41 protein-coding genes and 2 pseudogenes (1 of these 43 only partly in view) are annotated in these 42,521 nt (G+C 72.8%); 25 read left to right on the forward strand and 18 right to left on the reverse strand.

The genetic code is table 11. The features are described from left to right. Together IO39_RS26525 and IO39_RS54825 are read left to right on the forward strand one after the other, a co-directional pair. Nucleotides 1–794, forward strand: the 3' portion of a protein-coding gene (locus tag IO39_RS26525) for an RICIN domain-containing protein (protein ID WP_211267175.1). The gene continues 553 nt to the left of window position 1, outside the view; the window shows 794 of its 1,347 coding nt (coding positions 554–1,347); its start codon lies beyond the left edge, outside the window; its stop codon occupies nucleotides 792–794. 62 nt (nucleotides 795–856) lie between these two features. Next, nucleotides 857–1,009 carry a hypothetical protein gene (locus IO39_RS54825; protein WP_157548934.1) on the forward strand — a complete coding sequence of 51 codons (153 nt, stop codon included), beginning with the start codon at nucleotides 857–859 and terminating at the stop codon, nucleotides 1,007–1,009. Between the two features lie 147 nt (nucleotides 1,010–1,156). Here the strand turns inward: IO39_RS54825 and IO39_RS26530 are convergent, their stop codons facing one another. After that, nucleotides 1,157–1,585 carry a MarR family winged helix-turn-helix transcriptional regulator gene (locus IO39_RS26530; protein WP_043628455.1) on the reverse strand — a complete coding sequence of 143 codons (429 nt, stop codon included), beginning with the start codon at nucleotides 1,583–1,585 and terminating at the stop codon, nucleotides 1,157–1,159. A gap of 161 nt (nucleotides 1,586–1,746) precedes the next feature. On the opposite strand from IO39_RS26530, the gene IO39_RS26535 reads away from it, so the two are divergent. After that, nucleotides 1,747–2,634 (forward strand): MBL fold metallo-hydrolase, encoded by an 888-nt coding sequence (locus tag IO39_RS26535; protein WP_211267176.1) that lies wholly within the window; start codon nucleotides 1,747–1,749, stop codon nucleotides 2,632–2,634. Nucleotides 2,635–2,672: 38 nt separating this feature from the next. On the opposite strand, the gene IO39_RS26540 is transcribed toward IO39_RS26535, so the two are convergent. Then, nucleotides 2,673–3,896 (reverse strand): cytochrome P450, encoded by a 1,224-nt coding sequence (locus IO39_RS26540; RefSeq protein WP_043628456.1) that lies wholly within the window; start codon nucleotides 3,894–3,896, stop codon nucleotides 2,673–2,675. 271 nt (nucleotides 3,897–4,167) lie between these two features. Between IO39_RS26540 and IO39_RS26545 the strand changes: the two genes are divergently transcribed. After that, nucleotides 4,168–5,364 carry an NAD(P)/FAD-dependent oxidoreductase gene (locus IO39_RS26545; RefSeq protein WP_043628458.1) on the forward strand — a complete coding sequence of 399 codons (1,197 nt, stop codon included), beginning with the start codon at nucleotides 4,168–4,170 and terminating at the stop codon, nucleotides 5,362–5,364. 18 nt (nucleotides 5,365–5,382) lie between these two features. After that, nucleotides 5,383–6,336: a sigma-70 family RNA polymerase sigma factor gene (locus IO39_RS26550; RefSeq protein WP_169789119.1), complete on the forward strand. Its 954-nt coding sequence runs from the start codon at nucleotides 5,383–5,385 to the stop codon at nucleotides 6,334–6,336. A gap of 486 nt (nucleotides 6,337–6,822) precedes the next feature. Here the strand turns inward: IO39_RS26550 and IO39_RS26555 are convergent, their stop codons facing one another. After that, entirely contained in the window at nucleotides 6,823–7,458 is a 636-nt protein-coding gene (locus IO39_RS26555) for a CGNR zinc finger domain-containing protein (protein ID WP_245642252.1), read from the reverse strand. Nucleotides 7,459–7,542: 84 nt separating this feature from the next. Here IO39_RS26555 and IO39_RS26560 point away from each other — a divergent pair, with 84 nt between their 5' ends. From IO39_RS26560 to IO39_RS26585, 6 genes are all read left to right on the forward strand, one after another. After that, nucleotides 7,543–7,878 (forward strand): VOC family protein, encoded by a 336-nt coding sequence (locus IO39_RS26560; RefSeq protein WP_043628463.1) that lies wholly within the window; start codon nucleotides 7,543–7,545, stop codon nucleotides 7,876–7,878. Between the two features lie 52 nt (nucleotides 7,879–7,930). Continuing rightward, entirely contained in the window at nucleotides 7,931–8,362 is a 432-nt protein-coding gene (locus IO39_RS26565) for an SRPBCC family protein (protein ID WP_043628465.1), read from the forward strand. A gap of 302 nt (nucleotides 8,363–8,664) precedes the next feature. Next, nucleotides 8,665–9,132 (forward strand): four-helix bundle copper-binding protein, encoded by a 468-nt coding sequence (locus IO39_RS26570; protein WP_052423402.1) that lies wholly within the window; start codon nucleotides 8,665–8,667, stop codon nucleotides 9,130–9,132. Nucleotides 9,133–9,335: 203 nt separating this feature from the next. Further along, nucleotides 9,336–9,533, forward strand: a complete 198-nt coding sequence (locus tag IO39_RS26575) for a hypothetical protein (protein WP_043628467.1) — start codon at nucleotides 9,336–9,338, stop codon at nucleotides 9,531–9,533. A 27-nt stretch (nucleotides 9,534–9,560) separates the two neighbouring features. Then, nucleotides 9,561–9,929 (forward strand): DUF1622 domain-containing protein, encoded by a 369-nt coding sequence (locus IO39_RS26580; protein ID WP_043628469.1) that lies wholly within the window; start codon nucleotides 9,561–9,563, stop codon nucleotides 9,927–9,929. A gap of 65 nt (nucleotides 9,930–9,994) precedes the next feature. Continuing rightward, a complete protein-coding gene (locus tag IO39_RS26585) occupies nucleotides 9,995–10,189 on the forward strand; it encodes a hypothetical protein (RefSeq protein ID WP_043628471.1) in 195 nt (64 codons plus the stop codon). A gap of 227 nt (nucleotides 10,190–10,416) precedes the next feature. Here the strand turns inward: IO39_RS26585 and IO39_RS26590 are convergent, their stop codons facing one another. Continuing rightward, nucleotides 10,417–11,358 (reverse strand): RNA polymerase sigma-70 factor, encoded by a 942-nt coding sequence (locus IO39_RS26590; RefSeq protein WP_043628548.1) that lies wholly within the window; start codon nucleotides 11,356–11,358, stop codon nucleotides 10,417–10,419. Between the two features lie 326 nt (nucleotides 11,359–11,684). Between IO39_RS26590 and IO39_RS26595 the strand changes: the two genes are divergently transcribed. The 5 genes from IO39_RS26595 (at nucleotide 11,685) to IO39_RS26615 (ending at nucleotide 16,110) form a co-directional block, all read left to right on the forward strand. Beyond that, the gene (locus IO39_RS26595) at nucleotides 11,685–12,830 is read left to right on the forward strand and encodes an FAD-dependent oxidoreductase (RefSeq protein WP_043628474.1); all 1,146 of its coding nucleotides are present in this window, start codon (nucleotides 11,685–11,687) and stop codon (nucleotides 12,828–12,830) included. A 14-nt stretch (nucleotides 12,831–12,844) separates the two neighbouring features. Continuing rightward, the gene (locus tag IO39_RS26600; protein ID WP_043628550.1) at nucleotides 12,845–13,861 is read left to right on the forward strand and encodes an NAD-dependent epimerase/dehydratase family protein; all 1,017 of its coding nucleotides are present in this window, start codon (nucleotides 12,845–12,847) and stop codon (nucleotides 13,859–13,861) included. Between the two features lie 43 nt (nucleotides 13,862–13,904). After that, nucleotides 13,905–14,513, forward strand: coding sequence for a TetR/AcrR family transcriptional regulator (locus IO39_RS26605; RefSeq protein WP_043628552.1), 609 nt, complete (start codon nucleotides 13,905–13,907; stop codon nucleotides 14,511–14,513). 131 nt (nucleotides 14,514–14,644) lie between these two features. Next, nucleotides 14,645–14,863 (forward strand): hypothetical protein, encoded by a 219-nt coding sequence (locus IO39_RS26610; RefSeq protein ID WP_043628475.1) that lies wholly within the window; start codon nucleotides 14,645–14,647, stop codon nucleotides 14,861–14,863. Next, nucleotides 14,860–16,110: an MFS transporter gene (locus IO39_RS26615; RefSeq protein ID WP_043628477.1), complete on the forward strand. Its 1,251-nt coding sequence runs from the start codon at nucleotides 14,860–14,862 to the stop codon at nucleotides 16,108–16,110. The genes IO39_RS26610 and IO39_RS26615 overlap by 4 nt, the downstream gene beginning before the upstream one ends. Before the next feature lie 121 nt (nucleotides 16,111–16,231). Here IO39_RS26615 and IO39_RS26620 read toward each other — a convergent pair whose 3' ends face one another. The 7 genes from IO39_RS26620 to IO39_RS26650 form a co-directional block, all read right to left on the reverse strand. Beyond that, on the reverse strand, nucleotides 16,232–17,851 hold the full coding sequence (locus IO39_RS26620) for a CocE/NonD family hydrolase (RefSeq protein ID WP_043628479.1): 1,620 nt from the start codon (nucleotides 17,849–17,851) through the stop codon (nucleotides 16,232–16,234). A 206-nt stretch (nucleotides 17,852–18,057) separates the two neighbouring features. Continuing rightward, nucleotides 18,058–18,912 (reverse strand): polysaccharide deacetylase family protein, encoded by an 855-nt coding sequence (locus IO39_RS26625; protein ID WP_043628481.1) that lies wholly within the window; start codon nucleotides 18,910–18,912, stop codon nucleotides 18,058–18,060. Nucleotides 18,913–18,936: 24 nt separating this feature from the next. Next, nucleotides 18,937–19,821, reverse strand: a complete 885-nt coding sequence (gene sigJ, locus IO39_RS26630) for an RNA polymerase sigma factor SigJ (protein WP_245642258.1) — start codon at nucleotides 19,819–19,821, stop codon at nucleotides 18,937–18,939. Between the two features lie 205 nt (nucleotides 19,822–20,026). Next, entirely contained in the window at nucleotides 20,027–21,271 is a 1,245-nt protein-coding gene (locus IO39_RS26635) for an FAD-dependent monooxygenase (protein WP_157548937.1), read from the reverse strand. A gap of 52 nt (nucleotides 21,272–21,323) precedes the next feature. Continuing rightward, nucleotides 21,324–21,707, reverse strand: coding sequence for a DoxX family protein (locus IO39_RS26640; protein WP_043628486.1), 384 nt, complete (start codon nucleotides 21,705–21,707; stop codon nucleotides 21,324–21,326). A 109-nt stretch (nucleotides 21,708–21,816) separates the two neighbouring features. Beyond that, nucleotides 21,817–22,290, reverse strand: a complete 474-nt coding sequence (locus tag IO39_RS26645) for a carboxymuconolactone decarboxylase family protein (RefSeq protein WP_043628487.1) — start codon at nucleotides 22,288–22,290, stop codon at nucleotides 21,817–21,819. Between the two features lie 181 nt (nucleotides 22,291–22,471). After that, nucleotides 22,472–25,759 carry an ATP-binding protein gene (locus IO39_RS26650; protein ID WP_043628488.1) on the reverse strand — a complete coding sequence of 1,096 codons (3,288 nt, stop codon included), beginning with the start codon at nucleotides 25,757–25,759 and terminating at the stop codon, nucleotides 22,472–22,474. 134 nt (nucleotides 25,760–25,893) lie between these two features. Here IO39_RS26650 and IO39_RS26655 point away from each other — a divergent pair, with 134 nt between their 5' ends. The 5 genes from IO39_RS26655 to IO39_RS26675 all read left to right on the forward strand — a co-directional run bounded on the left by IO39_RS26655 (nucleotide 25,894) and on the right by IO39_RS26675 (nucleotide 30,144). After that, nucleotides 25,894–27,213 carry an FAD-binding oxidoreductase gene (locus IO39_RS26655; protein ID WP_043628489.1) on the forward strand — a complete coding sequence of 440 codons (1,320 nt, stop codon included), beginning with the start codon at nucleotides 25,894–25,896 and terminating at the stop codon, nucleotides 27,211–27,213. Between the two features lie 59 nt (nucleotides 27,214–27,272). Beyond that, a complete protein-coding gene (locus IO39_RS26660) occupies nucleotides 27,273–27,860 on the forward strand; it encodes a nuclear transport factor 2 family protein (RefSeq protein WP_052423403.1) in 588 nt (195 codons plus the stop codon). 161 nt (nucleotides 27,861–28,021) lie between these two features. Then, complete coding sequence (locus IO39_RS26665; RefSeq protein ID WP_043628493.1) at nucleotides 28,022–28,465, forward strand: CBS domain-containing protein; 444 nt, start codon at nucleotides 28,022–28,024, stop codon at nucleotides 28,463–28,465. A gap of 129 nt (nucleotides 28,466–28,594) precedes the next feature. Beyond that, the gene (locus IO39_RS26670) at nucleotides 28,595–29,791 is read left to right on the forward strand and encodes a cation:proton antiporter (protein ID WP_052423404.1); all 1,197 of its coding nucleotides are present in this window, start codon (nucleotides 28,595–28,597) and stop codon (nucleotides 29,789–29,791) included. Continuing rightward, a complete protein-coding gene (locus IO39_RS26675; RefSeq protein ID WP_043628495.1) occupies nucleotides 29,788–30,144 on the forward strand; it encodes an efflux permease Rv1217c-related protein in 357 nt (118 codons plus the stop codon). Before IO39_RS26670 ends, IO39_RS26675 begins: the two co-directional genes overlap by 4 nt. Nucleotides 30,145–30,223: 79 nt before the next feature. On the opposite strand, the gene IO39_RS26680 is transcribed toward IO39_RS26675, so the two are convergent. Beyond that, entirely contained in the window at nucleotides 30,224–30,889 is a 666-nt protein-coding gene (locus IO39_RS26680; RefSeq protein WP_245642260.1) for a potassium channel family protein, read from the reverse strand. A 285-nt stretch (nucleotides 30,890–31,174) separates the two neighbouring features. Between IO39_RS26680 and IO39_RS26685 the strand changes: the two genes are divergently transcribed. The 4 genes and pseudogenes from IO39_RS26685 to pafA all read left to right on the forward strand — a co-directional run bounded on the left by IO39_RS26685 (nucleotide 31,175) and on the right by pafA (nucleotide 35,736). After that, the gene (locus IO39_RS26685) at nucleotides 31,175–32,479 is read left to right on the forward strand and encodes a TrkH family potassium uptake protein (RefSeq protein ID WP_245642262.1); all 1,305 of its coding nucleotides are present in this window, start codon (nucleotides 31,175–31,177) and stop codon (nucleotides 32,477–32,479) included. Nucleotides 32,480–32,481: 2 nt separating this feature from the next. Next, nucleotides 32,482–32,736 carry a metal-sensitive transcriptional regulator gene (locus IO39_RS26690; protein WP_043628497.1) on the forward strand — a complete coding sequence of 85 codons (255 nt, stop codon included), beginning with the start codon at nucleotides 32,482–32,484 and terminating at the stop codon, nucleotides 32,734–32,736. A gap of 72 nt (nucleotides 32,737–32,808) precedes the next feature. Continuing rightward, nucleotides 32,809–34,146, forward strand: a complete 1,338-nt coding sequence (locus IO39_RS26695; protein WP_043628502.1) for an MBL fold metallo-hydrolase — start codon at nucleotides 32,809–32,811, stop codon at nucleotides 34,144–34,146. A 316-nt stretch (nucleotides 34,147–34,462) separates the two neighbouring features. After that, nucleotides 34,463–35,736: pseudogene (pafA, locus tag IO39_RS26700) on the forward strand (Pup--protein ligase). A 17-nt stretch (nucleotides 35,737–35,753) separates the two neighbouring features. Here pafA and IO39_RS59900 read toward each other — a convergent pair. The 6 genes and pseudogenes from IO39_RS59900 to IO39_RS26730 all read right to left on the reverse strand — a co-directional run. Further along, a pseudogene (locus IO39_RS59900) lies at nucleotides 35,754–36,940 on the reverse strand (HAD-IC family P-type ATPase); the annotation flags it as partial. 373 nt (nucleotides 36,941–37,313) lie between these two features. Next, the gene (locus IO39_RS26710; protein WP_043628504.1) at nucleotides 37,314–38,195 is read right to left on the reverse strand and encodes an alpha/beta hydrolase; all 882 of its coding nucleotides are present in this window, start codon (nucleotides 38,193–38,195) and stop codon (nucleotides 37,314–37,316) included. Between the two features lie 219 nt (nucleotides 38,196–38,414). Next, nucleotides 38,415–38,930 (reverse strand): DoxX family protein, encoded by a 516-nt coding sequence (locus tag IO39_RS26715; RefSeq protein WP_043628506.1) that lies wholly within the window; start codon nucleotides 38,928–38,930, stop codon nucleotides 38,415–38,417. A gap of 9 nt (nucleotides 38,931–38,939) precedes the next feature. After that, on the reverse strand, nucleotides 38,940–39,602 hold the full coding sequence (locus IO39_RS26720) for a hydrolase (RefSeq protein WP_043628508.1): 663 nt from the start codon (nucleotides 39,600–39,602) through the stop codon (nucleotides 38,940–38,942). Between the two features lie 102 nt (nucleotides 39,603–39,704). Next, the gene (locus tag IO39_RS26725; RefSeq protein WP_043628510.1) at nucleotides 39,705–41,621 is read right to left on the reverse strand and encodes an amidohydrolase; all 1,917 of its coding nucleotides are present in this window, start codon (nucleotides 41,619–41,621) and stop codon (nucleotides 39,705–39,707) included. A 22-nt stretch (nucleotides 41,622–41,643) separates the two neighbouring features. Continuing rightward, nucleotides 41,644–42,360, reverse strand: coding sequence for an acetate uptake transporter family protein (locus IO39_RS26730; RefSeq protein ID WP_052423407.1), 717 nt, complete (start codon nucleotides 42,358–42,360; stop codon nucleotides 41,644–41,646). Nucleotides 42,361–42,521 lie beyond the last annotated feature (161 nt).

A 42,521-nucleotide genomic window follows, 5' to 3' on the forward strand; every position in this document is an offset into this window, starting at 1 on the left:
CCTTCTTCTACAGCGCGATGAGCTACGACGCCTTCCGAAGCCACATTCAGACGCGGCTGGGCAACTGCGCCTCCCGCGCGGTCGCGACCGAGTTCGGCGCGCCGATGTCCACCGGCCTCGACTACGGCGACGCGAACAGCACCGACAACTTCGTGCGCCACATCCGCGCCATGGCCCAGGTCATGCGGGACAACCAGATGGGCGGCACCTACTGGCCGGCCATCGGCGGCAAGCCGGGCGACATCGGCTACGACTGGTACTCGATGTACGCCCTGAGCGGCAGCGGCACCGACCTCAACCTGACCGTCCGCAACACCTCCGGCGCCGACCGGATCCGGTACGCCTGGGGGGACACGATCGGCCCCACCCCTCCGCCGGCCTTCTACAGGATCACCGTGCGCCACAGCGGCAAGGCCATGGACGTCCAGCAACCGAACACCGACAACGGTGCGCGCGTCGGCCAGTACACCTACAACGGCAACGCGTGGCAGCAATGGCAGTTCCAGGACGCCGGCAGCGGCTACTGGCGCATCATCAGCCGCCACAGCGGAAAGTGCCTCGACGTGGTGAGCGCTTCCACCGCCGACGGTGCCGAGCTCATTCAATACACCTGCGGCACCGGCACCAACCAGCAGTTCCAGCTGGTCGCGGGCGGCAGTCACTTCCAGCTCCGGGCACGACACAGCAGCAAGTGCGTGGACGTGCCGTCCGCATCGACCGCGGACGGCGTGATCCTCAAGCAGTACACGTGCAACACCGGCGCCAACCAGCAGTGGTCGCGCACGGCCGTCTGACGCTCGTCTCGACGTGACCGACCGCCCGCCTGAAGGGCAGCTGGCCGCTGCGCTTGGTAAGCGTGAGCACCCCGCGCACCCTGGGCATCGCGCCCAGCGGCACCAAGGGCGCGGCCGTAGCCCAGCCGCCGCAGCGGCGAGTCGAGATCGCGGATGTTCTGCAGGTCGGTCCCGGGCAGCGGCTCGCCCTGGGTGAACGCGTCCGCTGGCCGTGATCGTCCTGGTGCGTACGTTCCTCAGCTTCTCCCCCGAAGTGGAACCCGAAGGCCGCCGGCCCTGGCAGGCGCCGGCCGGCGGACCCGGGACCCGGGCGGGGGCGCGCGGACCTGAGCGGGGAGCCGGCCAAGTGTGCCGGCGTCGGCTCATTTGCCGATGATGGCCTGTTCGAGCAGGTCCTGAAGGGCGCGCTGCTGCTGCGGGGTGAGGCCGGCCAGCGGTGAGTCCTGGACGAGGAGCTCAAGGAGCCGCTCGCGCAGGGCGTTGCCCTCCGGGGTGAGGACGAGGTGCTTGGCGCGGCGGTCGGTCGGGTGCGCGCGCCGCTCGATCAGGCCCTGTTTTTCGAGCTTGTCGACGATGAAGGTGGCGTTGGAGGGCTCGCAGCTCATGCGTTCGGCGAGCTCTCGCATGGTCATCGGCCCGGTCATCTCCCGCAGCGCGGTCGCCTGGGCCGGGGTGAGGCCCAGGGTGACCGCGCGCACGCGTACGTGGTCGGCGATCTGCTGGGCCAGCCCGTTCACCAGGCCGCACAGCTCCCGCTCGGCGACGGCCTGCGGCTCCGGGGACGTGGTCATGCGTCCCATCCTAGCAAGTCCATCAAGCGAGCATATTCCAGACTTGACTATTTCAAGCAAGAATATTTCAAGCTTGCTTACTTCAAGCTTGATGCTTATGGTGGCCTGGTCGCCGGCGACGGGCGCGGCGACGACCTGACCCGAAAGAAGGGAACGCGACCATGGCGAACTCCACGGTTGACCAGGACGAGCGGCTGCGGCGGCCCGGGCGGATCCGCTCGATGTCGCTGGGCGGCACGAGGGTGTCCTTCGTGCCGGACGGAGCCATCCAGGGCAGGCCGCGCAGCTGGCTGCCGGACACCACCGAGGAGACCTGGGCCGCCCACCCGCAGTACCTGGACGCCTCCGGCCACCTCGTGGCCAGCATCGGTGGTCTCCTGGTGGAGCACGGCGACCGCGCACTGCTGATCGACGCGGGGTGGGGGCCGGTGTCGCTGCCGGCCGAGCCGGGACAGCCCAACGGCGCCGTTCACGGGGGCGCGCTGCTGGACAGCCTGGCCGAGCTCGGCCGCGAACCGGCAGAGATCGAGGCGGTGGCCTTCACCCACCTGCACATCGACCACCTCGGCTGGGCCTGGCATGCCGCCCCGGGCGGTGACCGGCCCGCGTTCACCCGGGCCGAGTATCTGGTGGCCGAACCGGAATGGGCCCGGCGCGACCTGCTCGCGCAGGGCATCACCGAGGAGGAGGCCGCCGCGCTGGCACCGCGCGTGCGTACGGTGGCGGACGGGCAGGAGATCTTCCCCGGCGTGCGGGTCCAGGTCACCGGTGGTCACACCGCCGGGCACACGCAGTACGTCATCACCGGGGGCGGCACCCGGTTGATCGCCTTCGGCGACTCCCTGCACGCGCCGATCCAGGTGGACCATCCCGAATGGTCCTGCCTGTACGACCACGACCCTGTCCGGTCCGCCGAGCATCGCCGGCGTCTCGTCGCCGACCTGGAAGAGCCGGACACGATCGGCTTCGGCATCCACTTCGCCGACGCGGTCTTCGGGCAGGTCCGCCGGGACGGCGCCGGCCCCGCCTGGCGCCCCCTGGACGTCTGACCCGCCACGAGATCGACCCCGGCCATCACCCGGCTCCCCTACCAGGTGACCGGGAGTTCGTGCACGCCGTAGATGACGGCGTCGGTCTTGAACGGCAGGTCCTCGACCGGCGCGGCGAGCCGCAGGGTGGGGATGCGGCGGAACAGGGTGTCGAAGACGATCTGCAGCTCCAGCCGGGCCAGGTTCTGGCCGAGGCACTGGTGCGGGCCGAAGCCGAAGGCGAGGTGGTGGCGGGCCCCGCGCTCGACGTCCAGGACGTGCGGGTCCTCGAACGCCGCCGGGTCCCAGTCGGCCGACAGGGCCGAGACGACGACGCCCTCGCCGGCCTTGATCCTGGCCCCGCCGATCTCCACGTCCTGCGTGGCCACCCGGGAGGTGACCCCGTCGGCGATCGTGAAGTAGCGCAGCAGCTCCTCCACGGCAAGGGGCGTCGTGTCCGGGTCGGCCGTGACCAGGGCGAGTTGCTCCGGGTGGGTGAGCAGCCCGACCACGCCGAGGGAGATCATGTTCGCCGTGGTCTCGTGCCCCGCGGTGAGCAGCAGGAAGGCGAGGCTGACCAGGCCCGCATGGTCGAGGACGCCCTCCTGGCGCTGCCGGAGGATCTGCCGGCCGAACAGGTCGTCGCCGGGCTCGGCCTCCTTGCGGCTGATCAGGTCGTCGATGTAGGCGCGCAGTTCGGCGAAGGCACGCTGCCGCTCCTCCTGCGAGGTCCGGCTCACCATCATGCCGGTGCGGCTCTGGAAGAAGTCGTGGTCGGCGTACGGGACGCCGAGCAGCTCGCAGATCACCAGGGAGGGCACCGGCAGGGACAGCGCCTGCACCAGGTCGACCGGCCGCCGCTCGGCGGCGAGCATGCCGTCGACGAAACGGTCGACGATGTCCTGGATGCGCGGGCGCAGCACGGCCAGGCGCTTGACGGTGAACTCGCCGATCACCGCACGCCGGACCGCGGCGTGTTCCGCGCCGTCCATGCCGATCATCAGCTGCGGCTGGGCGCGGACCTGCCGCAGGGTCGCCGCGTCGAGGTTGAAGAGGGGGAAGCCGTCCTTGCGCCGGTCGGAGGAGAAGCGGGGGTCGGCGAGGACGGCCCGGGCCTGCTCGTGCCCGGCCACCCACCACGCCTCGCCGCCGCTGGCCAGGCGGACCTTGCTGACCGGCGCCTGCTCGCGCAGGTGCTCGTAGGCGGCGGGCGGGGCGAACGGGCAGCCCCGCTCGACCGGCAGCTCCAGCCCGGCGGGGTCGACGGCGACGTTCTCTGTCATGAATGACCTCCTGATCAGTGGATCCGTTCCGCGGCCCGTCCGGTCGCCGCCCGCGGACGGTTCCGCTGTGCCCGTGGTCGGCTCGCTGCCCGCGCTCATGTCCGGCTCCCGCCTGCTCGCTCCCGGCTCCTGCTCTGTGCACCAGACGCCGGTCGGCCGGATTGTGTGACACCCGTGATCAGTGGCGCACGTCACACGGCGCTCCTGTCAGGAATCGCGGCGCTGTTCCGCTCAACTCACCGGAAGCCAAGTGAAGCGACAGGAGCGACACATGAAGCACCGCATCGTCGTCCTCGGCGCCGGCTACGCCGGGGCCTACGTGGCCGGGAACCTGGCCCGCCGGCTGTCCGCGGCGGATGTGCGGATCACCGTGGTCAACGCCGTGCCGGACTTCGTCGAGCGGCTGCGGTTGCACCAGCTGGCGGCCGGCCGGACTGTCCAGGCCCAGCGGCTTGAGGACGTCTTCGCGGGCACGGGGATACGGCTGCGCGTGGCCCGGATCACCGGCGTCGACCCCGGGCGCCGGGTCGTCACCGTGGCCGACGCCGGGGGCGGTGGCGAGCTCGGCTACGACACCCTGGTCTACGCGCTCGGCAGCCACGGTGACGTCGACAGCGTGCCCGGTGTGGCCGAGCACGCCTTCGACGTCGCCGCCCGGCCCTCGGCGCTGCGGCTGCGGGAGCGTCTGGACAGCCTGGGCGGGCGGGGCGGCGGGAGCGTGGTGGTCGTCGGCGACGGGCTGACCGGCATCGAGACCGCCACCGAGATCGCCGAGGCCCGGCCCGGCCTGTCGGTGACGCTCATCGCCCGCGGCGAGCTGGGCGCCCGGCTCTCCGCCGGAGCCCGCGGCCACCTGCGCCGGGCCTGCGACCGGCTCGGCGTCACCGTCCTGGAGCACATCAGTGTCGAGGCCGTCGAGGCGACCCGGGCGCTGTTCGACGACGGCACCGCCCTGGCCTCCGACGCGACCGTGTGGACGGCCGGGTTCGCGGTCAGCCCCATCGCCACCGCCGAAGGGCTGGAGGTCACCGAGCACGGCCGGATCGTCGTCGACCGCACCATGCGGTCGGTCTCGCACCCGAACGTCTACGCCGCCGGTGACAGCGCCCACGCCATCGGCGACAACGGCCGGCCGCTGCCGATGTCGTGCGCTTCGGCCGGCTACACCGGCGGGCAGGCGATCCACGCGATCGTGGGACGCCTGACCGGCGGCAAGGTCGCGAAGACCCGGCTGGTCTACTCCTACAACCACATCAGCCTGGGGCGGCGGGACGGGATCCTGCAACCGGTCGACGACGAAGGGCGGGCGAAGCCGACGTACGTGGGCGGGCGGAAGGCCGCCCGGGTCAAGGCGGGCATTCTCCGGATGTCGCTGTGGGCCAACTCGCACCCGACCTTCGGCGTGCCCAAGCGCAGGCGCCGCCTGGCCGCCGCGCCCGGTGTGCCCGCCGGCACGGTGATGGCGTAGCGGTCCGGGGTGGTTCACGTGGACAGCGCCGCCGCTGATCGGTTCGACGCCGAGCGGTTCGAGGCCGGCCGGAACCGGCTGGCCTCGCTGGCGTACCGGCTGCTGGGCTCCGCCGCCGACGCCGAAGACGTCGTGCAGGACGCGTTCCTGCACTGGCAGGCCGCCGACCGGCGGCGGATCAAGGTGCCGGAGGCCTGGCTGACCAGGATCGTCACCAACCTGTGCCTCGACCGGCTCCGCTCGGCGCAGGCCCGCCGTGAACGCACCACCGGCGCCTGGCTGCCCGAACCGCTGCTCGACGGCGATCCGGTGCTCGGCCCGGCCGGCACCGTCGAGCAGCGCGAGTCGGTCTCCCTGGCCGTGCTGATGCTCATGGAGCGCCTGTCCCCCGCCGAGCGGGCCGTCTACCTCCTGCGTGAGGCGTTCTCCTACAGCCACGCCGAGATCGCCGGGATGCTCGGCATCAGCGAGTCCGCGAGCCAGCAACACCTTCACCGGGCCCGGCGGCGGGTCACCGCCGCGCGCCGCCGCGGTGGCGAGGTCGACCCGGCGTCCGCCCGCAGGATCGTCGAGGAGTTTCTCGCCGCCGCCTTCTCCGGCCGCACCGAACGGCTGGTGGCGCTGCTCACCGACGACGCGACCGCCGTCTCCGACGGGGCCGGCCTGACCGGGACACTGCTGCGGTACGACACTCCGCAGCGGATCGCCGCCGTCGTACGGGCCGGATTCACGCCCACGCCCGCGAAACGGCGGTTCGCCGGCGGCACGCCGGCCGTCCACTACGCGCTCGTCAACGGCGGCCCCGCCATCCTGTTCGTGGTCGGCGACCGGGTCGCCGGCATCGTGACGTTCGACCTCGCCGGCGGCCGGATCGCGACCGTGCGAGGTGTCGCCGCGCCGTCCCGCCTGGCCCGCCTCGCCGAGACCTGGCGGCGGCACGAGCCGGGACCACCGCTCGTCGCCGAGTGGTGATCCGGCGCCGAGCCGCGGTCGGGGGCGGAGAAGGCGGGGACTGGCATGAGCGAAGAGCAGCGCGTCGTCGCTGGGGCGACGAGCTGGTCAAGCTGCTACCACGGCTTCCGCGGGAACCTGACGGAGCTGCGGTCATCGCGGGCAGGCGCGTCCCGGCAGCTCGCGGCCGTCGCCGGGGCGCACCGCATCCCGCCCCGGCCTTCGTCCCCGGGCTGGTGGCCGCAGAGACTCAGCCGGTCCTCGACCGGCTCTTGGGGCGCCGCCGCTCTCCCGCCAGGGGCAGGCGTGGCCCTACGCGGGCCGTACGTGGTGACTCCCGAAGTGGGGAACGTGACGCTGCAGATGAGCGGCGGTGAGTGGCGTGCGCAACAGCCGGCACGCCGGCGCCGAGCCGCACGCCTGCAGTGTGCGGGATGGGCCGCCTTCGCCATCGCCCCGGGACGCAGAAGATGCTTTTCGTGGCCGGCTTTCGTGGCCGGGCGCAGGTCATCGACTGCCGAATCGGCCCGCGGCCGAGGGCGCGGTGGACTTGCGCTGGTGCGAGGCGCGGGCCTTGGCGCGGTTCCCGCAAAGGTCCATGGAACACCAGGTACGGCGGCGGTTGCGGGAGTGGTCGTAGTAGGCCCAGCGGCAGCTGGGCTCCCGGCACGCCTTCAGCCGCGTCCACGTGCCGTCCGCCACGGCCTCGGCCACGACGGCGAGCAGCCTGGCCAGGGCCGCCTCCACCGGCATCCGCGCGAGCGGGGTCAACCGGGGCGGGGAGACCGTCACGTCGAGCATGAGCGGCAAGTCACGGGTGAGGTCGGCGAGATCGTCGCGCGCGGCGGGGTCGAGGCCGTCCGGGCGAGGGCTGGCGACCGGCTCGGCGTTGTTGTCGGCGATCAGCGCGCGTAGTCCCTCGCGGATCCGCGCGGCACGCTCGCGCTGCCCGGCGGTGATCTCCGTGCCGGCCGGCAGCAGGCCGTGGGCGTGCAGCCACGTCGCCAGCTGTGGCGGGGTGGCGATGTCGTCGCCGTCTCGTCGGCGGGTGTTGACGAATTCCTCGATCACCCGCAACGGCATCGGGGCCGTCCCGGCCTCGATGTTGTCCGGTCCGGGTTCGCTCCCACGTTCGTCCGTCACATTTCTCACCCTACCCGGCCATCGGTGATGGTAGGTTACCTAACCGACGTAAGCGGTACGTCAGTTAGATAGAGAGGAACGCTGGTGAGCATCAGCATCGGCAACATCTGCATCGACACGAACGACCTGGCCGGAAGCACCGCCTTCTGGCAGGCGGTCACCGGGTATCAGGTCGCGTCCTCCGACGAGGGCACCACCTACTTGGAGGACGCGAACAAGAGCGGCGTCGGCCTGTCCCTGCAGGCCGTGCCCGAAGGCCGGGAGGGCAAGAACCGGCTGCACCTGGACCTGTTCACCGGCGACCTGGCCGGCGAGGTCGACCGGATCCGGGCCCTCGGCGCAGGCGAAGTGCAGCGCTTCGACGGTTGGGTGGTGCTGGCCGATCCGGAGGGCAACCAGTTCTGCGTCGTCGCCGCATAGCCGCACCCGGCCAGGCGGGACGCCGGTTTCCACCACCACGGAAGAGACGGACATGACCTCCGTACACAAAGAGATCATCATCGATACCGAGCCAGCGGCCGTCTGGGCGATCATCGGCGACTTCGCTGGCGGGCCCGTCAGGATGGCGCCGGGCTTCGTCACCGCCAGCCGGCTCGACGAACCGGACCTCAGGGTCGTCACGTTCGCCGACGGAACCGTGCTGCGGGAGCGTCTCATCGCGCTCGACGACGAGCTGCGCCGGCTCGTCTTCTCGATCGTCGGCGGCACCATGCGGCCGGCACACGACAACGCCTCGATGCAGGTCTTCCCGCATGGGGACGGCCGCAGCCGCTTCGTCTGGATTCACGACGTGCGACCGGACGACCTCGCCGGCCCGATCGGCGCCGGCATGGAGCACGGCTTGAGCGTCTTCAAGCAGACGGTCGAGCCTTCCAGCGGTCGGCTCGGCCAGGTCACGCGATAGCTGGTCGCGGTCCTCCCCGTGAGGACCGCGACCAGCCGCACCACCACATGTGGCAGCACAGGCCGGTCTCATGTCGAGGCCGAAGCCTTCACCCTGCGGTTACCAGGCCCCCGCCGGCCGCACGGGCAACGGTCCGCAGCGGGGCCGGCACGCCCGTGCCGACGCGGAGGAGAGGAGGGGCCGGAGTCGCCGGACCCCGGCCTCGCGAACCGCGATGGCGAATCGCACCGCCCGGCATGGAATAGCCCCCGCCAGGAGGGTAAGCGGGGCAGTGACACCGGCAAGCCGGCAAGGAGACCGACATGAGTTACACGCAGCAGATGCTGGACGCCTACCCGGCCGACATCAACCTCGACCGCAAGCAGCTGGCCGCCGTCATCGACGCCCTGACCGCGTGCGCGCAGACCTGCACCGCGTGCGCCGACGCCTGCCTGTCCGAGCCGGCCGAGCAGTTGCCGATGCTGACCCGCTGCATCCGCGACGACCTCGACTGCGCGGACATCTGCACGACCACGGCGGCGGTGCTGTCCCGGCACACCGGCTACGACGCCAACCTCACCCGCGCCCAGGTCCAGGCCGCGCTCCAGGCCACCAAGACCTGCGCCGACTCCTGCGGCGAGCACGCCGACCGGCACGAGCACTGCCGCATCTGCGCCCAGGCCTGCCGGCAGGCCCACCAGGCGCTCGACGCCCTGCTGCCCGCCCTGCAGCCCGCGGCGGGAACGGGCTCGCCCACCCGGGCCGCCCCGCAGCAGTCCGCCCGCCCCTGATCCGCAGGGTGCCCGGCATCGTGAGAGCCCTGGACGACTTTGCACGATGCAGTACGTTGCCGCGGACGGTTCGTCAGCCCTGCGCCGTCACCCCGAGGGATAAGGAGCCGGGCGCGCCGACGGCACCCCGGCTTACGGGTGCAATCCTGGCGTCGGGCGGCAGGTCGCCGGATGGGGCAGGCAGGAGGGGGTAGCGGTCCGGTATGAGCACTCCTGATGAGAACGCGCCCAAGACCGGCACCGAGCCTCTGCTGGAAGCCGTACGAGAGGACCAGGAAGACGGCGATCAGCCGCGGACGTCGCTCGGCGACGCGCTGCGCGAGGCCCTGGACGCGTCGGACCGCACGAAGGAGGAGATCACGGGAACGCCCGACGGCAGTGACAGCGCCGAGGAGCAGTGAGAGCACACCACGGTCGAAGGACTCACGGTGGATCTGAAACCTGTCATCGAGCTGGTCGGCGAGGCGATCGACGTGGCGGGCGTGGCCGCCATCGTGGTGGGGACGGTGGTGGCGACGTGCCAGTTCGGCCATCGGCTGCTGGTCCGGCGCCCGCCCTACGACGCCTACCAGAGATACCGCAAAGGGCTCGGCCGGGCGATCCTGCTGGGGCTGGAGTTCCTCGTGGCCGCCGACATCATCCGTACGGTCGCCATCTCGCCCACCTTCGCCGGCGTCGGGGTGCTGGCCGTGATCGTCCTGGTGCGCACGTTCCTCAGCTTCTCTCTTGAGGTGGAGCTGGAAGGCCGCTGGCCCTGGCAGGCATCGGCCGAGCGGACGCGGAACCCGGGCGGGTGAGCAGGGCTCCGGTCGTGTTCGTCAACGGGTGGCAGCGAATGTCGGCCCTGAGAGGGTGATGGGCGATGCGGAGACTCTCCGTCGCGCTGGCCGCCGTCATAATGGCTGTCGCCGCGTGCGCCGTGGACGAGCAGCCGCGGCCGGTGGAGAACGGCAAGTCCGTCGAGCTGGCGATGGTGGACGCGCAGGGCACCATCTATGTCCTGGTTCCCGTGCACATCCGTCAGCGCGGCCACGACGGCAGCATGCCGTCCCGGTGAGAGCTGAGCGAGAAGCGGCGCACCGGGCTCTGGTCACGATGATCCGGCTCGTGCCCGCACCGCTGTGGCGCAAGGGCATCGCGGCCGGCGGCAACGCCACCTGACGGTGGCGGCCACCGCGCCTGCCGGGGCCGGCCGCCCGCTCCTGATCGGACGCGGGCCGGAACCTGGGGTGCGCTCCGATCCGTGCCGGGTCCTGCTCACCAGGTGACCGCAAGAGCGCAGGATCATTTCAGGGTGAGCGGGGTCTCGGAGGCGATGCGGGTCAGCTTCCTGGGGTTGCGGACGTAGTAGAGGCCGGTGATGCGGGTGTCCTCGACCCGGGCCGCGATGACGCCGTCGATCTCGCCGTCCAGGCGGAGCAGGAGCGCCGGGTTGCCGTTGACGACGGTGGGCTCGCCGGTCAGCGCGACCCGGACCTTGCCGAGGCCGCTGACGATCATGCGGGCCACCTTGTCGGCGCCGCTGATCGGCCGCGGCGCGGCCTGCTTGACGCCACCGCCGTCGCTCACCAGGACGACCTCGGGGGCGAGCACGTCGAGCAGGCCCTGCAGGTCCCTGGTCTCGAGCGCGCGCCGGAACGACTCCAGGACCACCCGGGCCTGGCCCGGGGTGACCACTTCGCGGGGCCGCCGGGCCTCGACGTGCCGGCGGGCCCGGTGCGCGATCTGGCGCACGGTCGCCGGGGTCTTGCCGACGGCGGCCGCGATCTCCTCGTAGCGGATGTCGAAGACCTCGCGCAGCACGAAGACGGCGCGCTCGGTCGGTGACAGCGTCTCCAGGACGAGCATCAGCGCCATCGACACGCTCTCGGCGAGCTCGACGTCCTCGGCGACGTCCGGCGCGGTGAGCAGCGGCTCGGGCAGCCAGGAGCCGACGTACGCCTCCCTGCGGCGCTTCATGGCGCGCAGCCGGTCGAGCGCGCGCCGGGTGGCGATGCGGACCAGGTAGGCGCGCTGGTCGGACACCTGCCCCAGGTCGACCTTGACCCATCGCAGCCAGGTCTCCTGCAGGACGTCCTCGGCGTCGGCCGCCGAGCCGAGCATCTCGTAGGCGACGGTGAACAGCAGGTTGCGGTGGGCCAGGAACGCCTCCGTCGCCGGGTCCGTCCGGCCGCCGCCGTCCGGCGGCGCGGCTGTGCCCGTCGTCGCGTCGCTGCGTTCGTTCATGTCCGGCTCCTGCCTGTTCACCCGTGAATCCTGCTCCATGCACAAGGCGCCGGCGACCGCCGTGGTGTGACACCCCTGCCCGGTGACACCCGTCACATGACCGCACTGTCGTAAAGCCGGGGGCGCCGGCGCCGCATGGTCGTCAGGACGCCGCGCGGCGCACCACTCCCCCAGGCGATCGCCTCCGGCCCCGTGACGCGGTGACCCGAGGCGTGGCCACCATCGCCAGGGGCCCGGAACGTGGAAGCCGGGTTCGGCGTCTCGCTTGAAAACAAATTTACAATCTGTTTTTATAGACACATACACGAGAGAAGGAGGGCTCGGACATGCGGGCCATCATCATCGGAGCGGGAATCGCCGGGCTCGCCGCGGCGCTGCGGCTGCGCCAGGCCGGCTGGGAGACCTTGGTGGTCGAGCGCGCCCCGCGGCGTCGCGGTGGCGGCTACGGTGTGACGTTCGGCGGCATCGGCCACGACGGGGCCGAGCGGATGGGCGTCCTGGGCGAGCTGAAGCGGCGCGCGTTCGTGACGCGCGAGCTGGTCTACCGCAAGCCCGGCGGCGAGCGCCGCTTCGCGCTCAGCGGCGAGACGATCGCCGCCACCATGGGCAGGAAGTCGTTCAACATCCTGCGCGGCGACATCGAGGCGGTGCTGTACGAGGCCGTCGAGGGGCACACGACGATCCGGTTCGGCACCACGATCACCGCCGTCGAGCAGGACGCGGACACCGTGCGCGTCACCCTCGCCGACGGCGCCACCGAGCACGCCGACCTGCTCATCGGCGCCGACGGGCTGCACTCCGCGACGCGGGCCCTGGTGTTCGGGCCGGAAGAGGACTACCGGCTGGACCTGGGGCACCGGGTGGCGGTCTACATGATGAAGGAGCGGCCGGAGGGTCTGCCCGCGGGGACGACCGGCTCGATCAGCTCGCGCGGGCGTACGTTCGCGATGATGAGCGTCGGCGACGGCCGCACGGCCGCCTTCTTCGGCTACCGCACCGACGGCGGACGGGCTCAAGCGTCGCTGGCGGAGCTGCCCGAGATCTACGGCGACATGGGCTGGCTGGTCCCCCAGGCGCTGGAGGGATTGAAGACAGCCGAGTCGGTCTACTTCGACGGCATCAGCCAGATGGTGGTCGACCGGTGGAGCAAGGGCCGCGTCGTGCTGCTCGGCGACGCCGCCTGGTGCGTGACGCTGTTCGCCGGATACGGCTCCTCGCTGGCCGTCGGCGGCGCCGACCGGCTCGGCGCCGCGCTGGAGCGCCACGGCGACGACGTCCTGGCCGCGCTGGCGGAGTGGGAGGCCGAGCTGCGGCCGGAGGCGGAGAAGAAGCAGCAGCTCGGCCGCCGCGTCAAGGGCGTCTACGCCCCGCGCAACCCGCTGGTGCTGGAGCTGACCCAGCTTCCGCTGCGGCTGTCGTCGTGGGGGCCGGTGCGCCGGATGGTCGAGCGCAAGTTCCAGCTGGCGGGCTGAGAGGGATGACGACGATGCGCGTACTGATCATGGGCGGCACCCACCACGTCGGCCGGGCGCTGGTGGAGGTCGCGCTGCGGCGCGGCGACACCGTCACCACGCTCAACCGCGGGCTCTCGCGCCCGCCGGCGCCCGGCGTGGAAGCGCTGGTCGCCGATCGCACCGACCCCGATGCGGTACGGCGGGCGCTGGCCGGGCGTTCCTGGGACGCGGTGATCGACACCTGGGCGTGGGCGCCGAGCGTGGTCCGGGACAGCGCCCGGCTGCTGGCCGGCCGGGCCGGGCACTACGGCTACGTCTCCAGCCGCGGCGTGTACGCCTGGCCCTGGCCGGCCGGAGCCGGCGAGAACGCGCCGCTCGTGGCCGGCGACCCCGGCAGCCAGGACGGCGGCGACTACGCCGCGGCCAAGCGCGGCGGCGAGCTGGCCGTGCTGGAGGCGTTCGGCGAGCGCGCCCTGCTGGCCAGGGCGGGCATGATCCTCGGCCCGTACGAGGACGTCGGCCGCATCCCGTGGTGGCTGCGGCGCCTCGAACGCGGCGGGCCCGTGCTCGCCCCGGGACCGGCCGGCGCGGCCCTGCAGTACATCGACGCGATCGACCTGGCGGCCTGGATGCTGGCGGCGGCCGAACGCGGCATCGGCGGGGCGTTCAACGTCGCGGGGCCGGCCGGGCACACCACGATCGGCGAGTTGCTGCACACGGCGTCGCAGGTGATCGGATCAGACGCCGAGCTGGTGTGGGCGCCCGCGGAGCTGCTGGAGCGGGAGAACTTCCCGCTCGGCATGGAGTTCGGGCTGCGCTACCCCGGCGATCCGCGCCCGACGGGCATCCACGACGCCGACGTCTCCGCCGCGCTGGCGGCCGGGCTCACCCTCCGGCCCCTTGCCGAGACCCTGGCCGGCACCTGGGCCTGGCTGCGGCGCGAAGGCGATCCCGCCCCCCGCCCGGACACCCCGTCCCCGGCCCAGTGGTTCGACCCGGCTCACGAGCAGCGCGTCCTGAACCTGGCGCGGTCCCACCGCGCGACGTGAAAACATCTGATCGACCTGATTCGACCCTCGGAAGGTGCACCTCATGCCTCCCGCCTTCTCTGCCGCGGAGAAGACGCGCATCACGCGGCTGCTCCTGGACAACGGCCTGCGGTTGTTCACCACCCAGGGCCTGCGCAAGACCTCCCTGGAGGACCTGGTCACCGGGACCGGGATCGCCAAGAGCACCTTCTACGTCTTCTTCGACTCCAAGGAGGCGCTCTATCTGGAGCTGATGCTCGCCCAGATGGCCGAGGTCAAGAGCAGAGTGATCGACGGGGCGCTGCGCAAGGAGCCCGGCACCGGCGCCGGGCTGCGCGCCTTCCTGCACGCCACGCTGGCCGAGCTCGACGGCAACCCCCTCTACGGCCGGTTGATGACCCACCCCGAGGAGATGGAGGCCGTGGTCAGGAAGCTGGATCCCGAGCGGGTGACCTCCGCCCCGGACAACCCGGTCACCGCGCTGGCGGCCTACCTGACCGAGCACGCCGACGACCTCGCCGGTGACGACCCGGAGGTGATCGTCGGCGTGCTGCAGGCCGTCCTCATGATGCCGCTGCACCGGGACCGGCTGGCCCGGCCCGACCTGTACCCGAAGATCATCGACCGCCTCATCGACATCGTCGCCACCGGCCTCACCCGGGCGGACCGGTAACGCGCTTCGCCTCCGGCGACGCCCCTGCCGGCGGGGTCGCCCCGGCCTCGACCGGCCGCACGTCCAGTGCGAACAGCCGGGCGACGTCGCCGCCTCCATGAATAGATGGAATATCGCATATGAGGCGAAGTGTGGCGACACTTCCGGCCCTCGGCGGCTGGAGCTTGGAGGACATGGTGGGATTCGCCGACGACCACCTGATACCGCCGGCCGATGAGGAGCGGGGCGACAGCGCCTACCTGCAGGAGCGCGCCGATCACCCCGGCGTGACCGTGCGGGACGGCGGCCCCGCCGACCATGCCGCCGCCCGCGGCACGAAGCTTGAGGCGACCGCGGGCGGTGCCGGGTGAGCACCGGCACGGCCGCGCCGGTGCGGCTGGGCCTGGCCGAGAACCGGCCGCAGTTCACGCTGCTGGTCGTCGTGAACGTGTGCGTGGGCGGCCTGGTCGGGCTGGAGCGCACCACCGTGCCGCTGATCGGCGCCGAGGTGTTCGGGCTGACCAGCGACCTGGCGGTGTTCTCCTTCATCATCGCCTTCGGCGTGACCAAGGCGGCCACCAACCTCGCCGCCGGGGCGCTGACCGCGCGCTTCACCCGCAAGCGGCTCCTGCTGGCCGGGTGGCTGATCGGCACGCCGGTGCCGTTCATGCTGGCGTGGGGGCCGTCGTGGTGGTGGATCGTGGCGGCCAACCTGCTGCTCGGCCTCAACCAGGGCCTGACCTGGTCGATGACCGTCAACATGAAGATCGACCTGGTCGGCCCGGCCCGCCGCGGCCTGGCCACCGGCCTGAACGAGGCCGCCGGCTACACCGCGGTCGGCGTCACCGCGCTGCTGACCGGCTACCTGGCCACCGCCTACGGGCTGCGCCCGGCGCCCGAGCTGATCGGCGTGGTCTTCGTCGCCGCCGGGCTGGCGTTGTCGCTGGTCGTGCGCGACACCGCCGCGCACGTGGCGCTGGAACTGGCCCAGCATCCCCAGCCGCTGCCCGGCGGCGAGCACCCTGGGCTGGCCGCCACGTTCGCGCGCACCTCCTGGCGGGAGCGCTCGCTGCGCGGCGCCAGCCAGGCCGGCCTGGTCAACAACCTCAACGACGGCCTGACCTGGGGCGTCTTCCCGCTGCTGTTCACCGACCACGGGCTCGGCCTGGCCGCCGTCGGCCTGATCAAGGGCCTGTATCCGATCCTGTGGGGCCTGGGCCAGATCCCCACCGGGCATCTGGCCGACCGCCTCGGCCGCAAGCCCCTCATCGTGTCCGGCATGCTGGTGCAGGCCGGTGGGTTCGTCCTCGCCCTGGCCCTGCTGGAGTGGCCGCTGCCGGCCGGGGTCCTGTCCGCCGTGGCGCTCGGCATCGGCACCGCGATGGTCTATCCTGCGCTGATCGCCTCCGTCTCCGACCACGCCCACCCCGCCTGGCGGGTGGGCGCCCTGGGCACCTACCGGTTCTGGCGCGACATCGGCTACGCCGCCGGCGCCCTGCTCGCCGGCCTGCTGGCCGACGCCTTAGGCCTGGAGGCCACCGTCATCGCCGCCGCCGCGCTCACCGCCGCCTCCGGCCTGCTCGCCGCCTGGTGGATCACCGAACACTCCTCCCGCTGAGCCGGGCGATGCCGCCGGGTGGAGGCCGTCGTCGCCTGGCTGGACGCGGGCCGGCCCGGCCCCGACCGGCCGCCGACCGCATCGCAGCGGCCGGCCGTACGCGGAGCTGATGCCCTCCCCGTCAGCAGACCGGCAGGATGAGGGCGGAGGGCCGGCTGGGGTCGTGGTGGATCTGCTGGTCGGCCGCGCGCATCGCGCTCGCGGTGGCGGGCGGCTCGCCGGTGCCGGGGTTGCGGTCCCAGCGCGGGTAGGCCGCGCTGGCGATCTGGACCCGGATGCGGTGGCCGCGCCTGAACCGGTGGGCCACGGGGGCCAGCTCGATCTCGGCCATCCCGTCGATCGGCCGGTCGGCGGCGAACCGGCGCAGCGCGTCGGAGACATGCGTGATCGCGCCCGAGGGCGCCATGTCGCTGACGCGCACGTAGAAGTCGGTGTGCGCCAGGCTGGAGGTCACGTGCAGCTCGGCGGCGGGGACGCCGATGACCTCCAGATCGGCCGGCAACGGCGCGCCGGTGTAGGTCAGGACGTCCGCACGCCCGGCCAGCACGCTCTCCCCGGTCTTGCGCGAGATGCCGATCATGCGGGACATCCCGGCCACCGCCGGGGTCGGGTCGGCGGGGTCGAAGCGGTAGCGGCCCGGCGCGGAGCCGGCCGGCGGCTCGTCTCCCAGGCCGCCGTTCGCGTGCAGGTGGACGCGGTGCGGTCGCACCTCGGCGGGCGGGTAGGCCGGCAGGTCGCGCCACTCCCCGGCGCCCGTGACGTAGATGCGCACCGGCGCCTCGCGCAGCCCGTCCCGGTCCTTCAGCAGGTGGGCGCGGAGCCAGGTGAGGCTCTCCCGCAGGGCCGTCATCGACAGCTCGGCGTCCCAGTGCCGCCACGGCCCGATGGTGAGGTACGGCTCGCGCCCGGCCTCGCGCAGCGCCCGGTAATCGCGGACCAGGCCGGGCAGCGCGAAGTCGTCCCATCCGCTGACCAGGTGGTTGGGGGCGGTCACCGCCGGCACCGCCCGGCTGTGGTCGCCGGGCGACCACCACGGGTCGCCGGCGTCGGGATGCGCGAGCCAGTCCCGCCAGTGCGGGGCCACGGCGCCGATGGCGATGGCGTCGGCCCCGGCGAGCGGGAGGAGGCGAGCGGCCCGCGCCCGCCTCCTGCCGCCCAACGCCACCGTGGACAGGTAGACGGGGAGCGGCTTCTCCTGGCCGGCGACCATGCTGATCCAGCCGAGGAAGAGCTCAAGAGCCAGCGCGCCGCCCGGGTAGACCAGGTCGTAGGCGTTGGACCCGATCAGCGAGGTGCTCATGGCCCGCAGCTCGGGCCCGGCGCCGGCGGCGATCGCCCATTGCGTGTAGCCGTTGTAGCTCTGTCCCAGAGTGCCCAGTTCTCCGGTGAACCACGGCTGGCGGCGCAGCCACTCCAGGACGGCCAGGCCGTCGTCGCGCTCGGAGACGAACGGAGTGAGCTTCCCTCCGGATCCGCAGGTCCCCCGGCCGCTGACGACCAGGACGTGGAAGCCGCGTTCGGCGACCAGGCGGCTGACCATGGCGCCCTTGGTCCTGTCGGTGTAGACCGAGCGGATCAGCACGGTCGGCCGATCGCCGAGCCCTTGGGGGGCGTAGTGGTCGGCCAGCAGCACGACGCCGTCCGGCATCGGGACGCGCAGGTCCTTCTCGATGGTCACGTTCTCGGTCTCGGCCGGCGCGAGTTTCGCCCGGCGTGCCAGCACCCTGGCGGCGATGCTCATGACAGATGCCCCTTTCTCGCACAGAAGCACGGCGTCCGTCCGCGAGCCGCACTACGGCCCGCGTCCGTCCCGCGCGTCGCGGTCCCGATCCGGGCCCGTGCTGTCAGACCACCCTCGGCTGACCGCATGGACAGCATATTAACCATTTGGTCAGCCGCAAGGGCGGGGGATCGTCACGGTTCTTCCGCAGGGGCGAGGTCCTGCTGTCAGCTGAGCGTGCTCGCGTAGTGCTCGGCGATCTCATCGCTGGTCGTCAGCCACACGCCTTCGTGGCCGGCGATGTACGCGAGCGCCTCGTCGAGGTATCTGGCGCGGAAGGCCTGCCCGATGACGAACGGGTGCAGCGCCAGCGCCATGACGCGCCCGCTGTCGGCGGACTCGGCGTACAACTGGTCGAACTGGTCTTTGACCATCTGCGCGAAGTCGGCGCCGCTCATGCCGTGCATGGTGAAGATGCCCAGGTCGTTGAGTTCGAGCGAATACGGCACGCTCAGCATCCCGGGCACGTTGAGCCGGTAGGGCTGGTCGTCGTTGGTCCAGTCCAGCACATAGCTCAGACCGAGCTCGGCCAGCAGGGACGGCGTCTGGAACGTCTCGCTGAGCGCCGGGCCCAGCCAGCCGCGCGGCCGCCGCCCGGTGGCCTTCTCGATGGTCTCGACCACGTCGGCGAGGTAGGCGCGCTCGTCGTCGACGTCGCTCTGCAGGGTGGAGTTGTTCTTGCCGTGGGCCAGCCACGCCCAGTCGCGGGCGTTGCCGGCTTCGACGATCTGGGGGTAGTGCTCGCACACGTCGGCGTTGAGCAGCACGCTCGCGCGGATCCGGTGCCGATCCAGCACATCCATCACCCGCCAGATGGCCACCCGCGGCCCGTAGTCGCGCCAGCCGTAGTTCAGCGGGTCCGGCACCAGCCCGGCGGTCGCCTCGTTCAGGCTGGTGGAGGGCCGGTCAATGGTGAAGTGCTCGACGTTCAGCCCGACGTAGAAGGCGACCCGGGCGCCGCCCGGCCAGGTGATCGGTTCCCGGCCGACGATGGGGCTGTAGTCGTACAGGGGGTTTTCCATCGTGTTCCCTTTCGGATTGCACAGTTATCGCGTGAGGTGGGAAAGCTTGTCGGGGTTGGCCACCGCGTGGATCGCATGGACCATGCCGTCGGCGATGTCGAGCTCGATCACGCCGATCACGCGGCCTTCGGCGTCGAACTTGACCGCGCCCGGCCGGCCGTTGATCCACGCCGGCCGCAGAGAGACCCCCAGGGTCCCGGCCCGGCGGAACACGCCGAGGACCAGCCGCCCGACGGGCAGCCGCCCGGCCAGCCGCTTGCCGAAGGCCGGCACCTTGCCGCCGCCGTCCCCGTGCAGCACCACGTCGGGCGCGAGCATGCCGAGCAGCGCGTCCATGTCGCCGCCCGCGGCGGCCTCGAAGAACCTGCGGGCGAGTTTCTCGCCTTCCGCCCGCCGCTCGCGCGGCGGCGTGCCGGCGGCCGCCTGCCCTCCGTCGGCGATGCGCTGCCGGGCGCGGGCGAAGATCTGCCGGCAGTTCGCCTCGCTCTTGCCGGTGATCCTGGCCACCTCGGAGTAGCCGTACCCGAACACCTCGCGCAGCATGAACACCGCCCGCTCCACCGGCGAGAGGGCCTCCAGCAGCACCAGGAACGCCATCGACAGCGAGTCGGCCAGCTCGGCCTGCTCGGCAGGCCCCGGCCTGTCGGCGGGCACGACGACCGGCTCGGGCAACCAGTCCCCCACGTAGGTCTCCCGCCGCACCCGCGCCGACCTCAGGTGGTTGATGCCCAGCCGCGTCACCGCCGTGGTCAGGTACGCCTTCGGATTGACGATCACAGTTCCCTCCTGCTGCGCCCGGCTCAGACCGAGGAACGCGTCCTGCACGATGTCCTCGGCGTCACCCACGGACCCGGTCATCCCGTAGGCGATGGAGAACAGCAGCGGCCGGTAACCGGCAGCCTCTTTCACATCCGTTGATCCCGGCATACGACCCTTCCCACTCGCGTATCGAGGCTCCACGCGGAGCCCGTCTGCCTGCCCGCCCGCCGCGTCTGCAGCCGGCGGCTCGCGCCCGTCCGCTCGAACGATTTCCGACGGTGGCCGGGTCCCGGACTCCGGGCGGCCTGGTCGCCGCGTTCCGCCGGCTTCCCAGGCTGTGCCACCGATCGTGCCATCACGCGCGGACGCGGACGGCCGGGCCGGGGTGCGCGAAGTCCATGTCCTTCATCCGGGCCACCTTGCCCCTGGAACGCCACCAGAGGAACAACGGGGAGGTCACCGGCATCTTGCTCACCCGCAGCATCATCCTGCGGCGGGCGAGTTCGAAACGGGTGGCCGGGACGAACAGGCTGCGCATCCGCATCCCGTTGCCTTGCAGGTAGCCGATGGAGGGGCGCAGCTGCCGCTCCCATCGCGTCAGCGCCTCGGTCACGCTGCCGGGATGCCGGGCCAGCATGGTGCCCAGCAGGTCGGCCCCGGCCATCCCGGTCGAGGCGCCCATCCCCGCGTACAGCGTCACGCACCAGGCCGCGTCACCGACCAGGACCACCCGGCCGCGATGCCAGCGGTCCATGCGCACCTGCTCCACCGAGTCGAACAGCACGTCCCCGGCCGACTCCAGCGCGTCCAGGACCGCGCCCAGGGCGGGGCCCGCCGGCTCCGGGCCGAACACCTCGCGCACCCGCTCGGCCTTCGGCCGGCCGAACTCGGCGTCCACGTCGTCGGTGTGGTAGCTGAGCAGCACGGTCGGCGGACGATCCTTGAACGGGAAGATCCACATCGACCGCCGGGGTTCGGCCAGGATGACCGAATCGCTCTGGTCGTGACCCGGGATCGCGCCGGGCATCTGGAAGGCGACCGCCATGTAGTTCATCCGGCGCAGGTAGTGCTCGTGCGGCCCGAACACCAGCCGCCGCACCGTGGAGCGCAGCCCGTCCGCCCCGACCACCAGATCGAAGCGCTCGGTCACCGAGGTCGCGCCGGACGCGTCGGTCAGCGTGACGTTCACCCCGCCGGCGTCCTGCTCGATCCGGGTCGGCACGGTGGCGTACCGGATCTCGACATCGGACGGCAGCGCCGCGAAACCGGCCTCCTCCACGTCCCCGCGCGTCATCAGCCACGGCCGGCCGGGAAAGTCCTTGAAACCCAGCCCGGCCCGGCGCCCGCCGACCCGGTCGATGTCGAAGGCGACGCCGTCCGCACCGCGATCGGTGAGCCTGTCCAGGATGCCCAGGCGGCGGGCGGCGGCCCGGCCCGCGCCGAACAGCGCGATGAAGTACCCCCCGGATCGCCGGGCGGCGGCCCGCTCGATGACGACCGGCGTCCAGCCGATCTGGCGCAGCCGCAGCGCGGTCGCGATCCCGCTGATGCCCAGCCCGACCACCAGTGCCCGGGGGCCACTGTCGTTCGTCACGTCCATGAGTCTTCTCCTTGCAGGGGGCGCTGCGACGTGCAGCCACCCGCCACCCCGGTCAGCCGATGAAGGACTCGGGGCCGAAGCGGCCCCACGCCACGAAGGCGGCCAGGGCGAGATAGACCAGGTTGCCCACGGCCGACCTGCCCTCGCCTCGGCGCAGGTGCGTGATCATCGCACCGACCATCAGCACCACCACCCCGACTGCCGCCACCGGCACCAGAACCGGTGCGATCCCGGTCACGGCGGGCAGGATCAGCCCCACCGCCCCCAGGACCTCGATGGCCCCGAGGACCTTCAGGAATCCGGGGCTGAAGTCCGCGGTCCATCCCGCGCCGCGCATGGCGGCCATCTTCTCCCGAGGCACGACCAGCTTGCCGATGCCACCGATGAGGAGGACAACGGCCAGCAATCCAGCGCAAATCCACAGGGCGAGGTTCATGTGATCTCTTCCATAACGGTTGTCGGGGAAACCGGTCCTGAATCCGGAGCGGTGACCGGTGCCCGGCCGTACCGCTGACGTGAGACAGCGTCCGGCCGCGCCTTGCTCGTCAGCCGTGCTGTCCGGGCTGGTAGTCGCCGGCGGGCTGCCGGGTGATGACGTTGAAACGGTTGAGGGCGTTGATGAGGGAGATCAGGGAAACCAGGGCGGCGAGCTCGTCCTCGGAGTAGTGCTTGGCGGCGTTGGCCCAGACCTCGTCGGTGACGCCACCGGCGGTGTCGGCGACGCGGGTGCCCTGCTCGGCCAGTTCCAGGGCGGCGCGTTCGGCCTCGGTGAAGACCGTGGCCTCGCGCCAGGCGGCGACCAGGTTGAGACGGGTGGGGCTCTCCCCGGCGTGGGCGGCGTCCTTGGTGTGCATGTCGACGCAGACGGCACAGCCGTTGATCTGGCTGACGCGCAGCAGGACCAGCTCGCGCGTCGCGGCCGGCAGCGTCGAGTCCGCGAGCGCCTTGCCCCCCGCGACGAGGTGCTTCAGGGACTTGCCCGTGACGGGGTTGCCGAAGAGGTTCAGACGAGCATCCATGGTGGGCTCCTAGCGTTGTTCCACTGTCGGCCCTCTGAGACAGAGCACCCCGGCGGCCTGTGACGGCGACCGGCTGTGACGTGCGTCTCCTTCTCCCGTCCGGTCCGCGGCCGCCTGGCCTGCGTCCCGGACGGCTTCGATTCTGGCCCGCCGCGGCCGGGATCGAGCCGGCCCGGACGCCTCACGCAGGCGTGCGGCTTCGCGCCTCCCAGTAGGTCAGCCCGTGCCGCCGGTGTGTCTCCAGTGCCGCGCGGGCGTGGTCGCGGGCCGTGCCGTCCTCGCCGATGCGGTGGGCCAGCTCGGCGAGCACGAGGTGGGTGGAGCCCCAGCAGGCGGTGCCCATGCCGGCCACGACGAATTGCTCGGCGTAGGGGGCGAGCCGGTGATAGAGGTGCCGGGGGTCGGGGGTGCCCAGGCGGGCGGCGACCAGGCCCCAGACCGGCAGAAGGAAGTCGGCCACCCAGTCGTCGGGCGTGTCGGTTCCCCAGCGGCCGATCAGCTCGTGGGCCAGCGCGTTCCGGCCGGCCTCCACGGCCGCGAGCACGGCGACCGGCCGCAGAGGCGTCAGGTGCGCTCCGGAGGCGGCGGTGACGAGCTCGTCGACGATCTCGGCCACGCGGCCCTGCCCGCGCCGGCAGGTGAACGTGGTGACCAGCCGCCGGAACGCGCTGCCCCACAGAGCCGAGCCGAACCGCATGTCGCCGTAGCGGTCGAGCAGGGACTCGGCCTCGTCCCACCTGCCTTCGAGCGTGCTGCGGGCGGTCTGCGCGATGCGCACCATGGACTCCAGCTCCGGCCTGGGCGCCGCGGCCAGCAGTGCCTCGCAGCGGGCCAGCTCGCGGTCCCAGCCGGCCAGGTCGCCGTCCCGCAGCAGGCACGACATCAGGAAGACCCGCGCCGTCACCTCCCCGCTGACCGGCAGGCCGGGCAAATCCGCCAGCTCCTGCGCGACCGCCCGCCGCTCGGCGTTGCGGCCGGGACGGAACGCCGCGAGCAGGTAGTTGTTCATCGTGCGGGCCAGCAGCGCGACGTCGCCGGTCCTGCGGGCGAGCGCGACAGCCTCGACGGCATGGCGCTCCCCTTCCGCGCTGCGCGGGCCGTAGTGCAGCTCCAGGGCGAGGGCGCCCAGCAGGGCGGCGCGGTCGGTGTCGTCGAGGGGGCCGTCCAGCAGGTGCTCGATGACGGCGACCATGTCGTGGTCGACGACGCCGTACGGGCGCCAGTTCCACAACGCCGGCCCGCCGATGGCGGTGACCGCCGGAATCAGCACCTCCCGGTCACCGATCTCGCGGGCGATGCCGATGGCCTCCTCCCAGTCGCGCCTGGCGTCCTGCGGCCGGCCGGCGGCGCGGCAGGCATGGCCGCGCTCGGTGAGGAAGCGGGCGCGTTCGGCGTCTCGTCCGGGTGGCAGCGCGGACAGGGCCAGCTGCCAGAACCCGATGGCCTCCGTGTGGGCGAGCTGGCCGGCGGCGTGCCGGGCGGCGCGGGCGGCGTACCTGGCGGCCTTGTCCGCGCCGCCGAGCCGCGCGGCCTTGACGAAATGGTGTGCCAGGGCCGCGGCTTCGGTCTCGGGCAGCGCGGCTTCGAGTGCCTCGCCCGTCCGCAGATGCAGGCGGGCGCGTTCCGCGCGGCTGAGCCCGGCGTAGATCGCCTCCTGGACGAGGGCGTGCGAGAACCGGTAGTCGGGCCCGGCGGGCGGTTCGACCAGGAGCCCGGACGCCACTGCCGCGTCCAGCGCGGTCATCACCTGCTCGGCCGTGCTGCCGGTGACGGATTCCAGCAGGTCGACGCCGACGTCACGCCCGGCGACCGACGCCGCCCGCAGCAGGGTGCGCGTCTCCTCGGGCAGCCGGGCCACGCGGTGTTCGATCACGCTCCGCACGCCGCCGGGCACCCCGTCCTCGCCCTCCGGCAGGCGCAGCATCTCCCCCAGGTAGAAGGGGTTGCCGCCGGTCCGGTCCAGCAGGGAGGCGACCCGGCCCGGCTCGTCGGGCACCCGCCTGGCGCGCAGGTAGGAGGCCACCTCGGCGGCCGTGAACGGCGGCAGCGCGAGGCGGTCGCCGGACCTGGCCAGCGCCGCCATCGTGGCGCGCAGCGCGTCGGCGTGGTCGCCGGGCTCGGGCCTGCTGGTGACGAGGAGGAGCATCCGGTGCCGGGCCGCCGCCCCGGACACGAAGTCCAGGAGCCGCAAGGAGGACACGTCCGCCCAGTGCAGGTCGTCCAGGATGACGGCCAGCGGCGTCTCGTCCGCCGACAGGGCCGCCACGACCTTCTCGTACAGGCCGAACAGCGCGGCGTCGGGATCCTGCCGCGGGTCGGGCGGCCGCTCCGACAGCAGCCCGGCGTGGTCACCGGCCTCGCGCAGGATCTGTGTCCACGGCCAGAAGGCGGGTGCGGCGCCGTCCACGCAGCGGCCCCAGGCGACGCGGAAGCCGCGCGCGACGGCCAGGTCGGCGGCGGCCTGGACGAGCCGGGTCTTGCCGATCCCGGCCTCGCCCGTGATGAGGACGGCGCCGCCCTGGCCGCGCCGCGCCTCGGCCAGCCGCCGCTCCACCAGCGTGAGCTGGGCCGACCGCGCGATCAGCCCCTCCTCGTCCGGCTCCGGCTCGGGCCGGGCGGCGGGCGCCGGCTCGGGTCCGACGGCGGGCGCCGGCTCGGGCCGGACGACGCGGACCTGCCCGGGCGGCGCAGGGAGCAGCTCCGGCGATTGGCCGAACACGGCCTCCTCCAGCTTCCGCAGCTCGGGCCCCGGGGTCAGGCCGAGGTCCGCGGCGAGCCTCGTCCGCACCCGGCGCAGCGCCGCCAGCGCGTCGGCCTGGCGGCCGGCCCGGTAGAGCGCGAGCACCAGCAGCCACCAGGCCCGTTCCCGGTACGGCTCGTCCTCGACGAGCGCTTCCAGCCCCGGGACCAGCGAGGCGGCCTCCGCCCGTGCCAGCCGGGCGTCGAAGCTGTCCTCCAGGGACGCGGCCCGGGCCTCGGCGAGCTGGGCGATGACGGGCCGGGCGAACTCGTGGTCGGCGAACTCCCCCAGGGGTTCCCCCCGCCACAGGTCCAGGGCCCGCTCCAGCACCTCGACGGCCCGGTCGTGGGCCCCGCGGGCCAGCGCCGTCCGGCCCTCTTCCGCCCAGGCGGTGAACCGCCACAGGTCGACCTGGCCCGGCGTGATGTCGAGCAGGTATCCCGGCTCGCGGGTCAGCAGCACCTTCGGCGGGGTCCGCGGCGGGCGCTCCGGCTCCAGGGCCCGGCGCAGCGGCGCGATGTAGGCCTGCAAGGTGCGGGTGGCTCCGGCGGGAGCCTCGTCGGCCCACAACTGCCCGATCAGCCGATCCAGCGAGACGACCCGGCCGGGCTCCAGCGCCAGCATCGCCACCAGGGCCCGCTGCTTGCGCGTGCCCAGATCCAGCACCCCTCGCCTGCCGGCGGCCACTTCCAACGGGCCGAACAGCCGGAACTCCAGGTCCGCCCCCATGACCTCCCCCAGAACATGCGAAACCCCACCATACGGCACCCCAGCCCGACCCCAGCCCGATCCCAACCGGGGTCCGCGACAGTGGAGCCATCGACGACGAACCGCCGGCGGACCGGCGACGAAAGGAAGACCTCATGACGCTCCACAACGAGCTGCACAACGAGCTGCGCAGCCTGCTCCGCGGCAAGGTGCTGGTCGCCGGGGACGAGGAGTTCGAGCAGGCGCGGCGCCCCTGGAACCGCGCGGTCGAGCAGCCCGTACGGGCCGTGGTCGAGGCGGCCGACGCCGACGACGTGGCCGCGCTGATCCGTTACGCCCGCCTGGCCGGGCTGACCGTGACCACCCAGCCCAGCGGGCACGGCGCCGCCGGCAACGCCGCCGAGCTGATCCTGCTGCGCACCGGCCGCCTGGACGAGCTGCGCATCGACCCCGGCACGCGGGTCGCCCGGGTGGGCGCCGGCGTGTCATGGGGGCGCGTGCTGCGCGCCGCGAGCCCGTACGGCCTGACCGGGCTGGCCGGCAGCAGCCCGGCGGTCACCGTCACCGGCTACACCCTCGGCGGCGGCCTGAGCTGGTTCGGCCGCAAGCACGGGTTCGCCTCCAGCAACGTGCGCGCCTTCGAGGTCGTCGACGCCGTCGGGGCCCGCGCCCGCGTGACCGCCGAGTCCGACCCCGAGCTGTTCTGGGCGCTCCGGGGCGGCGGCGGCGACTTCGCCGTCGTCACCGCCGTCGAGTTCGACCTGCACCCGGCGCCGCTGCTGCACGGCGGGCGCATGCTGTGGCCCGCCGAGCAGGCCCCCGCCGTCCTGGACGCCTTCCGCGAGATCACCGCCACGGCCCCCGACGAACTGACCGTCTGGTACGACCTGCTGCACTTCCCCGGCGCCGCCCCGCTGGTCGCCATCGACACCACCTTCCTCGGCGACGGCGGCGACGCCGGAACCCTGCTGCGGCCCCTGGACAAGATCCCCGGCCTCCTCTCCGACTCCCGCGCCCCGCTCCCCGTCGCGGAGCTGGGCTCCATCACCGCCGAGCCCACCGACCCCGGCCCCGGCCGCTCCCGCGCCGAGCTGCTGACCGGCCTGACCGACGAGGTCACGACGGCGCTGCTCGAACGCCCCATCGCCCCCCTGCTCAGCGTCCAGCTCCGCCACCTCGGCGGAGCCCTCGCCCGCCCGACGGACACGGCCGCGGGCCACCTGGACGAGCCGTTCGCCCTCTACCTGTTCGGCATCCCCGGCCCCGACGGCGGCGCCGCCGTAGGCGCTCGCCAGGCCGAGCTCGCCGACGCCCTCATCCCCCACACCACCGGCCGCAAGCCGTTCACCTTCCTGGCGCCGGGAGAACGCGCCGCGAGCGCCTTCACCCCGCAGACGCTGACCCGGCTCCGCTCCCTCAAGCGCACCCTCGACCCCCGGGGGACGTTCCGCAGCAACTTCCCCGTCCTCGACTGACAGCCCATCCCGAAGAAGCCACGTTCCGGCCCCGTACCGCGATCCCCGAAGGAAGACCTGTGATCACCAACAGAACCACCCGCACGCTGGCCGCCGCCTCCGCGCTGGCCGCGCTCATCACCCTCCCGGGCGCCGTCACCGGCGTGCCGGCGGCACTCGCCGCGGCCCCGGCCTCCGCCGCCGTCCCGTCCACGACCGGCCACCCAAACGCGACGGCGGCCCGTGCCGGCTCCACCCGCCTGGACCGCGCCACCGTCGTCGGCTGGGTGGAGCGCTACCTCCGGGCGTGGAAGGACAAGGACGACGTGGCCGTGGGCAAGCTCTTCACCCGCGACGCCGTCTACCAGGAGGTGCCCGGCGACGACAGCCGCACCTTCGTGGGGCGCGAGGCCATCAGGAAGTACTGGCGTGGCATCACCAAGGGCCAGTCCCAGGTCACCACCCGCTACGGCGAACCCGTGATCCAGGGCGACCGCGCCGCGGTGGAGCTGTGGATCACTCTCAAAGGCGGCGGCAAGTGGATGACCATCATCGAGACGAACGTCATGACGTTCGACCGGCATGGCCAGGTCAGCCGCAACGCCGAGTACTGGACCCTGCGCCAGGGCAAGTTCGCCCCGCCCCGCGGCTGGGGCTCCGGCTCCTGATCGCGCCGGCCGTTCGGCGGGTGGCGCCGCCGCCGCTCAGCGCCACCACGGCCGGCAGCCCGCCAGTGCCGCGCCCTGACGTTTCTTGATAGGTTCCTGGCAGGTGCGCCGGGAAGCCTGGTCGGCAGTTGTCGTCGCCGACCGGTAATGAGGCTTCCGTCATGCGCGCACGTGATCTGCTCGCCGCCTTCCCCACGATCACCGTGAACACCCCCGTGCTGGAGGCCGCCCGGCTGCTGGCCGAACAGGACCTGCCCGGGCTGATCGTCGTGGACGAGCGGGGCCGGCCCGCCAGCATCCTGCCCGGCACCCAGGTGCTGCGGCTGGCGGTGCCCGGCTACTGCCAGGACGATCCCGCGCTGGCCCGGGTGATCGACGAGCAGCACGCCGACCGCTTCCTGGACTCCCTCGCGGGCCGGACCGTCCGCGACGCGCTGCCGCGCACCCCGCGCGAGCTGCCGATCGCCGCCCCGGAGGCGACCGTGCTGGAGCTGGCCGCGCTGATGGCGCGCACCCGCAGCCCGCTGGTCGCGGTGATGGAGGAGGGACGGCTGCTGGGCGCGGTGACCCTGCAGGCGCTGCTGGACCGGGTGACCGGCCGATGAGCGTGCTCGTACCCCGATCAGCTTCTGGCAGTTCACCAGGTACGGTCTGGTCGTCACCGCGATCACCGTGGCGTTGTGCGTCCCGTACCTGTGGCTGCGCTACCTGACCTGACACCATGAAAGGCCACGATGATCACCCTGCTCACCGCCTTCGCCGGGCTGCTGCTGCTCGCGGTGCTGCTGTCGAGCCTGGCCCACCGGACGATCCTGTCGACCGCCGCGCTGTTCCTGGTGGCGGGGTTCGTGCTGGGCGACGGCGTGCTGGGTGTGCTGTCGCTGCGCCCCGACGACGAGCTGGTCGGGACCTTGGCGGAGCTGGCCCTGTTCGCGGTGCTGTTCACCGACGGCATGCGCGTCGGCTGGACGGACCTGCGCAGCGCCTGGCGGCTGCCGGGCCGGGCGCTGGGCTGGGGGCTGCCGCTCACCCTGCTGATCACGGCGGCCGGCGCGCACTACCTGATCGGGCTGGGCTGGGTCGAGTCGCTGCTGATCGGCGCGATCCTGGCGCCGACCGACCCGGTCTTCGCCGCGGCGCTGGTCGGCAACGAGAAGGTGCCGCCCCGGCTGCGGCAGCTGCTCAACGTCGAGTCCGGCGTCAACGACGGGCTGGCGCTGCCGTTCGTCATGGTCTTCCTCGCGATCGCCGCCGGATCACACGACCTGCACCTCGGTGACCTGAGCCTGGAGCTGGGCCTCGGCCTGCTGATCGGGGTGGCCGTGCCGTGGCTGGCCATCAAGCTGGAGCAGACCCGCTGGTTCGCCGCCTCCACCCCGTACGAGCCGCTCAACGCCCTGGCCATCGGCCTGCTGGTGCTCGCCCTGGGCAAGGCCACGCACGGCAACCTGTTCCTGGCCGCCTTCTCCGCCGGCATCACCGTGGCCACGTTCGGGGAGCGGCAGCGTGCCTCCTTCGAGCACTTCGGCGAGCTCATCGCCGAGTTGTTCAAGCTCGCCGCGCTGCTCGTGTTCGGCGTGCTCATCACGCCTGCCCTGCTCGGCGCGGTCGGCTGGCAGGGCTGGCTGTTCGCGATCCTGGCGCTCATCCTGGCCCGCCCGGCGGCCATCTGGCTGTCCTTCCTCGGCTCGGGACTGACCGCGCGCGAGCAGGCGGCGGTCGCCTGGTTCGGGCCGAAGGGCTTCGCCTCGGTGGTGTACGCCCTGATCGTGCTCAGCTCCGGCATCGCCGCGTCCCAGCAGGTCTTCCAGCTGGTCGCGGTCACCATCGTGGTCTCGATCCTGCTGCACTCCTCCACCGACATCGTGGTGGCGCGGGGCTTCGACGATGAACGTGACGTCCCGGCCTGGTTCGGCAGGGCGCGCTGGTGATCGCCGGGCTCGGGCTGGGCCTGGGCGACGGCGACGTCGCCGGCGGCCTGGCCACCACCACGGTCATCCTGCCCGGCATCTGGGTGATGACGGGCATCGCCATGGCGGCCTTCGGCCTGTTCCGCCGGTCCGGAACGGTCGTGGGATGGACCGCCCTGGCGCTGGCCATCGCCGTGGAGGTCGGCTGGGAGGTCGGCCTGGTGAACGACGCGTTCTTCAAGGTCTCCCCGTTCGCGCACGTCCACTACTCGGCCGATTTCGGGCCGGGCACGCTGGCCGGGCTCACCGTGGTGGCGGCCGGGCTCGCGGCCTCGGGCCTGTACGCGCTCCGCCGCCGCGATCTGGCCCTGTGATCCGAGGGGACCGGGCGGAAGGCTCCGGTCCCCTCGTCCGCCGCCGGTCAGCCCGGGGACTCCGCGGTGGCGGGCGGCTTCAGGGGAGTTCGGCGAACCGATCGATCTGATGGGGGCGTCCGGAGACGATGATGATGTCGCCGTAGGACAGTTCGGTGTCGGCGGTGGCGTAGGTGAACTCGGTGTCCGGGGCTTTGACCGCCACGACGGTGAGGCCGTATTTGCTGCGCAGGTTGGACGCTCCGAGCGCGATGCCGACATAGTTCCGCGGCGGGCGCATCTTGGCCATGGCGAAATCCTCGTCGACGTCCATGTAGTCGAGCAGCCGCCCGCTCACCAGGTGGGCGACGCGCTCACCCATGTCGTGCTCGGGGAAGATGACGTGCTGGACGCCGATGCGGCTGAGGATCTGACCGTGCTGGGCGCTCACCGCCTTGGCCCAGATGTCGTCGATCGCCAGCTCCACCAGGAGCGAGGCGGTCAGGATGCTGGACTCCATGTCGGTGCCGATGGCGCAGACCGCGCGGCGGAAGTCGGCCACCCCGAGCCGCCGAAGCGCGTCCAGGTCGGTGGAGTCGGCGACGGCGACCTGGGTGAGCTGCCCGGCGAAGCTCTGCACCAGCTTGGGCCGATGGTCGATGGCCAGCACCTCGGTGCCGCGGCGGATGAGCTCCAGCGCGAGAGCGCCGCCGAAGCGGCCCAGCCCGATCACCACGACCGTGTCGGTTGTGTCGTCGCCAGCCAACGGTCACACCTTCCCTCGGTGTTCTCATCATGGCGGACGCGTTCCTCTCTCGCGCGCGATCGCCACCGTGTTGGCCCGGCTCGTTCTGACGGTGGATCCGGCTGCGCTACCGTATGGCGCGGAGTGCCGGGAAGTCTGGTCGGCGACGTCTTCAGCCGTGCGACGTGACGGAGGCTTCGTGGTGGATTCCGGCGGTTTGAGCTTGCCCAGCACCAGCGCGTGTCCCCGGCCGGCCCGGTGACGCGGCGCCCATCGGCTCTGCCGGGCCGCGGGCGGCATCCGGCGGTGGTCATCGCGGCCGGCTTCGGCACCGCGGTGCTGATCGGGACCCTGCTGCTCGGCACCCCGCTGGCCACCACCCAGGGCGACGGCTCGCACTGGCTCACCGCGTTGTTCACGGCCACCTCCGCCGTCTGCGTGACCGGCCTGGTCGTGGTCGACACCGAGACGCACTGGTCGGTGTTCGGCGAGGTGGTGATCGTGCTGCTCATCCAGGCGGGCGGGCTGGGCATCATGACGCTCGCCACGCTCGTCATGGTCATCGTCTCCGGCCGGATCGGCTTGCGGGCCAGGCTGTCCGCGCAATTGGAGACCAAGTCGGTGGTCGCCGCCGACCTGCGGCAGGTGCTGCGCAAGGTGGTGGTGTTCAGCCTGGTCTGCGAGGCGGCCGTCGCCGCGGTCCTCACCGTACGGTTTGTCACCGGGTACGGCGAGCCGCTCGGCAGAGCCCTCTACCTCGGCGTCTTCCACGGGGTGTCGGCGTTCAACAACGCCGGCTTCGCCCTGTGGCCGGACAACCTGATGCGCTTCGTCACCGACCCGTGGATCTGCCTCACCATCGCCCTGGCCGTCATCGCCGGCGGCCTCGGCTACCCCGTCGTGTTCGAGCTGCTGCGCACCTGGCGGCGCCCGCGCCGCTGGTCGGTGCTGACGCGCGTCACGGTGGGGATGAGCACTGTGCTCCTCGCCGCCGGCACGCTCGCCTTCCTGGCGACCGAGTGGCGCAATCCGGCCACGATGGGACCGCTGGACGACTCCGGCAAGCTGCTGGCCGCCTTCTTCGCCGCCGTCATGCCGCGCTCGGGCGGCTTCAACACCCTCGACATCGGCCAGATGTACCCCTCCTCCTGGCTGGTCACCGACGTGCTGATGTTCATCGGCGGCGGCAGCGCGGGCACGGCGGGCGGGATCAAGGTCACCACGTTCGGCTTTCTGCTGTTCATCATCTGGTCCGAGCTGCGCGGCGAGAATCAGGTCAACATCGGCCATCGGCGGCTCCCCTCCGCCACGCAGCGCCAGGCGCTGTCCATCAGCCTGCTGGGCGTCATCCTGGTCGCGATCTCCACCTGGCTGCTGCTCGTCATCACCCCGCACGGCCTCGACCAGGTGCTGTTCGAGGTCATCTCGGCCTTCGCCACCAACGGCCTGTCCACCGGCATCACCGCCGACACCTCACTGGCCGGGCACGTCCTGCTCAGCCTGCTGATGTTCATCGGCCGCATCGGCCCGCTGACGCTGGGCTCGGCGCTCGCGCTGAAGCAGCGCACCCGCCGGTACGAGCTGCCGGAGGAGAAGGTGATCATCGGCTGACCGTGGCGAAGGAGGCGGCGTTCCCGCACCGGGCCGCACGGCGACCGGCTCCGCCCCTCGGACCCGGCGCAGGTCATACTCGGCCGGTTCCGCCGGCGGCGCCTTCGGTCCTCGCCGCCGTCTCCAAGGCGCTCGACCGCGCCGGGTTCAAGATCGTGGCCACCGGGCTGCGGCACTGCCAGGACGCGCAGAACCGCGGCGACGAGCCGCCCATGAGCGTCGCCGAGCTGGAGAGGCTCTTCCTGGCGCTCGCCTGACACCCGGCGGCCACGGGAACCTCCGTGGCCGCCCCCTTTTGACCTTCACATACCCTGGGGGGTATCTCACTCATGGACGTCACATCGTTCCGGACACCCGGTCTGGGCGACCAGACCTACCTGCTGACCCACGAGGGCCGCGGCGTGCTCGTCGATCCCCAGCGCGACATCGGCCGCTTCCTGGACGCCGCCGCCGAACGCGACGTCGAGCTGCGCTTCGTCCTGGAGACCCACCTGCACAACGACTATCTCTCCGGCGCCGAGCAGGCCGCCCGGCGCACCGGCGCCGAGCTCGTGCTGCCCGCCGCCGCGGCCCCCGCCTACCCGCACACCCCCGCCTTCCACCTGGAGGACCTCGACGGCGGCGGCGGCCTGACCCTCCGCCCCCTCCACACGCCGGGCCACACCCCCGAGCACACCAGCTACCTGGTGCTCATCGACGGCGAGCCGGTCGCGCTGTTCTCCGGCGGCAGCCTGCTCACCGCCGCGGCCGGCCGGCCCGACCTGCTCGGCCCCGAACGCGCCCGCACCCTGGCCCGCCTCCAGCACCGATCGCTGCGCCGCCTGGCCGCGCTGCCGCCCGCCGTCGCCCTGTATCCCACGCACGGCGCGGGCTCGTTCTGCACCACGACCGGCGCCGGTGGGCCCACCTCCACCATCGCGGCGGAACTGACCGGCAATCCGCTGCTGGCCATCGACGACCCGGAGACGTTCGCCGACACGCTGCTGGCCGCGCCCATGCCCATCCCCGCCTTCTACCGGCACATGGGCCCGGCCAACATCCTCGGCGTGCCGCCCATGCCGCCCGTCCGGGCGCCCGAGCTCGACGCGCCCGCCGGCCACGTCGTCGACCTGCGCCCCCGCCACGTCCAGGCGCGCGGCATGCTGCCCGGCTCGGTCGGCATCGAGATGGCCGACGACTTCGGCAGCTGGGCCGGCTGGCTGCTGCCCCACGCCGAGCCGATCACCCTGGTCGCCGAGCCCGGCCAGGACGTCACCGAGGCCGTCACCCAGCTCGCCCGGATCGGCATCGACACCGTCCGGGGCGTCGTCCGCGACCTCGGCGACGCCGCCACGCAGACCTACCGGCCGGCGGACCTCGACACCTTCGTCAAGCTGCTTCAGCCCGGCGGGCAACTCCTGGACGTCCGGATGCCGAGCGAATGGGAGCAGGTCCGGCTGCCCGGCGCGGTCGAGCGTTTCCTGCCCGACCTGTTCACCCAGGGCGTTCCGGCCGAGCTCGACCGGGAGCGGCCCGTGCTCGTCGCCTGCGCCTCCGGCCGCCGCGCCGCCATCGCCGCCACCCACCTCGCCCGCCAGGGCTACCGGCCGATCGCGCTCACCGGCGCGGGCGTGGCCGACGTCGCCGCCGCCCTCGCCGAACTCAACCAGGGAGACCGCCCCACCTGATCCGCGGCATGGGCGCCCAGCGACGCCCAGAACGCGCAGTTGCTCGCCTTGGCCGGGTTCACCGTGCGGATGCCGCGCGGGCCAGGCGCCAGGCTCAGCACGCCGGCCGGAGAGCGGAAGCGCGGCCAGAGCGCCGCGTCGGGGCGTCCCCTTCTGGTGCGGGCGCCCGGACCGTACACGTGGGCGCGCCCTCGACCGTATCCAGGAACCCCGGCGCTCGCATAGGCGTCTCCCGGTATGACCGGATGCGGGCGCCGGCGGGCGCGGCGAAGGGCGATCTCCCCCGCCGCCCGGGCGGGGAGAGTACTGTGAGGTGGTGGACCGACGCATCTTCGGCCTGGAGAACGAGTACGGCGTCACCTGCACCTTCCGGGGCCAGCGCAGGCTCTCCCCGGACGAGGTGGCGCGCTACCTGTTCCGGCGGGTCGTGTCCTGGGGCCGTTCGAGCAACGTCTTCCTGCCCAACGGCGCCCGCCTCTATCTCGACGTGGGCAGCCATCCCGAATACGCCACCCCCGAGTGCGACAACGTCGTGGAGCTGGTCACCCACGACAAGGCGGGCGAGCGCATCCTTGAGGGCCTGCTCGTGGACGCCGAGAAGCGGCTGCGCGAAGAGGGCATCGCGGGTGACATCTACCTGTTCAAGAACAACACCGACTCGGCCGGCAACTCCTACGGCTGCCACGAGAACTACTGCGTGGGCCGGCACGGGGAGTTCGGGCGGCTGGCCGACGTGCTGATCCCGTTCCTGGTGACCCGGCAGATCATCTGCGGCGCGGGCAAGGTGCTGCAGACCCCGCGGGGCGCGGTCTACTGCGTGTCGCAGCGCGCCGAGCACATCTGGGAGGGGGTGTCGTCGGCGACGACCCGCTCCCGGCCGATCATCAACACGCGGGACGAGCCGCACGGCGACGCCGAGCGGTTCCGGCGGCTGCACGTCATCGTGGGTGACTCGAACATGAGCGAGACCACCATGCTGCTCAAGGTCGGCGCGACCGACCTGGTGCTGCGCATGATCGAGTCGGGCACCGTGATGCGCGACCTGTCGCTGGAGAACCCGATCCGGGCCATCCGCGAGGTCTCCCACGACATCACCGGGCGGCGGCGGGTGCGGCTGGCCAACGGTCGTGAGGCGTCCGCGCTGGAGATCCAGCAGGAATACCTGGACAAGGCGAAGGACTTCGTGGACCGGCGGGGCGGCGACGCCATCGCCCACCGGGTGCTGGAGCTGTGGGAGCGCACCCTGCGCGCGGTCGACACCGGCAACCTCGATTTGGTCTCGCGCGAGATCGACTGGGTGACGAAATACCAGCTCATCGAGCGGTACCGGCGCAAGTACGACCTGCCGTGGAGAAGCGCGGCTCGGTGGAGCGGGTGACCTCCGACATCAAGATCTTCGAGGCCAAGTCGGTGCCGCCGCAGACGACCCGGGCGCGGCTGCGCGGCGCGTTCATCCGCGCGGCGCAGGAGAAGCGGCGTGACTTCACCGTCGACTGGGTGCATCTGAAGCTGAACGACCAGGCGCAGCGCACGGTGCTGTGCAAGGACCCGTTCCGCAGCGTGGTGGACAAACTCATCGCCGGCATGTGACCGGGAGGTGGGCCGGGTCACCACCGGCGCAGCAGTTGCGCGTTGAGCGCGACCACGATGGTCGAGGCCGACATGAGCAGGGCCCCCACCGCCGGGCTGGGTGCCACCCCCGCCCAGGCCAGCACCCCGGCGGCGAGGGGAAGCGTGACGACGTTGTAGGCGGCGGCCCAGCCCGGGTTCTGGATCATCTTCCGGTACGAAGGCCCGCGACAGCCTGAGGACGGCGGCGACGCCGCGCGGGCCGGAGGAGGTCAGCACGACGCCCGCGGACTCGATGGCCACGTCGGTTCCCGCGCCGATGGCGATCCCGACGTCCGCGCGGGCGAGTGCGGGGCGTCGTTGACGCCGTCGCCGACCATCGCGACCCGGAGCCCGCGTTCTTGCATGGCCGTGACGGCCTGGTCCTTGTCGCCGGGGAGCACTTCGGCGTGGACCTCGTCGATGTCCAGTTCGGCGGCCACGGATTCGGCGACCGTGCGGGCGTCTCCGCTGATCATGACGACCTTGGAGACGCGCTCCGCCCGCAGCTCGTCGATGGCCCCCCTGGCCTCGGGCCGGATCTCGTCCTTGAGGGTGAAGGCGGCGACGGCGTGCGGCCGCGGGGTCAGGGCGATCAGGTGCAGGACGGTGGCGCCGTCCGCGGCCGGCCGAAGCCGGTGCGGGACGTGCGCGCCGGTCTCGCGCAGCAGCGCGGGCCCGCCGATCGCGTACGGCAGGCCGTTCGCGACGGCCTGGACCCCGCGACGAGCGCGGGGGCGCCGGTGGTGAGGGTGCCGGTCTTGTCGAACAGGACGGTGTCGACGGTCCGCATGCGTTCCAGCGCGAGCCGGTCCTTGACGAGGATGCCGGCCCGGGCCGCGATGGCCGTGGACAGGGCGACGACCAGCGGAATGGCCAGGCCCAGCGCGTGCGGGCAGGCGATGACCAGCACCGTCACGGTGCGCACGACCGCCTCGTTCACATCGCCCAGCCACGATGCTCCCGTGCTCCCGTCGGCGGGGACGCGGCCGCCGGGCCGTACCAGCACCACGTCCCCGATCCGGAGCTCGCCGGTGGGGACGGGGGCGCCGTCGCCGTCGAGGCGTTCGGAGCGGTCGGGCAGGAGCCCGGCAGGCGCCGACAGCGCCCCGCGGGCCTGCCCGAGGGCTCTGGTCTCCTGCCAGTGACCGAGCAGCATGACGGTGACCAGGGTGGCCAGCTCCCACCAGAAGTCCAGGTCGAACCAGCCGAGGGTGGTGGCGAGGGAGGCGGCGTAGGCGACGGTGATGGCCATCGAGATGAGCAGCATCATCCCCGGCGCCCGATGGTGGATCTCGTGGAAGGCGCCGGCCAGGAACGGCCGGCCGGCGTAGAAGTAGGAGATCGAGCCCAGGACGGGCCCGGCCGGCCAGAGGCCGGGCACGTCCAGGGTGTAGCCGAGCCACTCCCCCACCATCGGGCTGGTGACGACCAGCGGCACCGACAGGATCAGGCTGAGCCAGAACCGGCGGCGGAAGACCGCCGGTCCGTGGTCACCGTGCGGGTTCATGGGCGGGTGCTCCCGGGGGCGGCGGGGGCGCGGCCCGGCCCGGTGGCGGTCATCGGTCGTCCTGCCCGGGAGGGACGAAGCGCTGGACGAAGGCCAGGGCGGTGTCGCACACCTCGCGCCAGCCGCTGTCGATGGTCAGGGAGTGGCCGCGGCCGGGCATCTCGACGATCTCGGTGACGTGGTGGCTGTTGCGGGCCTGCTTCTTGTAGGAGGCGTGCGTGATGGCCCACGGCACGGTGTGGTCCTTCTCGCCGGAGACGAGCAGCATGGGGCCGCGGTTCTCGGCGGTGCTGTCCACCTTGGTCTCGCTCCACGGGTTGAAGTTGGCCACGGCGGCCTGGAACAGCGGCGCGCCGGGCGCCGGGACGGCGAACGTCTCGTACAGGTGCTTGGCCTCCTCCTCGCTGACGGCGTTGGCGAAGGCGTAGCGGAACTGCTCGTACGTGAGCGGCACGGCCCGGTGGATGTTGGCCGGGTTGGTCAGCACCGGCGCGGCCGAGCGCAGCGAGGAGATCGGCAGCGGCAGCACCCCCTGGAACGGGGCGGGGTCGATGGCGACGGACGCGCAGGACATGCCGCGCCCGGCGAGGATCTGGGTGAGCAGCCCGCCGAAGGAGTGGCCGACGACGGCGGGCCGGCGCTCCAGCTTGCCGATCAGGTCGCAGTAGTGGTCGGCGACCTGGCCGACGGTCTTGTGGGCGAACACCTCGGGGTGGGCGTTGGCCTCGCCGACGGTGTCGGGGTCGTCGGGCCAGCCGGGGGCGACGGGTGCGTAGCCGGCCTCGGCGAAGACCCGCGCCCACCGCTCCCAGCTGGTGGGCAGCAGCCACAGCCCGTGCACGAACACGACCGGGATGCGGCCGGAGGCGTTGGCCTGCTCGATCTGGGCGAGGTCGCGGGCGTAGGAAGCCTCGGAGGAGGTCGATGACATGGTTCCGTCCTTGGTTGAAGTGAGGTGGGGGTGGGGCTGGTGTCCCGGCGGGCGCGGCCGGCCGCTCTCACTCGGGCCGGCGGCTGTGGCCGGGTGCGGTTGTCCAGGGGGCGGCCCCTCGTCCCGGGGGCGGTCCGGTCGTCCAGGGGCGGTCCGGTCGTCCAGGGGCGGTCCGGTCGCCCAGGAACCGGCCCCGTCGTCCAGGGGCGGTCCGGTCGTCTAGGGGTGGTCCGGGTCTGCCGCCGGCGAGGGGCGGCGCAGGAGCAGGCGGACGGCCAGGCCGCTGCCGAGGCCGGCGGCCACCGCGAGGGCGGCCTGCCAGGCGGGCCAGGGCAGCAGGCGCAGGGCCTCGTCGGCGGACCAGCGGCCGGGCCCGGTCAGCGCGAGCGTGGCGAAGACGGCGATGAGGACCAGCGGGTACTCGTAGCCGTCCGCTTGCACCCACAGGCCGTGCCGCCATTTGACGGTGAGCGCGACCGTCATCACGCCGGTCGCGCCGGCCGCCGCGAGCGGAGTGAGCGCTCCGCCCGCGAGCAGGAGCCCGGCGCCGATCTGGGTGGCGCCCGCGGCCAGGGCGGTCAGCGCCCCGCCGCGGAAGCCGTCGCGCCGGAACTCCCGCGCGCCGCCCGCCAGCCCGGCGCCGCCGAGCCGGAAGCTGACCTTCTGGATCCCGTGCCCGGCCAGCAGCAGCCCGGCGACCAGGCGCAGGATGAGCAGGCCCAGGTCTGTCGTCATGGGACGGAGTCAGCCGCCGGCGTGGGAGCCGAGCATGGACTGGGCGTAGACGACGCCCATGCCGTAGGCGCCGCCGTGCTCCTTGACCACCTCCAGGGTGGGCGCGTACGTCTCGCCGCGGGCCCAGTCGCGCTGGAGTTCGAGCAGCACCTGCAGCCAGGTGACCGGGACGGCGCCGGCGGCGGTCATGCGCTGCATGGCGTGCTCGTGCGCGGTGGGGGTGACGCCGGCGGAGGCGTCGGCGACCACGTACACCTCGTAGCCCTGGGCGAGCGCGGACAGGGCGGGCAGCACCACGCACACCTCGGTCCACAGCCCGGACAGGATGATCTTGCCACGGCCGGTGGCGCGTACGGCGTCCACCAGCGCCGGGTCCTCCCAGGCGTTCATCGTGGTGCGGTCCACCACGTCGTGCTTGGGGAAGAGCTCGGCCAGTTGCGGCAGGATCGGGCCGGAGAAGGACTCGGCGGCCACGCTCGACAGCACGACCGGCACGTCGAAGACCCGGGCGGACTTGGCCAGGCCGACGGTGGCGTTGATGACCCCGGCCCGGTCGGCGCTGGAGGCGCCGAAGAACATCTGCGGCTGGTGGTCGACGAACAGCATCATCGCGTTGTCCGGCGTCAGCAGGCCGGGGCTGGGGGCGGCGTGCACGCCGTCAAGGTTGATCATGATCGTTCCTTTCGTGGGAAGTGCCGGTGGGCGGGGGTCACGGTCGGGATCGCGCCCGCCCGCCGGCCGTGGGAGACCACGCGCCTCGGGTGCGCGGTGGCGTCAGGGGGTGAAGCAGGGGTCGCAAGGGGCGGCCGGGTGGCCGGAGCCGGGGTCGAGGCCGGGGTCGAGGTCGCGGGCGAGGCGCCACCGGTGGTGCCGGTCGGCGTCGGCGGCGGCCTCGCCCAGCAGGTCGGCCTGGCGGGCCCCCGCGCCGCCGGGAGGTGGCGTGGCCTGGTAGCCGCCGAAATGGGCCACGGGGCTCCAGCCGGGGCTGATCGGCGGCAGGAGCTCGTCCATGCCGTCGTACTCGGCGGCGGCGTACACGATCCGGCCGCCGGCCACGGTCAGCACCGATTCGATGTGCGCGATGTCGTCGTCGGGGACGGCGAAGTAGTCGTGGGTCAGGACGGCGAAGTCCGCGAAGAAGCCTTCCTTGAGCACGCCCTTGACGTCCTGCTCGCCGGTGAGGGCGGCGCCCGCGTGCGTGTACAGCTCCAGCGCCTTCTCCCGGGAGATCAGCCGCTCGGCCGGATACAGGCGCAGGCCGCCGACGGTGCGGCCGGTGACCAGCCAGTGCAGCGCGACCCACGGGTTGTAGGAGGAGACGCGGGTGGCGTCGCTGCCGGCCGCCACGGGCAGGCCGCGCTCCAGCATCTCGCGGACGGGCGGGGTGCGGGCGGCCGCCGCCGCGCCGTACCGGTCGGTGAACGCCCGGCCCTGGAACGACATGCGGTTCTGCACGCCGATCGCGCCGCCGAGCGCGGCGATGCGGTCCAGGCTGGCGGGTGAGACGGTCTCGGCGTGGTCGAACAGCCACCGGTTCCCGGCCGGGAACAGGCCGTCGGCGGCCAGCTTCTCGAACACGGCCAGGTCGCGCCGGATCGTCTCGTCGTAGGTGGCGTGCAGCCGGAAGCCCCAGCCGTTCTCCATGAGCAGCCGCACCGCCTGCTCGAACTCGCTCTCGTAGCCGGGGGCGAGTTCGGGGCGCGGTTCGGAGAAGTTCTCGAAGTCGGCGGCGGCCCAGGTCAGGTTCTCGCCCGCGCCGTTGAGGCGCAGCCACGCGTCGCCGTCGCCGGGCCGTACCGTCTCGATCCAGCGGCGCAGGTCCGCCAGCTCCTGCCCGGCCGTCTGGGGGAACAGGTGGTAGGCGATGCGCAGGGTCAGCTCGCCGTCCCTGGCCAGGTCGATGACGGTGCGGTAGTCGCCGGGGAAGTTCTGGAAGCCGCCGGCGGCGTCCACGGCGGAGGTGAGGCCGAAGCGGTTCAGCTCGCGCAGGAAGTGCCGGGTGGAGGTCTTCTCGTCGGCGTCGTCGGGCGCGGGCGCGCCGGCGAGGGTGGAGTAGAGGATGAGGGCGCTGGGGGCGGCCAGCAGGACGCCGTTCGGCTCGCCGTCGCGGCCCCGCAGGATCTGGCCGCCTCGGGGGTCGGGGGTGTGGCGGGTGAGTCCGGCCGCGCGGACGGCGGCGCGGTTCAGAAGGGCCGACTGGTACAGGTGCAGGACGAAGACGGGCGTGTCGGGGGCGGCGGCGTTCAGCTCGGCCACGGTGGGCATGCGCCGTTCGGCGAACTGCTCGGCCGTCCAGCCGCCGACCACCCGGATCCACTGGCCCTTGGGGGTGCGGCCGGCCTGCTCGCGCAGCATCGCCAGGGCCCGGCGCAGCGAGCGCACGCCGTCCCAGCGCAGCTCCAGCGCGTAGTTGCGGCCGCCGCGGATGACGTGCAGGTGGGAGTCGTTCAGGCCGGGGACGATCCGGCGGCCCAGGGCGTCCACGACCCTGGTCCGGGGGCCCACGTGGGCGGCGAGGTCGTGATCGTCGCCGAGGGCGGTGATCGTGCCGGCGCGGACGGCGAGGGCGGTGGCGGCGGGGTTGCGGGGATCGCCGGTGAAGATCTTCGCGTTCCGTACGACGAGGTCGGCGCTGTCGCGCCCCTGCCCGGCGGGGGCCGGGGTGATACCGGCGACCGGCATCGTGGTCATGGCTGTCTCTTTCACGGGTGGGTCACAGGGTGCGGCGCACGCCGGCCTGGCGTTCGAGGTCGCGCAGCTGGACCGCCAGGTCGCCCTCGACGGCGTGGTGGGCGGGCCCGGTGCGGCCGATCGGCAGCACCTCGCGGCCGCGCATGTCCTCCAGCATCAGCGCGAACGCGGCGTACATCGCCACGGCGGCCAGCAGCAGGCCGAGCACGCCCGACGCGGTCGCCGGCCAGGCGGCGCCGGTCAGGCCGGCGGCGGCGGCCACGGCGAAGCGGGGCACGGCGGTGACCAGCACCAGCCACAGCGCCCGCTTCGGCCTGGCCACGCTCGCCATCAGCACGGCGAACAGGGCGAAGACCAGGTTCAGCGCGCCCAGCACGACGGTGCCGCCGGGCGGGTCGAGGGCCAGAACCAGCGAACTGGCCAGCCACATGCCGGAGAAGCAGGCCATCAGCGTGGCCGCGATCACGTCGCGCGCGCCGAAGGCGATGATGCCCACGATGAGCTGCAGGACGAAGGCCGGCACGATGGTCAGCGCGACCGCGGGGCCGGCGCCCGGCGGGAACAGGCCCAGCTGGAGGCAGGCGGCCATCGTCGAGGCGATGGCGACGGCGTAGAAGCCGAGCGGCATCGGCGAGGCGATGGGCCGCAGGTTGATCCGCGTCATGCCGCGCAGATCCGGTTCGTGCCGCCGGCCGCCGGGTGACGGCTGCTCGCCGGGGAGGCTGTCGCTGGTGGTCATCGGCTCAGCTCTGGTGCAGGGCCCGGCGCAGCGTGGCGGTGGCCAGCTCGATCGCCGAAGCCGCGGCCTGCGTCTCGCGCAGGGTGTTGAGCATGACGAAGTCGTGGATGATGCCCTGGTAGCGGACGGCGGTGACCGGCACCCCCGCCTGCCGCAGCTTG

The sequence above is a fragment of the Nonomuraea candida genome, from assembly GCF_000725485.1.
GTDB lineage: Bacteria > Actinomycetota > Actinomycetes > Streptosporangiales > Streptosporangiaceae > Nonomuraea > Nonomuraea candida.

Excerpts from the sequence above, each read along its gene's own strand:
- IO39_RS26650 (WP_043628488.1), bottom strand. The coding sequence starts at position 25,759 with ATGGGGGCGGACCTGGAGTTCCGGCTGTTCGGCCCGTTGGAAGTGGCC.
- IO39_RS26575 (WP_043628467.1), top strand. The coding sequence starts at position 9,336 with ATGAGCACTCCTGATGAGAACGCGCCCAAGACCGGCACCGAGCCTCTG.
- IO39_RS26635 (WP_157548937.1), bottom strand. The coding sequence starts at position 21,271 with ATGGACGTGACGAACGACAGTGGCCCCCGGGCACTGGTGGTCGGGCTG.
- IO39_RS26710 (WP_043628504.1), bottom strand. The coding sequence starts at position 38,195 with ATGTCATCGACCTCCTCCGAGGCTTCCTACGCCCGCGACCTCGCCCAG.
- IO39_RS26590 (WP_043628548.1), bottom strand. The coding sequence starts at position 11,358 with ATGAACGAACGCAGCGACGCGACGACGGGCACAGCCGCGCCGCCGGAC.
- IO39_RS26640 (WP_043628486.1), bottom strand. The coding sequence starts at position 21,707 with ATGAACCTCGCCCTGTGGATTTGCGCTGGATTGCTGGCCGTTGTCCTC.
- IO39_RS26720 (WP_043628508.1), bottom strand. The coding sequence starts at position 39,602 with ATGATCAACCTTGACGGCGTGCACGCCGCCCCCAGCCCCGGCCTGCTG.
- IO39_RS26665 (WP_043628493.1), top strand. The coding sequence starts at position 28,022 with ATGCGCGCACGTGATCTGCTCGCCGCCTTCCCCACGATCACCGTGAAC.
- IO39_RS26600 (WP_043628550.1), top strand. The coding sequence starts at position 12,845 with ATGCGCGTACTGATCATGGGCGGCACCCACCACGTCGGCCGGGCGCTG.
- IO39_RS26670 (WP_052423404.1), top strand. The coding sequence starts at position 28,595 with ATGATCACCCTGCTCACCGCCTTCGCCGGGCTGCTGCTGCTCGCGGTG.
- IO39_RS26595 (WP_043628474.1), top strand. The coding sequence starts at position 11,685 with ATGCGGGCCATCATCATCGGAGCGGGAATCGCCGGGCTCGCCGCGGCG.
- IO39_RS26540 (WP_043628456.1), bottom strand. The coding sequence starts at position 3,896 with ATGACAGAGAACGTCGCCGTCGACCCCGCCGGGCTGGAGCTGCCGGTC.
- IO39_RS26715 (WP_043628506.1), bottom strand. The coding sequence starts at position 38,930 with ATGACGACAGACCTGGGCCTGCTCATCCTGCGCCTGGTCGCCGGGCTG.
- IO39_RS26625 (WP_043628481.1), bottom strand. The coding sequence starts at position 18,912 with ATGGAAAACCCCCTGTACGACTACAGCCCCATCGTCGGCCGGGAACCG.
- IO39_RS26620 (WP_043628479.1), bottom strand. The coding sequence starts at position 17,851 with ATGAGCATCGCCGCCAGGGTGCTGGCACGCCGGGCGAAACTCGCGCCG.
- IO39_RS26695 (WP_043628502.1), top strand. The coding sequence starts at position 32,809 with ATGGACGTCACATCGTTCCGGACACCCGGTCTGGGCGACCAGACCTAC.
- IO39_RS26585 (WP_043628471.1), top strand. The coding sequence starts at position 9,995 with ATGCGGAGACTCTCCGTCGCGCTGGCCGCCGTCATAATGGCTGTCGCC.
- IO39_RS26570 (WP_052423402.1), top strand. The coding sequence starts at position 8,665 with ATGAGTTACACGCAGCAGATGCTGGACGCCTACCCGGCCGACATCAAC.
- IO39_RS26530 (WP_043628455.1), bottom strand. The coding sequence starts at position 1,585 with ATGACCACGTCCCCGGAGCCGCAGGCCGTCGCCGAGCGGGAGCTGTGC.
- IO39_RS26535 (WP_211267176.1), top strand. The coding sequence starts at position 1,747 with ATGGCGAACTCCACGGTTGACCAGGACGAGCGGCTGCGGCGGCCCGGG.
- IO39_RS26545 (WP_043628458.1), top strand. The coding sequence starts at position 4,168 with ATGAAGCACCGCATCGTCGTCCTCGGCGCCGGCTACGCCGGGGCCTAC.
- IO39_RS26645 (WP_043628487.1), bottom strand. The coding sequence starts at position 22,290 with ATGGATGCTCGTCTGAACCTCTTCGGCAACCCCGTCACGGGCAAGTCC.
- IO39_RS26565 (WP_043628465.1), top strand. The coding sequence starts at position 7,931 with ATGACCTCCGTACACAAAGAGATCATCATCGATACCGAGCCAGCGGCC.
- IO39_RS26655 (WP_043628489.1), top strand. The coding sequence starts at position 25,894 with ATGACGCTCCACAACGAGCTGCACAACGAGCTGCGCAGCCTGCTCCGC.
- IO39_RS26725 (WP_043628510.1), bottom strand. The coding sequence starts at position 41,621 with ATGACCACGATGCCGGTCGCCGGTATCACCCCGGCCCCCGCCGGGCAG.
- IO39_RS26730 (WP_052423407.1), bottom strand. The coding sequence starts at position 42,360 with ATGACCACCAGCGACAGCCTCCCCGGCGAGCAGCCGTCACCCGGCGGC.
- IO39_RS26605 (WP_043628552.1), top strand. The coding sequence starts at position 13,905 with ATGCCTCCCGCCTTCTCTGCCGCGGAGAAGACGCGCATCACGCGGCTG.